Source organism: Henriciella aquimarina (assembly GCF_002088975.1).
Lineage (GTDB): Bacteria > Pseudomonadota > Alphaproteobacteria > Caulobacterales > Hyphomonadaceae > Henriciella > Henriciella aquimarina.
Map to the genome: position 1 here is coordinate 1 of NZ_NCST01000018.1, position 43,752 is coordinate 43,752.

The 43,752-nt window shown below is 64.4% G+C and carries 45 protein-coding genes; 29 read left to right on the forward strand and 16 right to left on the reverse strand.

Translation table 11 applies throughout. From position 1 onward, the window contains the following. Together fliP and B8784_RS01695 are read left to right on the forward strand one after the other, a co-directional pair. Window positions 1-663, forward strand: a 663-nt coding sequence (fliP, locus tag B8784_RS01690; protein ID WP_143435247.1) for a flagellar type III secretion system pore protein FliP, incomplete at its 5' end; no start/stop codon positions are given. Next, window positions 660-1,754, forward strand: a complete 1,095-nt coding sequence (locus B8784_RS01695) for a FliG C-terminal domain-containing protein (protein WP_158085542.1) — start codon at window positions 660-662, stop codon at window positions 1,752-1,754. The genes fliP and B8784_RS01695, both read left to right, overlap by 4 nt. A 50-nt stretch (window positions 1,755-1,804) precedes the next feature. Here B8784_RS01695 and B8784_RS01700 read toward each other — a convergent pair whose 3' ends face one another. The 5 genes from B8784_RS01700 to B8784_RS01720 are packed head-to-tail and all read right to left on the reverse strand — an operon-like array spanning window position 1,805 to window position 7,611. Continuing rightward, window positions 1,805-2,914 carry a flagellar basal body P-ring protein FlgI gene (locus tag B8784_RS01700; protein ID WP_143435248.1) on the reverse strand — a complete coding sequence of 370 codons (1,110 nt, stop codon included), beginning with the start codon at window positions 2,912-2,914 and terminating at the stop codon, window positions 1,805-1,807. A 4-nt stretch (window positions 2,915-2,918) separates the two neighbouring features. Next, complete coding sequence (locus B8784_RS01705) at window positions 2,919-3,899, reverse strand: flagellin (RefSeq protein WP_084395896.1); 981 nt, start codon at window positions 3,897-3,899, stop codon at window positions 2,919-2,921. A gap of 1 nt (window position 3,900) precedes the next feature. Further along, window positions 3,901-5,349 (reverse strand): flagellar hook-associated protein FlgK, encoded by a 1,449-nt coding sequence (gene flgK / locus B8784_RS01710; protein WP_084395897.1) that lies wholly within the window; start codon window positions 5,347-5,349, stop codon window positions 3,901-3,903. Between the two features lie 25 nt (window positions 5,350-5,374). Next, window positions 5,375-6,679, reverse strand: a complete 1,305-nt coding sequence (locus tag B8784_RS01715) for a flagellar hook protein FlgE (RefSeq protein WP_084395898.1) — start codon at window positions 6,677-6,679, stop codon at window positions 5,375-5,377. Window positions 6,680-6,723: 44 nt separating this feature from the next. Then, window positions 6,724-7,611 (reverse strand): flagellar motor protein MotB, encoded by an 888-nt coding sequence (locus B8784_RS01720; RefSeq protein ID WP_084395899.1) that lies wholly within the window; start codon window positions 7,609-7,611, stop codon window positions 6,724-6,726. Between the two features lie 248 nt (window positions 7,612-7,859). Between B8784_RS01720 and B8784_RS01725 the strand changes: the two genes are divergently transcribed. From B8784_RS01725 to B8784_RS01760, 8 genes are read left to right on the forward strand one after another with little or no spacing between them, the layout of a single operon-like run. Further along, complete coding sequence (locus tag B8784_RS01725; RefSeq protein ID WP_084395900.1) at window positions 7,860-8,708, forward strand: FliM/FliN family flagellar motor switch protein; 849 nt, start codon at window positions 7,860-7,862, stop codon at window positions 8,706-8,708. Between the two features lie 49 nt (window positions 8,709-8,757). Continuing rightward, the gene (gene motA, locus B8784_RS01730; RefSeq protein ID WP_084395901.1) at window positions 8,758-9,624 is read left to right on the forward strand and encodes a flagellar motor stator protein MotA; all 867 of its coding nucleotides are present in this window, start codon (window positions 8,758-8,760) and stop codon (window positions 9,622-9,624) included. Continuing rightward, window positions 9,621-11,375, forward strand: a complete 1,755-nt coding sequence (locus B8784_RS01735) for a hypothetical protein (protein ID WP_084395902.1) — start codon at window positions 9,621-9,623, stop codon at window positions 11,373-11,375. The genes motA and B8784_RS01735 overlap by 4 nt, the downstream gene beginning before the upstream one ends. Then, window positions 11,375-12,088 (forward strand): flagellar hook-basal body complex protein, encoded by a 714-nt coding sequence (locus B8784_RS01740; protein WP_084395903.1) that lies wholly within the window; start codon window positions 11,375-11,377, stop codon window positions 12,086-12,088. Before B8784_RS01735 ends, B8784_RS01740 begins: the two co-directional genes overlap by 1 nt. Window positions 12,089-12,136: 48 nt before the next feature. Beyond that, window positions 12,137-12,922, forward strand: a complete 786-nt coding sequence (flgG, locus tag B8784_RS01745) for a flagellar basal-body rod protein FlgG (RefSeq protein ID WP_084395904.1) — start codon at window positions 12,137-12,139, stop codon at window positions 12,920-12,922. Between the two features lie 3 nt (window positions 12,923-12,925). Next, entirely contained in the window at window positions 12,926-13,333 is a 408-nt protein-coding gene (flgA, locus tag B8784_RS01750) for a flagellar basal body P-ring formation chaperone FlgA (RefSeq protein ID WP_084395905.1), read from the forward strand. Further along, window positions 13,330-14,034, forward strand: coding sequence for a flagellar basal body L-ring protein FlgH (locus B8784_RS01755; protein ID WP_233355921.1), 705 nt, complete (start codon window positions 13,330-13,332; stop codon window positions 14,032-14,034). The genes flgA and B8784_RS01755 overlap by 4 nt, the downstream gene beginning before the upstream one ends. 10 nt (window positions 14,035-14,044) lie before the next feature. Next, complete coding sequence (locus B8784_RS01760) at window positions 14,045-14,605, forward strand: flagellar basal body-associated FliL family protein (RefSeq protein WP_084395907.1); 561 nt, start codon at window positions 14,045-14,047, stop codon at window positions 14,603-14,605. 52 nt (window positions 14,606-14,657) lie between these two features. Here the strand turns inward: B8784_RS01760 and B8784_RS01765 are convergent, their stop codons facing one another. Both B8784_RS01765 and B8784_RS01770 read right to left on the reverse strand, forming a co-directional pair. After that, complete coding sequence (locus B8784_RS01765) at window positions 14,658-15,356, reverse strand: flagellar hook assembly protein FlgD (RefSeq protein ID WP_084395908.1); 699 nt, start codon at window positions 15,354-15,356, stop codon at window positions 14,658-14,660. 11 nt (window positions 15,357-15,367) lie between these two features. Then, entirely contained in the window at window positions 15,368-16,885 is a 1,518-nt protein-coding gene (locus tag B8784_RS01770) for a flagellar hook-length control protein FliK (RefSeq protein ID WP_084395909.1), read from the reverse strand. Between the two features lie 106 nt (window positions 16,886-16,991). Between B8784_RS01770 and B8784_RS01775 the strand changes: the two genes are divergently transcribed. The 6 genes from B8784_RS01775 (at window position 16,992) to B8784_RS01800 (ending at window position 20,825) form a co-directional block, all read left to right on the forward strand. Then, window positions 16,992-17,333 (forward strand): hypothetical protein, encoded by a 342-nt coding sequence (locus B8784_RS01775; RefSeq protein WP_084395910.1) that lies wholly within the window; start codon window positions 16,992-16,994, stop codon window positions 17,331-17,333. After that, a complete protein-coding gene (locus B8784_RS01780) occupies window positions 17,330-17,713 on the forward strand; it encodes a hypothetical protein (protein WP_084395911.1) in 384 nt (127 codons plus the stop codon). The genes B8784_RS01775 and B8784_RS01780 overlap by 4 nt, the downstream gene beginning before the upstream one ends. 157 nt (window positions 17,714-17,870) lie before the next feature. Further along, entirely contained in the window at window positions 17,871-19,118 is a 1,248-nt protein-coding gene (locus tag B8784_RS01785) for a flagellin (RefSeq protein ID WP_084395912.1), read from the forward strand. A gap of 64 nt (window positions 19,119-19,182) precedes the next feature. Continuing rightward, a complete protein-coding gene (gene flaF, locus B8784_RS01790) occupies window positions 19,183-19,572 on the forward strand; it encodes a flagellar biosynthesis regulator FlaF (RefSeq protein WP_084395913.1) in 390 nt (129 codons plus the stop codon). Further along, window positions 19,572-19,988: a flagellar biosynthesis repressor FlbT gene (locus B8784_RS01795; RefSeq protein ID WP_084395914.1), complete on the forward strand. Its 417-nt coding sequence runs from the start codon at window positions 19,572-19,574 to the stop codon at window positions 19,986-19,988. The genes flaF and B8784_RS01795 overlap by 1 nt, the downstream gene beginning before the upstream one ends. Window positions 19,989-19,991: 3 nt before the next feature. Then, window positions 19,992-20,825, forward strand: coding sequence for a DUF1217 domain-containing protein (locus B8784_RS01800; RefSeq protein WP_084395915.1), 834 nt, complete (start codon window positions 19,992-19,994; stop codon window positions 20,823-20,825). Window positions 20,826-20,828: 3 nt separating this feature from the next. Here B8784_RS01800 and fliI read toward each other — a convergent pair whose 3' ends face one another. Continuing rightward, window positions 20,829-22,190 carry a flagellum-specific ATP synthase FliI gene (gene fliI / locus B8784_RS01805; RefSeq protein ID WP_084395916.1) on the reverse strand — a complete coding sequence of 454 codons (1,362 nt, stop codon included), beginning with the start codon at window positions 22,188-22,190 and terminating at the stop codon, window positions 20,829-20,831. 85 nt (window positions 22,191-22,275) lie between these two features. On the opposite strand from fliI, the gene B8784_RS01810 reads away from it, so the two are divergent. The 8 genes from B8784_RS01810 to B8784_RS01845 are packed head-to-tail and all read left to right on the forward strand — an operon-like array spanning window position 22,276 to window position 27,917. Further along, entirely contained in the window at window positions 22,276-22,635 is a 360-nt protein-coding gene (locus tag B8784_RS01810) for a FlgB family protein (protein ID WP_233355922.1), read from the forward strand. Window positions 22,636-22,650: 15 nt separating this feature from the next. Beyond that, window positions 22,651-23,037 (forward strand): flagellar basal body rod C-terminal domain-containing protein, encoded by a 387-nt coding sequence (locus B8784_RS01815; protein WP_084395917.1) that lies wholly within the window; start codon window positions 22,651-22,653, stop codon window positions 23,035-23,037. A 27-nt stretch (window positions 23,038-23,064) separates the two neighbouring features. Beyond that, window positions 23,065-23,358 carry a flagellar hook-basal body complex protein FliE gene (locus B8784_RS01820; RefSeq protein WP_084395918.1) on the forward strand — a complete coding sequence of 98 codons (294 nt, stop codon included), beginning with the start codon at window positions 23,065-23,067 and terminating at the stop codon, window positions 23,356-23,358. Window positions 23,359-23,373: 15 nt separating this feature from the next. Then, window positions 23,374-23,637 carry a flagellar biosynthetic protein FliQ gene (locus B8784_RS01825; protein ID WP_084395919.1) on the forward strand — a complete coding sequence of 88 codons (264 nt, stop codon included), beginning with the start codon at window positions 23,374-23,376 and terminating at the stop codon, window positions 23,635-23,637. Window positions 23,638-23,648: 11 nt separating this feature from the next. After that, on the forward strand, window positions 23,649-25,727 hold the full coding sequence (locus B8784_RS01830; protein ID WP_084395920.1) for a flagellar biosynthesis protein FlhA: 2,079 nt from the start codon (window positions 23,649-23,651) through the stop codon (window positions 25,725-25,727). Further along, complete coding sequence (locus B8784_RS01835) at window positions 25,727-26,482, forward strand: flagellar biosynthetic protein FliR (RefSeq protein ID WP_084395921.1); 756 nt, start codon at window positions 25,727-25,729, stop codon at window positions 26,480-26,482. Before B8784_RS01830 ends, B8784_RS01835 begins: the two co-directional genes overlap by 1 nt. Window positions 26,483-26,491: 9 nt before the next feature. After that, window positions 26,492-27,565: an EscU/YscU/HrcU family type III secretion system export apparatus switch protein gene (locus tag B8784_RS01840; RefSeq protein WP_084395922.1), complete on the forward strand. Its 1,074-nt coding sequence runs from the start codon at window positions 26,492-26,494 to the stop codon at window positions 27,563-27,565. A gap of 7 nt (window positions 27,566-27,572) precedes the next feature. Then, the gene (locus tag B8784_RS01845) at window positions 27,573-27,917 is read left to right on the forward strand and encodes a hypothetical protein (RefSeq protein ID WP_084395923.1); all 345 of its coding nucleotides are present in this window, start codon (window positions 27,573-27,575) and stop codon (window positions 27,915-27,917) included. A 3-nt stretch (window positions 27,918-27,920) separates the two neighbouring features. On the opposite strand, the gene B8784_RS01850 is transcribed toward B8784_RS01845, so the two are convergent. Further along, window positions 27,921-28,994: a GGDEF domain-containing protein gene (locus tag B8784_RS01850; RefSeq protein WP_084395924.1), complete on the reverse strand. Its 1,074-nt coding sequence runs from the start codon at window positions 28,992-28,994 to the stop codon at window positions 27,921-27,923. Window positions 28,995-29,219: 225 nt separating this feature from the next. Between B8784_RS01850 and B8784_RS01855 the strand changes: the two genes are divergently transcribed. The 3 genes from B8784_RS01855 to B8784_RS01865 are packed head-to-tail and all read left to right on the forward strand — an operon-like array spanning window position 29,220 to window position 33,853. Next, entirely contained in the window at window positions 29,220-30,536 is a 1,317-nt protein-coding gene (locus B8784_RS01855) for an efflux RND transporter periplasmic adaptor subunit (RefSeq protein ID WP_084395925.1), read from the forward strand. Between the two features lie 13 nt (window positions 30,537-30,549). After that, on the forward strand, window positions 30,550-32,487 hold the full coding sequence (locus B8784_RS01860; protein ID WP_143435250.1) for a MacB family efflux pump subunit: 1,938 nt from the start codon (window positions 30,550-30,552) through the stop codon (window positions 32,485-32,487). 4 nt (window positions 32,488-32,491) lie between these two features. Then, window positions 32,492-33,853 (forward strand): efflux transporter outer membrane subunit, encoded by a 1,362-nt coding sequence (locus B8784_RS01865; RefSeq protein WP_084395927.1) that lies wholly within the window; start codon window positions 32,492-32,494, stop codon window positions 33,851-33,853. A gap of 18 nt (window positions 33,854-33,871) precedes the next feature. On the opposite strand, the gene B8784_RS01870 is transcribed toward B8784_RS01865, so the two are convergent. The 7 genes from B8784_RS01870 to B8784_RS01900 form a co-directional block, all read right to left on the reverse strand. After that, entirely contained in the window at window positions 33,872-34,381 is a 510-nt protein-coding gene (locus B8784_RS01870; RefSeq protein ID WP_233355923.1) for a hypothetical protein, read from the reverse strand. A 1-nt stretch (window position 34,382) separates the two neighbouring features. Next, the gene (locus B8784_RS01875) at window positions 34,383-35,363 is read right to left on the reverse strand and encodes a C1 family peptidase (RefSeq protein WP_084395928.1); all 981 of its coding nucleotides are present in this window, start codon (window positions 35,361-35,363) and stop codon (window positions 34,383-34,385) included. A gap of 98 nt (window positions 35,364-35,461) precedes the next feature. After that, window positions 35,462-36,544, reverse strand: coding sequence for a C1 family peptidase (locus tag B8784_RS01880; protein WP_084395929.1), 1,083 nt, complete (start codon window positions 36,542-36,544; stop codon window positions 35,462-35,464). Between the two features lie 40 nt (window positions 36,545-36,584). Continuing rightward, on the reverse strand, window positions 36,585-37,808 hold the full coding sequence (locus B8784_RS01885) for a serine/threonine-protein kinase (protein ID WP_084395930.1): 1,224 nt from the start codon (window positions 37,806-37,808) through the stop codon (window positions 36,585-36,587). Window positions 37,809-37,819: 11 nt separating this feature from the next. Further along, the gene (locus B8784_RS01890) at window positions 37,820-38,962 is read right to left on the reverse strand and encodes an FHA domain-containing protein (protein WP_084395931.1); all 1,143 of its coding nucleotides are present in this window, start codon (window positions 38,960-38,962) and stop codon (window positions 37,820-37,822) included. 4 nt (window positions 38,963-38,966) lie between these two features. Beyond that, complete coding sequence (locus B8784_RS01895; RefSeq protein ID WP_084395932.1) at window positions 38,967-40,559, reverse strand: hypothetical protein; 1,593 nt, start codon at window positions 40,557-40,559, stop codon at window positions 38,967-38,969. A gap of 2 nt (window positions 40,560-40,561) precedes the next feature. Then, entirely contained in the window at window positions 40,562-41,110 is a 549-nt protein-coding gene (locus tag B8784_RS01900; RefSeq protein ID WP_084395933.1) for a hypothetical protein, read from the reverse strand. A 143-nt stretch (window positions 41,111-41,253) separates the two neighbouring features. On the opposite strand from B8784_RS01900, the gene B8784_RS01905 reads away from it, so the two are divergent. After that, window positions 41,254-41,814 carry an ECF-type sigma factor gene (locus B8784_RS01905; protein WP_084395934.1) on the forward strand — a complete coding sequence of 187 codons (561 nt, stop codon included), beginning with the start codon at window positions 41,254-41,256 and terminating at the stop codon, window positions 41,812-41,814. Continuing rightward, window positions 41,811-43,752: serine/threonine-protein kinase (locus tag B8784_RS01910; RefSeq protein ID WP_143435251.1), on the forward strand; the 1,942-nt coding region annotated here is incomplete at its 3' end. The genes B8784_RS01905 and B8784_RS01910, both read left to right, overlap by 4 nt.

Below are 43,752 nucleotides of genomic sequence, written 5' to 3' on the forward strand. Positions count from 1 at the left end.
CTGGGCGGGCTGCTGCCGCAGGGCGAAGGCGGCGGGCTGAGCAGCTCCGTCCTGATCCTGTTTGTCCTGGTGACGGTGTTGAGCCTCGTGCCGGGCCTGGCCATGATGGTCACCTGCCTGCCTTTCATGGTGATCGTCTTTTCCTTCATCCGTCAGGCGCTCGGCGTGCAGCAGGCGCCGCCGAACATGATGCTCATGGCGCTCGCCATGTTCCTGACCTTCTTCATCATGGAGCCGACCTTCACCGAGGCCTGGGCGAATGGCGTCGGGCCCTATACCGAAGGCCAGATTTCCGAGGAGCAGGCCTGGACGGCGACGACCGGCCCGTTCCGGGACTTCATGGATGCGCGCACCGATCCGGAAGCCGTGCCAGTGCTGGGCAATGCGCTCAACCGGCCCGTGGCGGAGGACGAGGAGCCCTCCTTCGCGCTGCTGTCGACAGCCTTCATGCTGTCGGAAATCAAGCATGCTTTTCAAATCGGATTTGTGATCTTTTTACCTTTTCTGGTGATCGACCTCGTTGTGGCCTCCGTGCTGATGGCTGTCGGCATGATGATGGTGCCACCAACCGTGGTCTCGCTTCCGTTCAAGGTCGGCTTCTTCGTACTGGCTGACGGATGGCTCAAGATCACCGAAGCATTGCTGCGGGGATATGCAGGATGAGTACAGCATCGAACACCGCACAAGGGCAGGCGCAGGCCAGGGGTGCCGGCAACGCACAGCAGCGCCCGTCCGTGTCCATCACGCCGGCCCAGCGCGCCGCGGTTGTCATTGCCATGCTCGGCGAAAACGCGGCCAGGCCGATCGTCGACAAGCTCGACGATCAGGCGCTTGGCCAGGTCGCCCGCGCGCTTGAGACGATTTCCTATCTCGAACGCGAGCAGCTCACCGAGATCGTCGTCGATTTCCTGAAACATCTGCGCCAGTCCAGCGGGGCGTTCCGTGGCGGGCGCACGCGGGCCCGCGAGATCATCACCGGACTGCTCGACGACAGCCGCCTGCGCCTCATCTATGACGAGGGTGCCGGCAGCGACGAAAACGCCCCGGCCCGCGATGACACATGGGGCCGGCTGGAGCGCCAGGAACCGCACAAGGTGGCGGGCTACCTCAACCGGCTGTCGCCCAATCTCATCGCGCTCGTCCTGCGCAAACTGGATGTGTCGGTGGCTTCCGAGATCGTCAGCGAACTCGATGACAGCAAGCTCGATCCGATGATCGGGCATCTGGTCGAGGCCGACCATTCAGACCTTGAAGTCGACGGCGTCGTCGCCCGCATGATCGAGATGGAATTCCTGAACAGTCAGGACGATGCCGCCGAGGATGACGAGGCGCACCTCGAGACGATCGGCGAATTGCTGAGCCTGATCCCGAGCGACAAGCGCGACCGCCTGATCGCCTTCCTGAAGAGCGAGCATCAGGGCAAGATGGACAGCATCGAGCGCGTCATCTTCACCATTGAAGGCCTCGCCGACATGCTGCCGCGTAATTCGGTGCCTGTCGTCTTCCGCGAGCTTGGCGAGGATACGATGATCAAGCTGCTGGCCAGCCTCAGCGGGCCGAGCGCCTCGGTGCAGGAATATCTGCTGGGCAACATCTCCTCGCGCCTGGCCGACCAGTACCGCGAGCAGCTGAACGATGTGAAGGCGCCCGGCCCTGAAGCCGCCGAGACCACGCAGCGCGAATTCCTCACGGCGCTGATGTCGCTGAAGCGGCGCGGCCTGATCACGCTGGAGAAGCCGGCCGCCGCCGCCTGACGGCACGGGCGCGTTTCTCTCTCCGTCCCGAAAAAAACTGTTCGCTGGTTTTAGCGCATCACCAGATCGGCGTGGATCGCGCCGGCGGCTTTCATGGTGCGGATGATGTCGGCCATTTCCTGCGGCGAGACACCGAGTGCGTTCAGCCCGTCGATGAGCTGCGAAAGCGTCACGTTCGAGTTCAGCATGGCGATACTGTCGGTGCCGGTTTCCTCGATCTGGATCTGGGAGCGCGGCAGGACGATGGACTCGCCGTCCGAGAAGGGGTTTGGCTGGGAGACGACCGGGGTTTCGCTCACCTTGATCGAGATATTGCCCTGGGCAATGGCGACCTTGGAAATGGTGACGTCCTCACCGAGCACGATGGTGCCGGACTTCTCGTCGATCACGATGCGGGCAGGCACTTCCACTTCGACCGGCAGGTTCTCGATGCTGGCTAGGATGCGCGAGGGCGAGCCTTGCACGCTGCGCAGGTCGAGGTCGACGGTGCCGGGGTCGCGCATGAAGGCGATGGGGCTGCCGACGGCCTTGTTGATCGTGTCCTCGATGCGTGCGGCCGTCGTGAAGTCAGGGTCGCGCAGCGCCAGCACGATGGAATTGCGCTTGTTGAACTCATAGCCGACCTCGCGCTCGACGCGCGCGCCGTTCGGGATGGCGCCGGTGGTCGGTGTGCCGCGCGTCTCGCGGGCGCCCTGGGCCTGTACGTCGATGCCGGAGACGAAGACGCTGCCCTGGGCGACGGCATAGACCTCGTTGTTGGCGGCCTTGAGCGGCGTCAGCACCAGCGTGCCGCCTTCCAGGCTGCTCGCATCCCCGATGGAGGAGACCGACACGTCCACAGTCGAGCCGTTGCGCGCGAAAGAGGGCAGGGTGGCGGTGACCAGCACGGCGGCCACATTGTCTGGCTTGATGTCCTCGCCCTGCACATTCACGCCAAGGCGTTCGAGCATGTAGGTCAGCGAGTCCTCGGTGAAGGGCGAGTTGCGCACCGAGTCGCCAGTGCCGTTGAGGCCGACGACGATGCCGTAGCCGATGAGATCGTTCTGGCGGACCCCCTCCACATCGACCACGTCGCGGATGCGCGACTGGGCCTGTGCGTCGGGAAGGGGGCTTGCATGGATGAGCCCGGCGAGGGCGAGAAGCCAGAGGATCTTCTTCATCAGCCTATCTCAGATAATTCAGGAGTGACATTTGCGAGAGCCGCGCAGTGAGCATGTATGAGGCTTCGAGGCCGTTCTGCAGCTCCCTCAGCTCGGAGGCGGCCTCATACTGGTCGCGCGCGGTCATCTTGTTGAAAGCTTCGGTCAGGATGGTCTCTTCGACATCGAGCGAGTTCTGTTCGTTCGTGATGCGCTCCTGGGTGACGCCCTTGTTCGCGCGCAGCGTGGTCAGGTCGATCTGGCCTTCGGCGACGCGGTCGGCCGCCTGCTGAATGAGAACGGGGTTCTGCTGCAGGATCGCCATATTGTCGTCGCCGCCGGAGACCGCCATTACGGCCAGGCCGGAGACCAGCTTGGTGATCGCCGGGTCGATGCCGGTCACGGCGTCCCCGTCCGAAGAGGTCGCCGACCCGTTATAGACCGATTGCTGCCAGCCCCCGGTCGGGGAATTGAAATAGTCGTCGATCTGCGTCTCGAAGTCCGTCACGTCGGTCGCTGAGAGGGCGATGGTCCTCACATCGGCCAGCAGGCCGGCCGAATCCGGGAAAGGCTGGCTTGAGGTCGCGTCCCCTGAGAAGAGGTAACGCTCGCCATAGCGCACATTGAGCGAGGAAAAGATCGAATCCAGGGCAGATTTGGACTCCCGGGCCGTCTGTGTGACGCCGGCATCGTCCTCTGTGCCGACAGCGGTCAGCATGCGCATGGAGAGGCCCTCGGCGCTCTTGTGGACATTGTTCAGGCTCTGCTGGACAAGGTCGAGGCGGGCCTCGCGCAGGCCGAGCAGGCCGCGTTGCGAGGTGATGTCGTCGAGCGCCTTCTGGCCCATCATGGCCTTGCCGATGCGCCCGGAGAGCTTGAGGGTGAGGTCCGAATAGCGCCCGGTGACCGCCTCGGAGGACGTATCCCTGATCTTGCTGCGCAGCTCGGTGATGTTCTGGCTGAACGAGGCGCCGAGCAGGCTGTTGGGGAGGGTCAGTTGGGCCATATCAAATCTCCATCAGCCGCTGGACCATCTGGTTGGCCGTCTCGATAACCCGGGCATTGGCGGCATAGGCCTGTTCGATCAGAAGCAGGGCCTGCATCTCTGAATCCACATCCACCCCTGTCTTGTCCTGTTCGGCCTCTGCGACAAGGTTGTGCTGTGCATTGGTTGAAGAGAGGACCGCCTCGTTGGAGATGCGGGCCTGGCCGGTCCGCGAGGCAAAGGTGGCCGTCAGTTCGGACGCCGTGAAGCTGCCCTGGAAGCCGTTTGCGTTGATGGCGCGGGTGTCGGTGATCGAGCCCAGCATCGCGGTGAGAATCGAGGTGTTGCCGGGCGGGCCTTCGGCTGTCGCGCCGAGCCCGTCGCGCAGGCGCCAGATTTCACCCCCCTGGGTCGGGTCGACCAGGGCGTTGAGATCGATGCGTCCGGCGAGGCCATCGCCGCCGCCGGGATTGGTATCGACGAAGAGACCCGGGTCGCCGGGCATCTTGGTCGGGTCGATTGTATCGTCCGACAGCCGGGTGATGAGGTCTTCGGCGACGGTGTCGAGCTGGCGGCCGAAGTCCGGCAGGTCGCCGTCGCGCAGGGTGAACAGGGCGCCGAAGAGGCCGCTCGACACCGCCCCGAAGGAGAAGGCGCCGGGCGTGATGTCGATACCGTCGACCGACATGCCCGAAAGCGCGCCATTGCCGACAGTCTGGTTCGGCCCGAAGGCGCTGGACGGCGTGAACTCGATCTGCCGGGCCTTGCCCTGCAGCAGGTAGACGCCTTCCTTGGTGACAAGGTCGATGGTGCCGGCCTGGCGCGGCACGGCCTGGACCGGAAGGTATTCGGCAATCGTGTCGAGGGTGCGCTGGCGCTCATCCATGAGACCGGCCGCCTGGGGCGTCGTGCGGTCCATGCTGGAGAGCTGGCCGTTCAGCGTCTCGATCTTCTTCAGCGCGTCATTGACGACATTCACCCCGTCGGCGATTTCCCGGTCAGCCTCGGAGCGCTGCGTGGCGACGAGCGCGGAGAGGCTGTTGAGTTCGGTCGTGATGGCGCGGGCGGCATCGAGCACGGCATTTGCGTTGGTTTTCGATTCCGGCGAGGTGGCCGCGGTCTGCAGCGCCTCCTCGAACTGGGAAAGCTTGCTGAACAGCCCGGCGCCATCGGCGGTGTCGCCCAGGCGGGCCGACAGCGTCTGCCAGGTCGAGGCCAGGACATTGGCCTGGGAAAGGTCGCTCGACAGCATCATGCGCTGCGATGTCAGCGCGCTGTCGGCCGAGCGGGCGATGCCGGTGGAGTGAACCCCGGCCGACCGCTGGCCGACAATGGTTTCGCTCAGCATGACAGAACGCCGGACATAGCCCGGCGTTGTTGCGTTTGCGACATTGTTTGCGACGATATCGGCCCTCAGTCCACTGACCTGAAGACCCGATTTGGCCGCGTTTATGGCATGAGACAGGCTCAAGGAACCAAGCCCCCTTCAGTGCGCGCTAGCGCTTCAGGTTTGTGGTTTCCTGAAGCATCTCGTCGACGGTCTGAACGATCTTCGCATTGGACGAATAGGCCCGCTGCGTCTCGATCAGGTCGGTCAGTTCCGAAGCGATGTCGGTGGTCGATTCCATGAGCGAGTAGCCCGAAACCGTCCCAACCGGGCCGCTGCCGGCATCCCAGAGATACAGGTTGCCGCTTTCCGCGGAGACCGAATAGGCCTGCGAGTCGAGCGATTTGAGACCGTTCATGTTGGGAACGTCACCAACCGGAATCTGGTAAAGCGTGCGGCGGAAGCCGGTGTTGTAGATCGCTTTCAGATAGCCGTCATCGTCAATCTCGACGGATTGAAGGTCACCGATCGGGGCCCCGTTCTTGGTCACGGCCGTCGGCGAGAAGGGGGCCGAGAGCTGTGTGATGCCGGAGCTGTCATTGGGACGGCCGATATAGATCTCGATCGGGCCGTGCGGCATGTTCAGCGTGACGCGGCCGTTCGAGGAATCATAGCTGGCGCCGTTGGTGGCGTTGACGCTCTGGATGCGCCCGCCATTGGCAGGGCTGTCGTCGAAGGTGATGTCGAGATCGCCAATCGAGGCGGCCGGGTTGCCGGCACTGTCGAAGGCCTGGACCGTCCACTCGTTGGAGTAGCCGCTGCCCGGCACGCTCGGCGTGAATTCCAGCGTCAGCGTCTGGGCGCGGCCCAGATTGTCGAAATATTCGATCGGCAGCGGATAGCTGTCGCCCGGCGCGCCGGCTTCGGTCGCATCCACCGGCAGGTTGATGCCGAGGTCGATGGATTCCGTCGGAGAGGCCGTATACTGGGACGCCGAGATGTTGACCGGCTCCAGATTGATGCCGCTATTGCGGCTGACATTGCCGATCTCGCCGTCGGTGGTGGCGGGCCAGCCCAGCAGGAAGAGCCCGCTCTGTGTGCGGAGGTTGCCATTCTGGTCAGCGTAGAATGAGCCGGTTGGCGTCAGCATCAGGCTGCGCTCGGAGGCCAGCGAGCCGACGCCCGTGCCATCGGTCACCGGCAGCAGGCCGCGGCCGGAGACGGCCATGTCGGTCGCATTGCCGGTCGAGATCAGCGAGCCGGTTGCGGAAATGTCCTTGAAGGCATTCACCCGGACACCGCCGGCGGCATAGGCCGAGGATTGCTGGTCGAGCACCATGCTCGAAAAATCCACCTGGCTGCGCTTGTAGCCGTAGGTGGATGAATTGGCGATATTGTCGGAAATAGTGGAAAGGCGACTCGAGTTCGAGTTCAGTCCCATTACTCCTGCATTCAGGGCTGACGAAATACTCATTGACAACTCCTTTGTCAGATTTCTCTGAAAGTGGAGGTCATTCCTTAATAAGCAGATAACTCTGTTTTTCCGGCGCTTTCCGGTGCGACAGCATCAGTGAGAATGGTAATCGAGATTCGCCGGTTCTGGGCCGCGGTGGAGTCAGACGGGACCAGCGGATCGGTGTCGGCACGACCGGACACTTCGCGCAGACGGGCCACCTGAAGGCCGTTGGCCAGAAGCAGCTTGCGGGCGGCGTTCGCGCGGTCGGCCGAGAGGTTCCAGTTGTCGTAATTGCCCCCATTGGGATACTGGCGGCTGTCGGTATGGCCGACGATCTTGATCTCGTTCTCGAAGCCGCCAAGCGATTCCGAGACCGCGCCGAGCAGATGCTGCAGCAGGTCGGTCGGTTCGCTGCGGCCGATCTCGAAGAGCGGCGCACTGTCTGAATCGACGATTTCGAGGACGATGCCTTCCGGCGACATCTTGATCATCAGGTGTTCCGACAGCTGGCGGGACTTCTTGCCCAGCTCCTCGCGCAGGCTGTGAAGGTTCTCGGCGATTTCCGCCTCGTCGGCGTCCTTGGCGTCCTTCTTCTTCTGGGCGTCGTCGCCCTCGGCCGGGAAGTCGACCGTCTGCTTGCGCGTCGCGCCCGTGCCCATGCGGGCATAGGTCTGCTCGGAAAAGATCGACGAGCCGTTCAGCCCGTCGGAGCCGCCGCCGGAAATCCGGCTGACCGGAATGGTCGGATTGAAATAGTCCGCGATGCCCTTGCGCTGTTCTTCGGTCGTCGCATTGAGCAGCCACATCAGCAGGAAGAACGCCATCATGGCGGTCACGAAGTCGGCATAGGCCACCTTCCAGGCGCCGCCATGGTGCCCGTCCGCTTTTACAACCTTCTTCTTCTTGACGATGATAACTGGTTGTTCTGAATTTGATGGCTGTTCTGCCATGTCCGGACCGGCCCCTCTTGCTCTCTAGGGCTTCGTTTACCAAACACCGATCAAGTAAGCTTATAGCCAAACGGGCGGATTCACCGGGCGCTGATAACTTTTCGTCAACCAAATAAACCCACTTGCTAACGAAAGAGTCATCTTATCGTGGCGACAGGTGTAATTTGCCGACAGTACTGCACAAGAAGATCAAGGCCGCTGGCGGAATTCCTCCGAGGATCCTGCATTGCAAGGCATTCTGGGAGGCGTTGAATTCGGCAACGGCGGCCTGGGCATCGCGGGCCTTCGGTCATGAGCTGCAATCGCGCGTGATCTCGCGCCAGGTGTTGTCCGGGCGTCAGGCGCAGACGGCTTTCGGCGAACGGTATGCCTTCGTGCCCATGGCGCCGCAGGCCGGCGCGCTCAGTGCGGTATCGATCGACCGGGCGGGCGCGGCGCGCTATGCCGCCCACCGGCTGCACCAGGACGCCGAAGGGCTTCAGTCGGCCTCTGACCTGTTCCTGAAGCTGATGGCCGAGAAGCCGGCTTTCGGGCTTTGGACGGCGGTCGCCGAAGCGGTCTCCACCGGCAAGAAGCCGAGCCAGGAGATTGCGCTGGGAGAGCCGGCCAGCGCGCCGGACAGCCTTGATGCAAATGAACGCTACCTGCTGACGGGGCTCAGCCTTGCGGCCGAAGGCGGCGAGGATGGCTGGCTGCTCGAGGGCGAGGCGGAGCCGCCGGAAGTGCAGCTGCTCTTCAAGCTCGACCATGTCCGCCAGTTTGCCCGTCTTGAGGAACAGCGCGCCAATGTGACGGCCACCGCGCCGGGGCCCGCGGGCCAGAAGGCGCTGCGCGACAGTGTGCGCCATTCGACGATCCGGCTCGATGCCGTGCTCGAGACGATGCCGCTCACCATCGGGGAGTGCTCGCGTCTGGAAGTCGGCCAGGTGCTCGAGCTTCCGGGCATCGAGGCCGGTCAGCTCTCGCTCTATGCGGAAACGATGAATGGGAATGTGGCGATCAGCCAGGGGGAGCTCGGCGTCTGGAAAGGGCATCGCGCCCTGAAGCTGCAAACGCCCGTGCTTGAAAGCTTTGTAAAGGAAATCGCCGGTATCTGAAGGGATTGAGCGGGTGAGCGCCGGTTTCGGCGCATGAAGGAGGTTCGACGTGAACGCAATTCTGGGGCTGGTGGTGACCGTGGGCATGGTCTTCGGCGGGTATATCCTGGCCGGCGGTCACATGGAGATCATTACGCACGCCTTGCCCTTCGAGGGCATGATGATTGGCGGGGCGGCGATCGGGGCATTTCTCGCATCCAACGATTTCAATACGATCAAGCATACGATGGGCGATCTCGCGGCGGCCTTCACGGGGCCGAAGTGGAAGAAGTCCGATTATCAGGACCTGCTCTGCCTGATGACCGAGCTGCTCAACATCCTGAAGCAGAACCCCATCGACATCGAAGCCCACATCGAAGAGCCGGAGCAATCCGAGATCTTCCAGCGCTATCCCAAGATCCTGAAGGACCACGAAGCCATCGAGATGATCTGCGACACGATCCGCTCGATGCTGATGAACTTCGACAATGTCCACCAGGTCGAGGAGCTGCTGGAAAAGCATCTCGACAGCCTGCTGGACGAGCGCCAGCACGGCGCCCACGCCCTGCAGAACATGGCCGACGCCCTGCCGGCGCTCGGCATCGTCGCGGCCGTTCTCGGCGTGATCAAGACCATGGCCTCCATCGACAAGCCGCCGGAAATCCTCGGCGGCATGATCGGCGGCGCCCTTGTCGGGACCTTTCTCGGCGTCTTCCTCGCCTATGGTGTGGTCGGCCCGTTTGCCGCGCGCGTGAAAGCGATCCGCATGGAAGAGCATTTCTTCTATTCGATGATCGGCGAGGTGCTCGTCTCCAACCTGCATAAGAACCCGGTCAACATCTGCGTCGAGGTGGCCCGCCGCCATGCGCCGGCCCGGGTGCGCCCGTCCTTCAATGAGATGGAACAGGCCGTACGGGGGTTGAAGCAGGCGGCGTGAAGACGGTTTGGCCCATCCTTCTTGTGGCGCTGGCGGGACTTGCCGGCGGACAGGCCCTGGCACAGGCGCCATCCCATACGGCTGACTCTGAAGACGAGCTGGGCGGGCTTCCCGACCGGCTCGATACGTTTGTGAAGGATGCCATCGACGAAGGGCTGCTGACGCCGTCTGCGCGCGCGCCGGTCGAGGCCGCGCCGGGGACTGAGAACGGCCCGCGGGAGTTGCGCGCGCCGGTGCGCCATGTCTCGCTGCGTCCGAAACAGGACATCGCCGAAGAGGTCTGCCGGGGCGACAATCCGCTCGATTTTTCCGCCTATCAGGACCTGACCGGCTATGACGACCTCATGGCCTGGCGCGAAAGCGCGGCCGCCGAAGGCACGCCGAACGGCAATGTCTCGATGGCCAAGGCCTATCTCGCGCTTGGACTGAACGAGGAAGCGCGCATGCAGCTCGACGGGTCGGGCGCGCCCCAGTCGACGGCGCTGCGCCGCTTTGCTCACCTGATGGAAGGGCGCAAGAGCCCGGATGTCGGCTACTTCCGCACCCTGACCCGCTGCCATGAGGAAGCCGGTCTCTGGCTGGCCCTGGCGCAGCTGATCGATGGCGACGATGAAGGCGGGCGCCGTCTGGACGACCACCTCAACGACTATCGCCGGCTGCCCTTCCAGCTGCGTGCCGACGTTGCCGCAGCCGTGGTCCCGGTCCTGAGCCGGCAGGGCGAGAAACTGCTGGCGGAAAAGATGATGGCCGGCTTCACCGCAGAGGCCATCAGCGGGTCCACGCAGCTCACCTTTACCCAGGCCCTGATGGATCTCGAAAAGGGCGACCCGGCGGCCGAAGCCACGGTGCGCAGTTTCCTCAACCGCCCGGAATACCGTGTGCGCGCGGTGACCTCGCTGCTGACCAACGGGCGGCCGGTGGAGAAGATCTACCAGCAGGAGGTGGCCGGGGAATTCGTCGGGGATCTCGACCGGCTGGCCGAAGAAGCGCGCATGGTCTCCAACCTCGACACGATGCTGACCGATCTGAAAGGCGTCGCCGATTACGAAATGACGCTGGAGCTGGCGGCCAAGCCGGCGACCCAGTCCCGCCACGCCCAGTCACAGCTGGCCGATCACATGACCGGCATGCTCGAGCATGACCTCGCCAGCGAGGATCCGCTGCGCAATCTCGCCGCCATGCAGGCCCTCTTGAAGGCCGGGCCGCTGTTGGAAGGCCGGCCCAGTCATGAGAGGCTGCTCAACACCGCCGCCTCGCTCGCCGTCGAGCTTGGCTTTCGCAGCCTGGCCGACCGGTTTGCCGAGGAGATGGACAGCGACGATGCCATCGCCGCCGCCCAGGCCGAGCTTGCCTTCCAGATGGTTGACCATGACCGGATCAAGGCTCTGGCCGAGCGCCATCCCGACAATCAGGACGTCCTGCGCCTGGCGGCGCTGAGCGCCATTCGCGTGGATGACCCTGACCTGCTGAAGTCGTCCGAGACCGGGCTCGAACTCGACGCGGCGACCGTGCTCGCCCTGATCGAGGCGGATGCGGCCAGCAACCGGTGGATCGTTTCCGGCGCCGTCTATCGCGCCGCAGAGGCGCTTGAAGATGAGGCGGCGCAGGCCCGGGCCGAGCGGGTGCTGACGCTTCGCCGCGAAAGCCTGCAGCAGCGCCGCACACGCAATCGTGTGGCCATGGCCGAAGTCGGGCCCAGCCTCGACCGGATCGGCCGCTCTCTCGACAACCCGAATGCGGAGGTGCGCTGATGTCGAATGCCGTCTACGCCCAACTTGCCCGTCAGGCCGGCCTGATGAAGGAAATGCAGGTGGTCGCGAACAATCTCGCAAACGCCAGCACCACCGGCTACAAGTCCGACCGCGCCATCTTCACCGAATTCCTGTCGCGCACCGAGGCGGGCGCCTCGCCGCTGTCCATGGGCTCGCTCGGCGGGCACGCCTTCGACCTCGAACAGGGCGGCATGCGGTTTACCGGCGGCGAACTCGACCTTGCCATCCAGGGCGACGGCTTCTTCGCGCTCGATACGCCGCGCGGCCAGCGCCTCACCCGGGCGGGCCATTTCCAGCTTTCGCAGCAGGGCGAGCTGATCGACGACCTTGGCAACAAGGTGCTCGATCCGGGCGGCCAGCCGATCACCATTCCGGAAGACGCCACGACCATCGCGATTGTCGGCGACGGCACGATCTCCGTCGATGGACAGCCCTTCGGCCAGATCGGCGTGGTGCAGCCCAATGGCGAGCTTCAGAAGGATGTCGACACGCAATTCATCGCCGAGGGCGGGTTTGCGGCCATCGAGGAGCCGCGTGTCCTGCAGGGCGCGCTGGAACAGTCGAATGTGACCCCGGTGCTCGAGGTTGCGCGCATGATCGAAGTGCAGCGCGCCTATGAGGCCGGACAGTCGCTCATCGAGAAAGAGGATGAGCGGGTCAGCAAGTTCATTTCCGCGGTGAGGAATTTCTAGACCGCGGCGGGGAATATCCAGGACGGGATGATTTAGGAGGAGGACCTCATGAAATCACTACAGATCGCAGCCACAGGCATGGCGGCCCAGCAGATGCGGGTCGACGTGATCTCGAACAACATCGCCAATATGAGCACGGCCGCCTACCGGCCGCGCACGGCTGAGTTCAAGGACATGATGTACCAGCAGCACCTGACACCGGGGACGATCACCTCCCAGGTCGGGACAATGGTGCCAGCCGGGATTCAGCTGGGCACGGGCGTGAAGCCCTCCACCGTCTCGATGGAGCTCACACAGGGCTCCCTGCGCGAGACGCAGGCCGAGCTGGACATGGCCATCGACGGCAAGGGCTTCTTCGAGATCACGCTGCCCTCGGGCGAGTCGGCCTATACGCGCGACGGCAAATTCAACCGCAGCCCGGATGGCGAGATCGTCACCATGGATGGCTTCCCGCTGGCCGACGGCATCGTCATCCCCGAGGATGCCCGCAAGATCTCGATCAGCCCGGATGGCGAAGTCGTCGCCTATTTCGAGGATCAGGCCGCCGGCCAGTCGGTTGGCACGATCTCGCTCACCCGCTTCGTCAACGAGAAGGGGCTTGAAGCGGTCGGCGACAATCTGTTCCGCGAGACCGAGGCTTCCGGCCCGCCGAACCAGCTTGTGCCCTCCACGGAAGGCGTCGGCATGATCCGCCAGGGCTATCTGGAGGATTCCGGGGTCGATGTGGTCCAGGAGATTTCAGAGCTGATCGAGGCCCAGCGTGGCTATGAGCTCAATTCCAAGGTCATCACCGCAGCCGACGAGATGCTGGCGGCGACAACGCGGGTGAGGTAGATCATGGCTGTTCTTACCGCTCTCGGCGCCAGTCTCGCCGTCTATCTTTCCGGCAGCGCGTCTTTCGTGGCCACCGACGTCATCCGCGCCGGCGACCGCATCACTTCGGCCAGCATTTCCACCGAAGCCGGCGAGGCACCGCCTTCGGATACGCCGCTGATCGGGCGCGAAGTGCGCCGCACCGTCTATGCCGGCCAGGAAGTCTCGATGCAGAACACGCAGCCGGCCCGCGTGATCGAGCGCAACCAGGTCGTCACCCTGAAATACATCAGGGGCGGGCTCGAGATCACGACGAGCGGGCGGGCCATGGCCGAAGCCGCCGTCAACGAGACCGTCGCGGTCATGAACCTTCAATCGCGCCAGATGGTGCACGGAATCGTCCAGAAGGACGGATGGGTGCTTGCACAATGAAACCACTCCTTCCCACCGCCATCGCCGCCATCCTCGTAACCGCCTGTTCCAGCGGCCCGGCACAGCAGACCGTGCAGATGCCGGCCCCGCCACCACCGGGCCCCGTCATGTCGCAGCCCGCGCCGACGGAAGTCTATGCCGACAAGAACTCGCTCTGGACCACGTCGCCAACGGCCCTGCTCGGCATGCGCCGCGCCAAACAGGTCGGCGACCTGCTGACCGTCGTTGTCGAGATGGACGATCAGGCGAGCCTGCAAAGCTCGCTCTCCAGAAGCCGGGACAATAGCGGGGACTTCAATGTCGACGCGCTGTTCGGCCTGCCGGACGTCGCCGGCGGCGTGCTGCCGAACGGGGCAAGCCTCTCGCCGGGCGTCGATTACAATCGCAGCTCCTCGCTCGGTGGCAGCGGGGCGGTAAACCGGGCCGAGCAGATCGCCTTTACGCTGGCCGCCCGCGTGGTCGGCGTCGAGCCGAACGGCAACCTCGTTATCCAGGGCTATCAGCAGACGCGCGTCAGCAACGAGGTCCGCGTGCTCACCGTCTCCGGCGTGATCCGGGCGCAGGACATCACGCGCACCAATACGGTCACCTATGAGAAGATCGCCGATGCGCAGCTCTCCTACATCAATTCCGGCGAGGCCACCGCATCCGTCGACCGCGGCGCCGGGCCGAAGCTGCTCGACATGATCATCCCGTTCTGAGGCGCCCTGAATGAAACAGCTGTTTCCCGCCCTCATCGCCGCGCTCTTCATCGCCATAGGCGGAGCCGGGGGCTATTTCCTCAAATCGATGATGAGCGCGCCGTCCTCATCGGCTTCCGCCAGCGATCATGCGGCGGCTGCGGATGGCGGGTCGCATGACGGGGAAAAGTCCGGCGGTCATGGCGAGGCGGAAAAGAAAGCCGAGAAGAAGGACAGCCATGGCGGCGGGGGCGACAGCGCTTCCGGCGAGTATTCCTATTACAAGTTCACCCGGGAATTCGTCGTCCCGATGATCGAGAATGACCGGGTCAAGAGCCTCGTCATCCTCAACATCAACCTGGAAGTTGATACTGCGGTCGAGCAGGAACTCTTCTCGAAGGAGCCGGTGCTGCGGGACAATATCATGACCACGCTCATCAAGCTCAGCAATGACGGCAAGACTTTCGAGTCGCTGTCGCGTGTCGAGAATTATGAGACGCTGCGGAGCATGATCCTGTCCAACCTGCGCGAAGAGGTCGAGGAAGGCATCCACAATGTGCTGATCCTCGACATGGCACGCCAGGACCTCTGATCCTGTGATGTCAGACATGGGGCAGGGCCGGGGCCTCTGCCGGAGTGAGCGGCTAGTCGACCTTTTCGACGTCACGGACATCGGCGGTCAGCTTCGAGCTTGTGCCGACGCGCGTGGTGCCGTTCTCATTGCCGACATCGGTCACCGTGGTGATCACTTTCGGGGCGATGGTGCCGAGATAGGCGTCGCCCTGATAGGTATCGATGGCGAATTCGAAGACGGAGTCACTGTCGGCCTGTCCGCCATCCTCGAAGCTGCCATCCCAGCTATAGGTTTCGGCCTCCGGGTCGAGATCCTCGGTCCAGACGGTCTCACCCTCGGAGTTGCGGATGTTCAGCACGGCCCGTTCGGCGCCTTCCGGCATGTTCATGGAATACTGCACCGCCTCGCCGGAATAGGGCACCCAGGAGGATTCCACGGCCACCGTCTTGCCGAGCCAGTCATTGGCCAGCATCGAGTGCAGGTCGCCGATCATGGTGGCGATGTTCTGCAGACTGTCATTGCTGCGGACCTGCTGCTCCAGTGAGGAGAAGGTGGCCAGCTGTTCGACGAACTGGGTGGAGTCCAGCGGCTTCATCGGGTCCTGGTTCTGGACCTGCGCGGTCAGCAGCCGGATGAAGGTGTTGAAGTCCTCGCCGCCAAACGTGTCCTTGTTCTCCGAAGACTCGGAGGTTTCCTTGGTCTGGGAGGCCTGGGCGTTCGCCTGGCTCTGCTGTGTCTGGCTTGTCGCTGCCGGATTGACCGTACTCATCTGGGGACCCTCTAGAGTTTGATGTCGAGCCCGGAGGCCCCGAGCATGGCGGGGCGGCGGCTGGTGGCGGCCGGGATGATCGTCTCCGCACTCATGCCGAAACTGTCGCCGGTCTGTTCGGAAAAGGCGCCGGGAAACTGGCCCTGACCTTGGCCCTGCTGTTGCGAGGCCTGCTGGCGAAACGACATCTCCTGGCCGTTCAGCCCGTGCTGTTCGAGCGCCTGGGAGAGCTGGAAGTGCATTTGCCGAAGCTGTTTCATCGCTTCCGGCGTCTCACCCGTAATGGTCACATGCTGCAGGCCGTTCGCGTCGAATTTGAAGTCGATCGAGACCCGGCCGAGTTCGGGCGGGTCCAGCTGCACGAGCACGCGGTCGCGTCCGTCATTGGTGCCCAGCTTGCTGGACACGATATCGACGAGATCGCCCGGCGCGGCGACGAGGGCCGCGTTCGGATTGGCGGCCATCATGTTGCCCATCGAGGCGGCGGCTGCAGGGCCGACCGTCGTCATCATCGGCGTCGGCGAGACCGACCAGCTTGCCTGCAAGGTGGTCATGAAGTCATGCCCGCTTGTGTGCAGGGAATGGCCGCCAGCCTGCCCGGATGTGGAGGCGAGCTTCGCCCAGGAGTCGTCCTTGGGCAGGACGGCGTCCTGCTTCTGCAGCGCCTTGTCGAGGCGGGCGGCCTCCACGGCCCTGTCTGCCGCCATGTCGCGCCGGATCTCCGTGCGCGGGGTATCGGTTGAAACAGTGTCGCGGGGCCGGCCCGTATCGGCGGACCGCGTCTGTGCCGGCTGGCCTGTCTGGGCGGCCGGAGCGAGGCCGGCATGCAGCGCCCGGTCGGCCTGGGCGGTCTGACTGTCCGTGTCCTTGGCGGTGACGGTCTCACGGGCGTGATCGGCCCGCTGATCGGCATCCAGGGGCTGGCGCCTGGCCTGCGGTGCGTCGGTCTCGGCTTTTGCCGTTTTTGTTTGTGCCTCGGGGGCGGTCTCGGCCTTCGCCTGTGTTTCCGTCTCGGCGGCCGGCTGTGCCGCCGTGGCGGCCACCTTCGGCTGATCGGCTTTCTGCGGCGCGGCTGTCTCGCCGTCGATAGGGCGGGAACGGGCCGGAGCCGCCTCCTCGCTTGCCTTGGCGGTCTCGCCTTTTGGCGCGGCGGTCGCCTCGGCCTTCAGGGCGTCTGCGTCAGCTGTCTCTGTGGAGGCCGCTTTTGCGGAGGCGTCTGTCTTCGCGGTCGGGCCGGTCTCACCAGAGATGGTTTCGCCCTCTGCCTCGCTCTTGGCTGGCTTGGCTTGCGGGGGCTGTGCGTCGGCGGCGCCCAGCTCACCGGCCCGGCTCGAGGCCTCGTCGGTTTTCTTGTCGGTCTTGCCGGCTTCGGAGGCGCGGCTGTCCTTGCTTTCGGCTTCGGAATGCCTGGCGACTTCCTTCCGGAAAGCCTCGCCCTGATGCGGCTTGTCGGAAGCGGCCTTGCTGTCGGTGCTGGTGGCACGCGGCGCCATCAGGCCGAGAACGTTGGTGTTCAGAGTATTCGCCATTCAACATCCGCGATTAGGGCTCTTTTAACCGTAACTGCACCAAGACTGGTAAAGTATCGCTTAACGGCGCCACGATCCGGACGCCCGAATCCGGGATGGAGACGAGATGACGAGCTATGTGAGTTTTCCAGCCGTCCAGGGCACGCCGCCCGTGCAATCGGCCTCGGCCCCGGTGGTCGAGAAAGCCGATGCCGGCGACATCGGAAAACGGTTCGAGGAAATGCTCTGGGCGCAGATGCTGAGCCATGCGGGCCTGGAGAAAGCCTTCACCCAGTCGGGTGGGCAGGCGGCGGCCTCCTTCTCTCAGTTTATGGTTGAAGCCATCGCCAAGGACCTGGCTGAGCGCCATCCGCTCGGGCTCGACCCGCTTGGCCATTCGGGCGCGAGCGGCGCTCAGGCCGAACCTGTTGACGTTTCTACAGAAGACAAGATGGAGACACCGGAATGATGCCATCCGCGACCTTCGAAACCGCTGCCGATGATCTCTATCAGATCCTGGCCGCGGAAAAGGAGCTTCTCCTGAGCGGGCGGGCCGCCGATACCGCCGGGCTTGCCGAGGAAAAGCTGAAGGCGATGGAGTCGTTCGAAGCCATCGTGAACACCCTCGACGACCGCGCCGTCAGCGACAGTCATCGCGGCCAGATCATGCGGATCGCCAAACTGGCACAGGAAAACACGATCCACTTCACCGCCGTGCGCAATGGATTGCGCAATGCGGTCACCCGGCTGGAGACCATGTCCGACGAGTCCTATGTCGGCGCCTACCGGCTCGACGGGGCGAAGACTCCCTTCACCAAAGCGACGGGCGGCTACGAAAAGAAAGTCTAAGAAAGTCGACAGGATTAACCTCTTATACACCCGTAGTTAGTACAGGTCGCATCAACCAAGAGGGGTTTCCGGGGCTTTTCCCGACGTCAGGATGACATGAGTTAGACAGGCGGGCTGTGCCTGATTGCGCCGGCTCGAGCCAACAAGGAAAAAACTGATGTCCAGTATTCTTACCAACAATAGTGCAATGGTCGCACTCGAGACGCTGCGCGGTATCAACCGCAATCTCGAGACCGTCCAATCCGAAATTTCGACCGGCAAGAAGATCGCTTCTGCCAAGGACAACGCCGCTATCTGGGCGATTTCCACCGTCATGTCGACGGACGTCGAGAGCTTCAAGCAGATTTCCGACTCGCTCAACCTTGGCGCGTCCACGGTCGGCGTGGCCCGCAAGTCGGCCGAGGAAGTGACCGGTCTCGTTCAGGACATTCAGAACCTGATCGTTTCCGCGCAGGAAGAGAACGTCGACCGTTCGAAGATCCAGAACGACATTGACCAGAAGATCAAGCGGATCGAAGGCATTGTCGGCGGCGCCCAGTTCGGCGGCCTGAACCTGATCAACGGCAGCAGCACCGAGGATGTCTCCATCCTGGCATCGCTGGACCGTACGTCGGCTGGCGATGTGAACGCCTCCTATATCGACATCGAGCGCAAGGATCTCTCGATCTCCAACAGCGCCTCGGCTGCGACCTTCGGTGGTTCCGCCGTGACGGACACGTCGATCGTCGACAATGGCGGTACGGCCGCCGGTTCGGCTGCCTCGGTTGCTGCCGCTGGCACGCAGGACATCACGATCGCAGCTGTCGCTGACGGCAACAGCTATCGCATCACCCTGGACGACACCGCGGGTGACAACGTCCTCGGGTCGCGCTCGTTCGAATATGTCGCGAATGCCGATGACAGCGTGAACTCGGTTGCGGCCACCCTGACCAACCAGATCCAGACCTTCCTGGATGCGACGGGCGACACGACCTACTCCATCGAACGTGATGGCGACACGATCACCGTCACCAACGGCTCCAGCAGCGCGCTCAGCGTCCAGGCCGATACGGCAACCGGCGGTACGGCTGGCACGAGCGCCGGTGGCCTCGGCAACCTGACCCTGATCGACGTTACCTCGTCCACGGGTGCGACCTCGGCCCTGACCACGATCCAGGGCGTGCTCGACACGGCCATCGACGCGGCGGCTTCCTTCGGTTCCGCCCAGAACGGCATCGAGGACCAGTCGGAATTCGTTCAGTCGCTGATCGACTCCCTGACCACCGGTGTCGGCGCCCTGACCGACACGGACATCGAAGCGGCTTCCGCGAAGCTGCAGGCCCTCCAGGTGCAACAGCAGCTGGGCACCCAGGCCCTGTCGATTGCCAACTCGTCGCCGCAACAGCTCCTGGCGCTGTTCCGGTAATATGATCTCGGATCCCGGGCGCTCCGGCGCCCGGGTCCACCCTTAAGCGGACCTGAGAGGACGCATGCAACAACTGGCTTTCAAGGCGTACGGAGAAGTCACCAGCCGGACTGGAAGTGACCAGCAGATCGAATACGCCCTGTTCCAAGAGATCACCCAGTCCCTCCAGGAAGTTGCGCAAAATGACGATCCGCCAGCGGCCCTGTGGGCAGATGCCATCGACCGGAACATGCAGCTGTGGACGATTCTCGCCACGGACCTGCTGACCGAGGAAAACCAGCTCAATCCGGAGCTGAAGAAGGGCCTTCTGACGCTCTCGCAATCCGTTCGCCGCCTCAGCCATTCCGTGCTGGCAGGCGATGCGGAGCTCGAAGAGCTCATCGATATCAATGAGATTATCATGAGAGGCCTGCGTGGGCAGGTCGACCAACCTGGCCAGGAGGCCGCAGCCTGATGTCTGGACTCGTCCTGAAACTTGCCCCCGGCGAGCGCGTCGTAATCAACGGCGCCCTGCTGGAAAACGGAGACAAGCCCTCGAGCCTTCGCGTGGCCGACGGGAATGCGCGCGTACTGCGCTGCCGGGACGCCCTGAAACCCGACGAGGTGAACACTCCGGTCAAGCAGGTCTATTATGCGATCCAGCTTCTGATCACCGGAGACCTCAAGGAAGACGATGTGCTGCCCGCCATCCGCAAGGAATGCGACAGCCTCGAAGACGTCTTCGAGACCGTCAATCCGAAGATGATCCGTGTGCTCAAGGACATGATCGACCGCGGCAATTATTATTCCGCGCTCTGCCACCTGCGCCAGGTGCTGGTGCTGGAGGCCGAGCTGTTCGCACATGGCGCGCCGAAGGCAAAGGTGGCCTGACCGATGTTCCAGCCCGCTATCCCCATGACCGGTTATGGTGGGTGGAAATTCCTGCAGACAACCTATGCCCGCCAGTTCGAGACTTTCTCGGACTCTCCGGCCATCAAGAATGACCGTGAGTATTTCACCGGGAAGATGTCTAAGCCGATGGCGATGGAGGACTTCCTATCCGACAAGCGGCTCCTGCGGATCTCGCTGACGGCGTTCGACCTCGAAGGCGAGGAATGGAAGGGCGGCTTCATCCGCAAGGTCATGGAAGAGGCCAATGACGCGGAAAGCAGCTTCCTCACCCGCCTCAACAATCCCGATTACACCAAATTCTCAAAGGCCTTCCCGGTCCAGGATGGCAAGATCACGCTGACGCCGGAAGCGGTGTCCGACATCGGGGACAATTTCGAGAGCGCGGCCTTCCGCTCGGCGGTCGGCAATGTCGACAACAATATGCGCCTCAGCCTCAACTATCAGAACAAGATCGTCGAAATCGCCGGCAGTGGCGCCAGCGAGGAAGCGATCCTCTACCGCATTCTCGGCAATGTGCCGGTCAAGAACGTGCTGGAAACCGCGCTCAACCTGCCAAGCGAGATGGGCAAGCTGGACATCGAGCAGCAGGCCGACATCCTGCGCGACAAGCTGCAGAGCCATCTCGGCATCACGGACGTTTCCCAGCTGGCTTCGCTCGACAAGGTCGATGATGCGCTGAAGCGCTTCCATGCGATGAATTCGATCAATAGCGGCCCGTCGCCGACGACGCCCGGCTATGCGGCGCTGACCCTGCTGCGCGGCGCCGACGGTTTCGGCAATATGGCGAGCCAGAACCTTTTCCTGAGCAACCTTTAGGGCCTAGCCCTTCCCAGCGCCCCCGGGCGTCTCTGGCGCCCGCTGGGCCTTCTCCGCCTTCCGCTCCGGGTGCAGCCACTCGTTAAGCGTGGCAAAGGCCTGCGCAATCCCTTGCGGGTTCGGCGTCGAGACATACTGGTCGAGATGCGGATGCAGCGTGATGGCCCGGTCGCCGGCGGCGTCGTGGCCCTTTTCATAGAGATTGGCGCGCAGCATCGGGGCGAGCTCTTCGTAGAGCGCCACCGTGCGGCGGTATTCGCGGATCAGCTCATTCTCCTCAGGTGTCGCCGCGCTGGGCAGGCAGCGCGAGACGCTGCGCAGCACGTCGATCGCCGGATAGCGCCCGCGCTCTGCGATCTCGCGCGAGAGAATGATATGCCCGTCCAGGATACCGCGCACCATGTCGGCCACGGGCTCTTCCATGTCGGAGCCGGCGACCAGCACCGAGAAGACCGCCGTGATGTCGCCCTGCGCGGCCGTGCCTGGCCCGGCGCGTTCGGCGAGTTCGGCAATGGTGCGCACCGTCGACGGCGGGAAGGCGTTCAGCGCCGGGGTTTCGCCGGCCACCAGCGCGGTCTCGCGGTGGGCTTCGGCAAACCGGGTGATGGAATCGAAGAGCAGCAGGACCTGGTGGCCCTCGTCGCGGAAATGTTCGGCCGCCGCCATGGCGCAATAAGCCGCCCGCTTCTTGGCGCCGGGCGGTTCGCTGGCCGTCGCGGCCACCACCACCGTGCGCTCGCGCGCTTCGGATGAGAGGACACGTCGGACGAATTCGTTCACCTCGCGCGAGCGTTCGCCGATCAGCGCGATCACGACCCGGTCGGCTTTCAGCCCTTCTGCGAGCGAGCCGAGAAAGGTCGACTTGCCGACGCCGGAGCCGGCAAACAGGCCGATGCGCTGGCCCTGGCAGATTGGCAGCACCGTGTCGGTGATCATCCAGCCGCTGTCGAGCCGCGCGCCAAGCCCCTTGCGCGCATGGCTGGCCGGGGCGGGCGCATGCAGCTTGCGGTCGCTCGTATTGGCGGCCTTGGCCGGGACGGCTTCGCCGGTCACCGCGCCGCGATAATTGACGATCTGGCCGAGCCAGTGATCGCCCGGGCTGACGCGGCCGTCCTGCTGGATCTCCACCTTGTCGCCTATGCGGATCGCGTCTGAATCGCTGAAGAGCAGGGCGGTCACGCTGTCGCCCTTGATCGAGAGGATCTCGCCATGCACCGGCCCGTCGGGCGTCTGCAGCGAGACTTCATTGCCGATCCCGGCAAAGGCGCTGATGCCGGCAATGTTGATCAGACCGGGGAAAACCTCGGTGACCGTGCCCCAGAGCGTATAGAGCCGGTCGGCAGACGAGGGCGTAAGGGGAAACACGTAAACAAATCCCGTCGTTTTATTAACTCTTTGTTCAAATTAACCGGGCAGTTTTTCCAAACAGTTAACCAAGGTGATTCCGTCCGTGATTTCGAATCTTGATGTCTTCCGGATCTACAGCGCAATGGCCCGGCACGCCGCCGAGAGCCAGCGCATGAGCGCGACCAATATCGCCCATGCCGATGAGCCGGGCTACAAGGCCGGCGAGGTGGAATCCTTCGAGGCCTATCTGAAACGCACCTCATCGGCGGCGGCCGCCGGCTCCCACACGGACGGGTTCAAGACAGGCGAAGCCAGCACACCGGCCTCGCCGAACGGCAACACGGTCAGCCTCGAACACGAGATCTACAAGTCCGCCGAGGCGGTCGGCCAGCACGAGATGGCGATGAACGTCTACAGCAAGTCGCTGGACCTGCTGCGCGCGGCCATCGGCAAGAAGTATTAAGAGGGGCGCTGAGCGATGAACCCGATCAAGGCAACCATGCAGCAGGCCATGTCCGGCATGGAGCTTCAGTCGAAGCGGATTGACGTCAATTCGCAGAACATCTCGAACGTCGATACGCCCGGCTACAAGCGCAAGATGCTGATCGTCGAGAACCAGCCGGCGACCGCGGCGGAAGCCTTCATGAAGGCGCGCGTCGAGCTCGACCAGGCCGACGGGGAACGCCGTCTCGACCCGTCCCACCCGATGGCCGACGAGAATGGCTATGTCACCCTGTCCAACGTGTCGCTGGTCACCGAAATGGCCGACATGCGCGAGGCCGGGCGCAGCTATGAGGCCAATCTGAATTCCTTCCAGCAGGCTCGCACCATGTACCGGTCCCTGCTGGATATCCTGAGACGCTAGTGATGGTTCGAAGCTGAGGGGCAGACCATGTCAGACGTAACGTTCAGCGCCTATGCCGCGCTCAACAATATCAAGTCCAAAGCCGCCGAGGCCGCGCCCAAGGCGGATGGTGACAAGAACGAGGTTGCCGAGGGGTTCTCCAACTTCAAGGCCGCCATCGAGCAGGCCGAGCAGACGGCCATCAACACCGCCACGACGGGCGCCGATCCGCACGCCATGGTCGAGGCGCTCGCCAATGCCGAGGTCGTTCTCGATGCGGCGGTAACAATCCGCGACAAGGTAGTCGAAGCCTACCAGGAACTCCTGAGAATGCCGGTTTGAGGGGCGGGGCTCTTCATGTCTGAACTGGCGATTTTCGAAGTCCTGCGCAGCGCGCTCTGGACGGCGGTCCTCATGGGCATGCCGATCCTGGGCGTGGCGCTCGTGCTCGGTTTCGTGATCGGGCTGCTGCAGGCGCTGACCTCTATCCAGGAAATGACGCTGACCTTCGTGCCGAAGATCTTCGCCGTGGTCGTCGTGCTCTTCCTGACGCTCGGCTACATGACCCGGCTCTGTCTCGACCTGTTCAATAATTCCATCCTTCCCCTCATCGCTTCCTGAGGCGCGCGCCCATGCCGAGCTCCAAACTCTTCGATCTCTCCAGGCCGACGGCGCTGCTCGCCATCGGCCTGATGATGGTGATCCTGGTCATGGTGCTGCCGGTCCCGGCCTGGATCATGGATGTCGGGCTGACGCTGTCCTTCTCCTTCGCGATCCTGATCTTCACCACCGCGATCTTCATCGAGAAACCGCTGGATTTCTCCTCCTTTCCGAGCGTGCTGCTGGCTTCGCTCATCCTGCGCCTGGCGCTGAACGTCTCCTCGACCAAGCTGATCATCTCCGAAGGCCATACCGGCACCGATGCGGCCGGCGACGTGATCCAGGGCTTCGCCATGTTCATCATGGGCGGCAACATGTTTGTCGGCCTCGTCGTGTTCGGCGTGCTGGTGATCGTGAACTTCATGGTCATCACCAAGGGCGCGGGTCGCATGGCCGAAGTGGGCGCGCGTTTCGCCCTCGACGCCATGCCGGGCAAGCAGCTCGCCATCGACTCTGACCTCGCCGTTGGCGCGATCAGTCATGAAGAAGCCAAGCAGCGCCGCCAGAAGGAACAGGAAGAAGCCTCTTTCCTGGGCTCGCTCGACGGCGCCTCGAAATTCGTGAAGGGCGACGCCATTGCCGGCCTCTTGATCACTGCGCTCAACTTGGTGGCGGGCATCGGCTTCGGCATGTTCACCCACCAGCTCTCATTCACCGAGGCGCTGAACAACTATTCCATCCTGACGGTTGGCGACGGCCTCGTCTCGCAGATCCCGGCGGTTATCGTGTCGGTCTCGGCTGCGCTGCTGCTGTCAAAGGGCAAGGATGATGGCGCCATCGACGAGGCGCTGGGCAAGCAGCTCGCCGGCAATGCGACCGCGCTGATGATCGTGGCGGGCATCCTCGCCACCTTCGCGCTGCTGCCGGGTCTGCCCTTCATTCCCTTCATGCTGGCCGCCGGCGGCTTCGGCACGGCCTCCTTCTTCATCCACCGCATGGAAGCCGAGAAGGCTGCCAAGGAAGAGGAAGAGCCGGAAGACGACACCCCCAAGGCCGCCGTCATCGGCGATTCCATCCATTCCGACGAGATCCACCTGGAAGTCGCGCCCGACCTGGTCGGGCTCGTGCTGCAGGGCTCCGACGGCTTCGAGAGCCGGATCGACAAGATCCGCCGCTACATCGCCGAGGAGTATGGCTTCGTCCTGCCGTCCATCCGCATGACGGATAATCCGACGCTGAAGAAGAACGAATACCGCATCCGCATCCAGGGCGTGCGTGTCGATGGCGGCACGCTGCGCCCAGGCTCGGTGCTGGCGCTGATGGAGGACGACCAGCTGCCGCACCTGCAGGGCGAGCGGGTGAAGGAGCCGGTCTACAAGGCCGCCTCGCGCTGGCTGCCCAATAGCAAGAAGCAGGAGCTGACGGCCGCCGGTGTGCCCGCCGTCGAGCCGACCGAAGTGCTCGCCACGCACATGCTGGAAGTCATCCAGGCGAACTTCTCGCTGGTCTTCACGCGCATGGTGATGCTCGACACGCTCGATGCGCTGACCCGCATCAGCGACAGCGAGCGGGCCGCGGCCAACCAGCGCTTCCTGGACGAGTACATCCCGGGCAAGGTCTCGCCGGAGCTGCTCTTGTCGGTGTTGCGCCTGCTGCTGGAAGAGCGGGTCTCGATCCGCAACCTCTTCCTGATCATCGAGACGGTGGCAGAAGTGAAGAGCCAGTCCAATTCGCCGTCGCGCATTGTCGAACTTGTGCGCCAGCGCCTCGGCTTCCAGATCGTCGACCGGCTGCAGGACACGCAGGGCCGTCTGCCGCTGCTTCAGCTTTCGGCCAATTGGGAACAGCGCTTCTCCGAGCACGAAATCTCCAAGGAGGATGGGGCTTCGGATATCGCGCTGCCGCCCGAACTCTTCGGCGAGCTCACCAATTCGGTGCAGAGCAAGCTCAACGAGGTCGCGCAGAAAGGCGTGGTCGCCGCCGTGGCCACATCTTCGCGGCGCCGGCGCTTCCTGCAGACGGTGCTTGCGAGCAAGGGCATCCGCAATTCGGTTCTGGCCTATGAGGAGATCGGGTCGAAGAGCAAACCCTATATCGTCGGCGTCGTCTGATGCTGGATTCGGTCACGCTCTCGACCGATCTCGCCGCCTGGATCAGCCTCTTCATGATCGTCCTGGCGCGCCTGTCCTTCGTGGTCTTCCTGATGCCGGGGATTGGCGAACAGACCGTTCCGGTGCGCGTGCGCATGGCGCTTCTGCTGGCGGTGACGATGGCCTTTGCCGCGTCCGGTCTGGTCGAGGCGCCGGCGGGCGACGGCCTCGGTGATCTTGTCCCGGTCATGATCGGGGAAGGGGTAATCGGCCTCTTCTTCGGTATTCTCCTGCGGCTGGCCATGTGGGTACTCTCGATTACCGGCACGGTGATCGCGCAGGTGATCGGCCTGGCGCAGCTTCTCGGTATCGCGCTGGAAACCCAGGCCCAGACGCTGACGGCGAACATGCTGTCGATGGCGGGCGCGGCGTTGCTGCTGGCAGCCGACTATCATCTCAGCGTCTTCACCCGGCTGGCCGATCTCTACACCGAGGTCCCGGTCGGTGCGGTTTCGCAGATGGACTACATGTTCCTGGTGCGCAGCTGTTTCAGCGGCTTCGGCTTTGCCGTGCTGCTCGCGTGGCCCTTCGTGGCGATCAACCTGCTCTACAACATCTGTCTCGGCTTCATTAACAAGGCGCTGCCCTCGCTCATGGTCGCCTTTGTTGGCGCGCCCTTCATGATCGGGGCGGGCCTGTTGCTGCTCACTGTGTCGATCACGACTCTGCTTATGGTCTGGTATGACAGGCTGCCCGGCCTGATCGGCTGGCTTTAGAGGGGCGCGATGGCTGAGGAGAATTCAGACGGCGGTGAAAAGGAATTCGAGGCCACCGAGCAGCGAAAGCGCGAGGCCCGGCGCGAAGGCGATGTTCCCCAGTCGAAGGAAGCCAACACCTTTGCCGTGATTGCGGGCCTGACGGTCGCGCTCTTCGCCTTCAGTGCGGCGGCGGCCGGCGCGGTTTTCAACGAGTTCTCCTCGCTTTTCTACCATGCCGACTCCTATGCCGACGACATCTTCGGCGGCGGGGGCGAGCGCTCGCGGCAATGGGTGCTGAACGTGCTCGGCCATTTTGCGCCGCTCTTCCTGCTGATGGCGGCGGTCGTGCTCGTCTCTCTCGTCATCCAGCGCGCCATTGCCTTTTCGGGCAAGAAGATCCAGCCGGATCCGAAGAAGCTCTCGCCAGCGGAAAACCTCAAGAAGAAGTATGGCCCCAAGGGCCTGCTCGACTTCCTGAAGGACACCGCCAAGATGCTGTTCGCCGCCGGCCTGGCCAGCGCCTTCCTTTACAATTTCGCGCAGAGCTATTATGCCAGCAGCGCGGTCCAGAAGGGCCAGTTCTTCCTGTTCACCTTTCACCAGGTGATGGTGCTCGTCCTGCTCTTCGGCGCCTTCTATTTCGTGCTCGCCGCCATCGACCTGCCGCTGCAGCACCGGCTGCACAACAACAAGCTGAAGATGACGCGCGAGGAGGTGAAGAAGGAAGTCAAGCAGAGTGAGGGTGACCCGCAGCTCAAACAGTCGCGCCGCGACAAGGCCACGAAGATCTCCCGCAACGAAATGCTGCAGAACGTGCCGGGCTCGACCGTCGTCATGGTCAACCCGGAACACTATGCCGTGGCGCTGAAATGGGATCCGGACGACAGCAAGGCGCCGGTCTGCGTGGCCAAGGGCGTCGACCACCTGGCCGCCAAGATCCGCGAGATTGCGCTTGCCAATGACATCCCGATCTATCGCGACCCGCCCTCGACGCGCTCCATCTACCGCCTGGTCGAGGTGGATGAGGAAATCCGCCCGGAACACTTCGCCGCCGTGGCGGCCGCCATCAGCTTCGTCGACCGCGTGAAGCAGCACATGTAGGCCGCCCATGACCCGGAAGACAAAAGACCTCTCAAAGCTCGTCGCGCTGAAGCGCCAGAAGGCCGAGCAGGACTTTGCCGCCCTGCAGGCCGAGATCCGCCGCGATGAGCAGGCGCTCGCCGCGCTGCGCGACAGGTTGAATGCCGCCGATGATCAGGCCGCTGGCTATGAGGCGATCAGCCTCGCCCATACCCATGGCCATCTGGGGGCGGTGATCGGGCAGATGCGGACGCTGGAAAAAGAGATGGCCGAGAAGGAAGAGCGCTTGGGCACTTTCCGCGAGGCCCTCAAGAATGTGCTTTACTCAGAACAGCGCCTGCCAGACCTCAAGGCCGGACCGGGGCGCGGCTGAGCTTCAGTCGAGCCCCTCGGCCTTGACCGTGTTGCGGCCGGAATTCTTGGCGAGATAGAGCTTCTGGTCGGCCTGCTCGATCAGGTCGCGGGCGTCGATGCCGGGCTTGTAGCGGGCAATGCCGAACGACGCTGTGATCTGCCCCAGGCACTGGCGCGATGTCTTGAAGACGAGATTGGATTTCGAGAACTGGACCCGGATCCGGTCGATCAGCTGGTAGGCGGCCCGCAGGTCCGTCCTTGGCAGGATCACGGCGAACTCTTCCCCGCCATAACGCGCCGCCATGTCCTGGCCCTTGATGTTCTTGGTAATGATCCGCGCGAAGATCTTCAGCACCTCGTCGCCGACCCGGTGGCCGTAGGTGTCGTTGACGGTCTTGAAGTGGTCGATGTCGGCCATGACCAGGCAGAGGTTCTGGTCGCCCTCTGCGGCGGCGCTGAGCTCCGCGGCCAGCCGCTTGTCGAAGGCGCGCCGGTTGGCGAGCATGGTCAGGGAATCGCGCATGCTCTGATGGCGGACCTCTTCCAGCTCCTCATTCAGCTTCTCGATCTGCTTCTGGGATTCCCGAAGGCCGTCATTCAGCTCCTGGCTGTGGCGGGCCATGCGCCGGTTCTCGAACATCAGCTGTGAGATCATGGCGTCGATCCGGTCGGGTGAGACCGTCTGCGGCAGGCCTTCCTCGAGCTCGTCGAGCGCGACCTGGAACTGCTCGTGATTGCTCACCCCTTTCTGGATGAGTGCCATCACGCTGCTCAGTTCCTTTTCGAATGCGCTGCCGATCTTCTGCTGGCCGGCCTGCGTGTCGGGTTCGGACAGGTGGACCTTGCAGGCCTCGTCGATTTCATAGGGCGACAGGCTGGTGCCCTTGTCGAGCATCTGGTCGACCTGTTCGACAAGCTCGGCATTGGAGCGTTCGGCGTAGGTGTACCAGAGCGCATAGGTGCTTGGGTAAGGCGGGGTCTCGTACTGGCCCATCAGCTTGAAGGCCTTGTCGGCGAGGTCATAGACCCGCTTGTACTCCTGCCCACCCATGGGAGGCTGAACGGTTTCAGCCTCTTTCTTTACTGCTGCACTCATGGTCCCGCCCAGATCATCGTTTTGTACGTCTCGATGGCTGAGTATTGGCCGGGGAAACTCGATATTTGGTTAACGCGACTGCCCTGTTAGCGTGCTGTGACGGGGCTTTCCGGCGCTTGCGCAGATGCGGTGCGGCTGGCCCTGTGACCAATACTGCAGCGCAGCGCGACGGAATCGATATCGCAGGTCGTTTCAGTTTTTGTGAAAAGATCTGGCAGACCGCATATGAAAAAGCCCTTTCTCCTGAAAACCCGGACCCTGCTCGTCGGGAGTCTGGTCGCTGCTGCAGCGATTGCAGCCTTTGTCTATGGCCGGTCGGTCTTCACGGAGCAGGCGCCCGCCTATCAGACCGCCCAGGTCACGCGCGGCGATATCGAGGTGACGATTTCCTCGGCGGGCAAGATCACGCCGAAGGAATCCGTCGATGTCGGCGCGCAGGTCTCCGGCCAGCTGCAGGAGCTGTTTGTCGATATTGGCGACCGGGTGGAGAAGGGCGACCTGCTCGCCCAGATCGACCCGACCATCGCCCAGACCAGCGTCGAGGCGAACCGCGCCCAGTTGAACGAGCTGAAAGCCAGCCGCAAGCAGCAACAGGCCACGCTCGAGCTTTCCAGGGCCGATGCCGAGCGCGCCCAGATGCTCTATGACGCCGATGCGATTGCCCGCGCCGACTATGAAACCGCCCAGGCCAATCTCGCCATCGCGCAAGGCCGGCTGGAAGCCATCGACGCGCAGATCCAGCGCCAGACCTCCTCGCTGCAATCGGAACTCGCCAATCTCGAATTCACCAAGATCTACGCGCCGATCGCCGGGACGGTGGTTTCGCTCGCCGCCGTCGAGGGCCAGACGCTCAACGCCAACCAGACCGCGCCGATCATCCTGACGATCGCCGATCTCGGCGTGATGACGGTCGAGACCGATGTCTCCGAAGCCGACGTCCTGCGCATCGAGGAAGGCCAGGCGGCCTATTTCACGACGCTGGGGGAGTCCGCCCGGCGCTGGGAGACTAGCGTGCGCCAGGTCCTGCCGACGCCGGAAGTCCTCAATGACGTGGTCCTCTACAAGGCGTTGCTCGATGTCGACAATCCGCAGGGCAGGCTGAAGCCACAAATGACCGCGCAGGTTTTCTTCATCACCGGGTCCGCCAGGGATGCCGTGCTTGTGCCCGTTACCGCGCTTCAGCCCGCCCCGCGAAGGGCAGGCGCTGGCGAGCAGGCTGTGGCCGGCAATGGCGACCGGTCTGCTCGCGGCGGCTTCATGCAGGCCGAGGCGTCCGAACCGGCGGCCGGCCCGGGCAATGACCGGCGCGCAGCGTTCCAGGCCGCCCGCGAGGCGCATCCGGACGCCGAAGCCGCCACCGTGCTGGTGATGAATGCCGCCGGTGAACCGGAGCCGCATCCTGTCCTGATCGGCCTGAAGACCCGCACCATGGCGGAAGTCCTTTATGGCCTCGAACCCGGCCAGACGGTCGTCACAGGCGATGTCGCGATCCCGCGTCCCAATGGCGATACGCGCGGCGGCGCGCGCTTCATGCGCCGCTAGGGAGGGACGCCAGATGACCGCTCCCCTTATCGAGCTCGACCATGTCGACCGCTTTTACGGTGCTGGCGACACCGAAGTGCGGGCGCTGGATGGCGCCTCCCTGACCATCCACTCGGGCGAGTTCGTCGCCATTGTCGGGCAGTCGGGCTCGGGCAAGTCGACGCTGATGAACATTATCGGCTGTCTCGACCGGCCGACGGGCGGGCATTACCGCGTGCGCGGCCAGGACGTGGCCGACCTCGACACCAATGCGCTCGCCGCCCTGCGCCGGGAGACGTTCGGCTTCATCTTCCAGCGCTACAATTTGCTCGCCAATGTTTCGGCCTCAGAGAATGTCGAGCTGCCGGCGGTTTATGCGGGCTTGAGCCATGAAGAGCGCCGCGAAAAGGCGAGCGATCTGCTCAGCCGGCTGGGCCTCGGTGATCGCACCGGCAACAAGCCCGGCCAGCTCTCGGGCGGCCAGCAGCAGCGCGTCGCCGTCGCCCGGGCCCTCGTCAACGATGCCGAGGTGATCCTGGCCGACGAACCGACCGGCGCGCTCGATTCCGGCTCGAGTGAGGAACTGCTCAACCTGCTCGAGGCCCTGCATGCCGAAGGCCGCACCATCATCCTCATCACCCACGACCAGAAAGTGGCCGAGCGTGCCAAACGCATGATCGAGATCCGCGACGGCCAGATTGTCTCCGATACCGGTGAGGACGAGGCCCGGCCGGAAGAGGCCGAAGGCTACCGCTACAGCCGCAAGGGCCCCTCGCCGGTCGGCCAGGTGTTCGAGGCGGTGAAGATGGCCTTCCGGTCGCTGAGGGCGAACCTGTTTCGCACCGCACTGACCCTGCTCGGCGTCGTCATCGGCGTGTCGGCGGTGGTGGCCATGCTCGCCATCGGGCAGGGCAGCCAGCAGGAAGTGATGGCCCGCTTTGAATCGCTTGGGCCCAATTTGCTTTTCGTGCGCCCCGGCGCGCCCGGCACCCGCATGCGCGGGGATGCCATCGCGACGCTGACGCTGGAGGATGCCGAGGCGCTCGGCGCGCTCGACAATATCCTCGCCGCCGTGCCGTCGCGCTCGACGGGGGCGACCTTCCGGGTCGGCAGCAAGGATTATAGCAGCCAGGTCGAGGGCGTCTCCGAAGACTGGCCGCTCGCCCAGAACCGCGGTCTCAAATACGGCACCTTCTTCACCGAGGACGACATGGACCGTCGCATCGGCGTCGTCGTGCTCGGCACCACGACCGCCGGCAACCTCTTCGACGATGTCGAGGGCGCGGTCGGCCAGTATGTCTTTCTCGGGGGCGCGCCCTTCGAGGTGGCCGGCATTCTTGAGGAGAAGGGCGCGACTGGCTGGGGCCAGGACCAGGACGATGTCGCGCTGGTGCCGATCACGACCGGCATGATGCGCCTGTTCGGGCAGAACTATCTCTCCTCCATCACGCTCGCCGTCGATGATACCGACCGGGTGGCCGAGACCGAGGAGGCGGCGAAAAACCTGCTTCTGGCGCGTCACGGCACGGAAGACTTCCAGATCCGCAACACCGCCTCCTTCCTGGAGTCGATGCAGGAAGCGCAAAACTCCTTCTCCATCCTGCTGGGCTCGGTCGCCTCGATTTCCCTGCTTGTGGGCGGGATCGGGGTGATGAACATCATGCTGGTCAGCGTTTCGGAGCGTACCCGTGAGATCGGTGTGCGCATGGCCACCGGGGCGCGGCGTTCCGACATCATGACCCAGTTCGTGGTCGAGGCGCTCGTCGTCGGCGGGCTCGGCGGGATTGCCGGTGTGCTGATCGGCCTCGGCGTCTGTTTCATCCTGTCGGAAAGCGGCATGACCGTCGCCGTGACCGCGCTGCCGGCCATGCTCGCCTTTACCTCCGCGCTCGCGACCGGGCTTGTCTTCGGGCTTCTGCCCGCGCGCAAGGCCTCGCGTCTCGACCCGGTCGCCGCTCTGGCTTCGGAGTAGACTTATGCTCAGACCGATTATCCTGTCTTCCTCGCTGCTCGTTCTCACCGCCTGCGCCTCGCTTGCGCCGGAGACGCCTGAGAGCGCGCATGCCATCGCGATGCCGGCCGCCTATGACTATGCCGGCGAGGTCGAGGCGCTGGCCGCGCCGGAGCGCGAATGGTGGGACGGGTTCGAGACCGCCTCGCTCGACCAGCTGGTCAGCGAGGCGCTGGCCGCCAACCAGACGCTCGCGCAGGGCGTGGCCAATGTCGAAGCCGCCCGCGCCGCGCTGAAGGTCGCCAATGCCGCCTTCCTGCCGCAAGCGAGCGGCAGCCTGTCGGCCTCCAGCAACACCGAAGGCGACGGCCTCGACGATGTCGATGCCAGTGGGCGGCTCTCGGCCTCCTACCAGCTCGACCTGTTCGGTGCGAATGCCGCAAGCCGCGAGGCCGCGCAGGCGAGCCTCGAAGCGACGATCTTCAGCCAGCGCGCGCTGGAACTGACCGTACAGTCGGACGTGGCGACGAACTATTTTGCCCTGCTGGCCGCGCGTGAGCAGTTGGAGGTCGCCCGGCGCAACCTCGAAATCTCCGAGCGCATCTATGACATCGTCCAGGTGCGCTATGAGGCCGGTGCCATCTCTGGCTATGACGTCTCCGCGCAGGAAGCCCAGCTTGCCAATGCGCGCGCCCGCATCCCGCAGATCGAGGCGCAGATCACCGGCTTCGAGACCGCGCTCGCCATCCTGACGGGCCGCGCCCCGCAGGGCTATGACGCACCGGAGGAGAACATCCTGTCGATCAGCCTGCCAGAGACCGACCCCGGCCTGCCCTCCGACCTGCTCCTGCGCCGGCCGGACCTGATGCAGGCCGAAGCGAGCCTTCGCGGCGCCAATGCCAATATCAAGGCGGCGCGGGCGGCCTACTTTCCGAGCATCGATCTGGGCGCCGGGGTCTCCAGCCTGCTGACGGGCGGGGGGGATCTTACCGGTTCGCTGTCGGCCTCGCTGGCGCAGACCATCTTTTCCGGCGGGCGGCTCGAAGGCCAGGTCGAAAGCGCCGAAGCGCGCCGGGATGCCCAGCTCGCAGGCTACCGCCAGGCCATTCTGGGGGCGCTGCGCGATGTCGATGTCAGCCTCAAATCGGTGGAGTCGAATGCCGTGCGGGAAGACCAGCTGCTGATCGCACGCGAGGCGGCCGGCGAGGCGCTGGAAGCTGTCGAACTGCGCTACCGGGCCGGCACCGACGACCTGACAAGCTTGCTCACCGCCCAGCAGACCTATTTCGACGCCTCGAACACCTATGTTCAGGGCCGCCTCGACCGGCTGACCGCGGCGATCAATCTCTATGTCGCGCTTGGCGGCGGCTATGGACAGACGCCCTGACCGCCGGGGCGGGAGCGCCTAATTCGCGAAGCCGTCCCCGACCCCGAAGTCGCGCCGCGCCGAGACGATGCTGACGATCACGCCGACCAGGACGTCCATGAGCGACATCATCGTCAGCAGGAAGAAGGTCGAGGTCGCGAAATTGCCGATGGTCAGGAACATCACCAGGCAGAAGAGCAACACGCCCATCGACATGGCATGATTGACCATGGCGCTTGAGCGCGAGCTTGTCGCCTTCACGATCTCGAAGGAGAGCAGGACCAGCGAGACGAAGAGGATGAGGTCGCCGAGGCTGAGCGTCCAGCGCACCCCGGAAATCATCGGCATGCCGAAGATGATGCCGCGAAGCGCCGGTTCGATGGCCGGGCCGGTTTCTGTGTGCTGGCCACCGGCGAACCAGGTCATCAGGACATAGAAGCCCACCGGAAAGGCGAGCAGCGGTGTCATCGTCTGCACCTTGCTGACAATTCCCATGCGGGATGCGGCGGATCTGCGGCCGGCCTGGGCGGACGGGCTTGGTATGGGCATGTCAGTATCCTCCTCCGGCACCCGGACCGCGCAAGCGGTCGCGGATGGACTGTTTGGCCTTGCTGAGATGGTCTTCTAGGGCCGACGCGGCCGATTGGCGGGCCGTCTGAAGCTCGGCCTGCAGCGCGGGCGCGACGGTCTGCGCGGCGGCCTGCAGGAACTGGTCGGCCGAGGGGCCGCTGACCTGATAGGCGCGGTGCTCGGCAGTATTGCCGACGGCGAAGGGCTTCGGCGCGTTGGGGTAGACCGGCGCGCGCGTATAGTGATCGAGCACGGCGTAATCGATCCAGACATGGCCTTCGAGGCCCCAGTCGGCGCCCCAGGAATTGCGCACCAGGAAGGCGTTCTCGCGGTCGTCATAGCCGACGAGCAGCATGGCATGGCCGCTGTTCGCGCCTTCCCACTGGCCGTTCGCGGGCGGTTTCATCTGGCCGCTATGGCGCGCGTCGATGGCCATCATGCGCTTCGGCGTCGCCATGCCGAAGACGACCGGCAGGCCGCTGGCGAGCGCGTCCTTCACCGGGTCGCCATGTTCGAGTTCGGCGAACTCGACGGCGCGGAAATTCTCGGCGGCCTTGTAGCAGTCACGGCCCGGTTCTTCCTCGACGAGGGCTTCCTGATAGGGCCACATGGCTTCCGGGCAAACGCCCCAGCCGAGTACGGAGGCGAGCGCGATGCGGCGCGAGCAGCCCGGCTCGCCCAGCCGTCCGGCGAGCTTGCGGGCATTGTAATAGACGAACAGCCGCGACAGGTCGCGCAGCTCGCGGCCGGCGCGGATCTGGTGGTATTCGAGCGCGCCGACCACGGCATTCGCCACGCAGGAGCCGATCTTTTGCTGGTTCTCGACCGGCGAGCACTGGGCCCGCAGGTCCACGCTCGGGGGGCGGGTAATCTCGCCCACCTTGCTCAGCACGGGGAAGCTTGTGCCCGGTTCGTCGGGCAGGCAGCCGCCAATGGGGTAGCCTTCGAAAATCTCAAGCATGCTGGCCCTCCCGCGGGATGCCGGGACAGGAAGCCGCCCTCAGGGTGGCCGCTCCCTGTCCACCGGCCCGCGAGCGTCCCCTCTCTCGCGATCTCGTCTCACTCGTCATAGCCGCCTCCCGCCCCCGGGCCGCGATGATAGCCACCGCCAGCGCCCGGTCCCTGGTCGTATCCGCCGCCGGCGCCGGGTCCGCGATTGTAGCCGCCGCCCGCACCGGGACCCCGGTTATAGCCGCCACCGGCGCCCGGACCGCGCAGGCGGTCGCGCAGGCTTTCTCGCGTGGCTTCGATATTGGCTTCGAGCTCGCCGCGGATATGCGCCTTCAGGGCATGGATCTGGTCCTGCACGGTGGGCGGCGCCTGCTCGACGGTGGCCTGAACGGCTTCCTCGGTCGAGGCGCCGGCCAGCTTGAAATATTGCGAGCGGTCGAGCGCGCCGATGGTCCAGAAGCCGAGCGGCTGCTTGTAATGGTCCATGACGCGGTAATCGATCCAGACATAGCCATTGAGCCCCCAGCCCGGCCCCCAGGAGTTGCGCACCAGCCAGGCATTCTTGCGGTCGTCATAGCCGACGATCAGCATGGCATGGCCGCTACGGGCCGGTTCCCAGTTGCCGTCTTCCGGCGGCTTTACATGGCCGGTCTTGCGGGCGATGACCTGCAGGGCATGCGAGGGCACACCCATGCCGAAAATGATCGGCAGGCCGGAATAGAGCGCGATCTTGAGATCGAGGCCGTGCTGGACGCTGGCATATTGCAGCGCGGAGAAATGGCCCGCGCTCTGATAGGCTTCCTGAGAGGGCTCCTTGTCCCAGAGGAGCGGGTTGTAGGGCCAGACCGGTTCCGGGCAGGCGCCGAAGGCAAGATAGGACGCGACCGCCTGCGCCATGGAGCAGCCGGTGTCCTCATCGATCGAGCCCTTCAGCTTGCGGGCATTGTAATACATGAAGAGCCGCGACAGGTCCGTCATCGGCTGGCGGTGCAGGATCTGGTGGTATTCGAGCGCCCCGGCGACCGAGTTCGCCGTGCAGGAGCCGATATGGCCCTGGTCCTCGACCGGCGAGCACATGGGCGAGAGATCCACCGCGGGCGGCAGCTCGGGATGGGCAGACGCCGTCAGCGCCGGGGCCGGCTGGGTCGGGTCGGCCGGGATATAACCGCCAAGCTTGTATTTCTGACTCATGCTGGCCTCCTCGGGCGCGATGGGAAGGGGGTGGGCCGCGCTACTGGCATATGACGTTCCCGTAGGCGTCGTAGTAGCAATTGCCGCTGCCGGTCTCTTCGGCCAGCCCGCCGAAAACCGCGATCAGGACGACGATGGCGATCACCGCCCAGCCCCATTTCGGAATGGTGCGGAAGACGCGGCCATAGGCGTTCTTCAGGTCCTGCTGGGCTTCCCTGTATTCGCGCTTGCGCTCGTCGGGGCCGGCATTCCGGCGCAGGCTGGTGTTGAAGCCCTCGATCATCGCCTCGCGATAGTCGGCGGCTGTTTGGGGGCGCAGGTTCCGATTGGTCGACAGCCCCCGCTCGATCAGCTTGTCGATGGCGGGCGGCACGTCGGAGCGTCCGTCGGAGGGCGGCGACCAGTGACCGGTCGGCAGCACGCCGACGATCAGCTCGTAGAAGATCTTCGAGACCGAATAGAGGTCGGCGGCGGCATTCGCGGCGTTTGCATTGCGGATCTGCTCGGGCGCCATGTACAGCTGCGTGCCGAGCCCGGTGCCCGTGCCATCGTCTGATTTCTGCGTGGTGGCGAGCGCGATGCCGAAATCGACGATCTTGACCTGGGCGTCCTGTGCCGTGGGCTCGCCCAGCAGCATGATGTTCTCGGGCTTGAGGTCGCGGTGGATCACGCCAGCAGCATGGGCGGCTTCGAGCCCGTTCAGCACTTCCTTGACGATCTGGCCGGCGATCCGGGCGGGCACCTCCTCATTGCGCGACATCTTCTCGGTGCGCCAGATGTGGAGCGGCTTGCCCTCGATATATTCCATGGCGATGTAGGGCGCGCCCTGCCAGACGCCGATATCATAGGTCTTCACCACGTTCGGGTGAGAGATGGTCCGCGTCGTCTTGCCTTCCTCGATGAGGCGCTGGACGGCCCTTTCGCTGGAGACCTGGCCGGAGGGGATCACCTTCAGCGCCACCGGGGTATCGGTGACCGTCTCGATGGCCTTGTAGACCATGCCCATGCCGCCGGCGCCGATCATGCGCTCGATGCGGTACTTGCCGGCGACCATGGTGCCGGGCGCCATACCGGTCGGGGCGGGAGCGTAATCGCCGCCGGTCATGTCATCCCTGCCAGGCGCGACGGTCTCCAGGCCGGAGACGGTCCGCAGGGCGGCGACGGTTTCGACTTCGGTCTCGATGTCTTCCACGGCTGTGCCGCAGGCCGCACAGAAGCGGGCATTGTCGGGCAGTTCGGTCTGGCAGGCAGAGCATCTCAGCATGATCTCGCTCCTCAGGCGCGGCAGGTCCGGGTCAGAAGGATGCGCGTCACATCCTCCCGCTCGGCTTCGAAATTGACGGTGACGGTCAGCGCGTCCGGGCTCTTGCGCAGCGGCGAGATCACCGCCCCGTCCTCGAGCAGGACGCTCTTGGTGCGGCCATAGGCATCGCCATTGACCCTCAGCCCGAACTGGCTCTCCACGCGCAGCATCAGGCGCCCGGATTCGGGATAGATGGAGAAGTGCTGGCGCGAGATGGAGCCGGTCAGCGGCGACAGGGCGCCGTCTGCCTGGCTGACCAGAAGCCGGGCATCATTGCCCTCCTGGTCATGGCCGACCGCATTGCGCCCGAAATAGAGGATGCCGGAGGGATCGAGGATCGGCCCGTCGGCCGGGCAGTCGCCCTCGGCAAAGCCGCGCCAGGCGAAGCTGACGGCGCGCGGCACCCGCAGCCCGTTGTCATAGCCGCGCCGGCCGAGCCGGGTTTCGTCCTGGTCGGCGCGGTTGAGCTTCAGCGGGATGGGCCGGGCATGGGTGTCCTGACCGGCGGCGCGCTCCTGTTCGATACGTGTCGGATTGTAGACGGTGAGGCCGGCGCCGATCTGGTCGGCGGTGACATTGATGTTGGTGACGGGGCCGTTCGGGTCCTTGCTCTCGACCGGGAAGATGATCGAGCTGGTCAGGACGAAGGCTTCTTCGCGCCAGTGATAGCGGGACGCGATGGCAAGCCGCAGGTCGACCTGGTGAACCCCGGCATGGTCGAGCACCTCGGTGCGCACCGCGACATTGGCCGAGCGCCCGGAATCGAGCCGCTCGAACGACAGCGGCAGCTCGCGCCAGCCGGCATCGTCCTCTTTTACCCAGAGGCCCGTCACGAAAAGCGGGCGGCCGATCCCGGCGGCATTGCGGATGACGAGCGGCAGGGCAAGCTTGCCGCCTTCGCGCACCGTGCTCGCTGCGCCCGCATCGAGATAAAGTTCCGGCTGGATGCAGACCGGGCACATGCCCGACCGGTCGATCACCGAGTGGCATTCCTGCGCGGCCATGCACCAGATCAGCGGCTTGCCGCAATCGCCGCAGAACCCGGCTTCGGGTGTCTGGGCCGAGCGGGCGCAGCAATCCTGCGGGCGGGCGAGGGAAGGGGCCTGAAGGCTCATCGTGTCAGGTCCTGAGCTTGTGCCCGCATTTCATGCAGAACTTGGAGGTGGCCGGCGCCGCCGTGCTGCACTTCGGGCAGTCGATGGTCTGGATTTCGGCCTGTGGCTGGCCGGTGGCGGCCGCCTCGGGGAGAGGTTTGCCGCCCGCCCCGGCGGCCACGCCGACCGCGCCGCGCATGGCGATGTCGGACATGGTGCGGGCCTGGTCCTCGGTGCGGATCTCGCGCGCCTGCGCGGCCTCGACCATTTCGCGCATGAGGGCCATGCTCTGCTCATTGGAAGAGGCTTCGGCGCGGGCGCGTTCGGCCAGCACCATCGCGACATCCGGCGACAGCCCGGCATCGAGCGCCAGGATCTGCTCGGCGCTCATGCCCTTCTTGTGGATCAGGATTTCCTTTTGGCCGTCCAGCTCCTGCTGGCGGTCGAGGCGCTTGATCTCGGCACGGACGCGCTCACCGCGCAGCTCGATCTCCTGCAGTTCGGAGATGTGTTCGCGCTGCTGCTTCTGGGCGAGGGCGGAGACTTCCAGCTCGCTGAATGCGCCGGACTTCTTCATCTCCTGCATGTGGGTTTCGCGCAGGGCCGACATGTCGGTGTCGATCTTCAGCTGCTCCTGCTGGATGCGCATCAGCTCGGTCTCGTTGCGCGCGGTCGCCAGCTGGTTCTCGAAGGTCGCCTTGCGCTCCTTTTCGAGGAAGGCGACCTGGTGGTCGAGCTCTTCCAGCTCCTGGCGGCGCTTGGCGTTCTCGCGCGCATCGATGAACTCGATCTCGCTGTTGAGCGCCATGTGCTTGAGCTCGTCCTCACTGGCATTCTGCAGCTTGGCGAGTTCGGTCCTGGAGCGGATCTCGAATTCCGTCGCATCGTTGATGAGTTCGGCCTGGCGCTTGGCCATCTCGATCTGGAACTCGACTTCCTTCTGCCTGCGTTCGGCGTCGGCGCGAGCCTGTTCGGCGGCTTCCTCGGCATTCTGCGCCCACTCGATGGAGGTCGAGCGGATGATCAGGCCGAGGTCGCCGACGACGCGTTCGACCTCTTTCATCATGTCGGCCTGGAGCTTGTCCTGCAGGCCGGTATCGCCACGGATGTCGGCGGCATCGACGCGCCCGATGGCAGCCTCGAAGACGCGGTCGGAGAAGTGCGGGCGGATCCGGTCCAGCACATCGGCCTTGGCGAGTGCCTTGCGGCCGAGATCGTTGGCGTCGCCCGGCGCGCGGTCGACGCCGTGCATCATGCCGAGAATGTTGGACGGCTTGTCGGTATTGACCTGCACTTCCAGCGTCACCACTCCGGTCACCTCGACCTTGTCGCGGCTGGTCGCCCGCAGCACCGTTTGCAGCTGGAAGGGCTTCAGGTCGGCAATCATCATCGAGATGTGGGTGGAGCCGCCAATCAGGCTCTTCATCCGGTCGACCAGTCCGCCGACGGAGAAGTGGCCGCCCTTGAAGGCATCGACCAGTTCGCCGTTCTTGAACAGCAGCGCGGCATAGTCGGGCGGCACGGCGAAGCGCTTCTCGAAGAAGGCCTTGAATTCGCTCTGGCGCATGAATTCGGCGAGCATGCGCGGATCGCTGAGAACAATCGGTTCGGAAGCCATGATCAGCTCTCCCACTTCCGGTTGGAGACAAAGGTGATGATGTTGAAGAGGATGACGGCGACGGTGACCGTGACGCCGACCGGGTGTTCCTGGACCACGCGGGTCAGGCGCTCGCCGGCCGAATACTGCTCCCAGTAGCGTCCCATGATGGAGACCTGGAACATCGTTCCGGAGATCATGGTCGCCAGCGAGAACAGCGCCATGCCGAAGGAGATGAGCCGCCCGAAGCGCGAGATCATCGTCTCCTTGCGGCGGCGCTCGCGTTCGGCGGCGCGGGCCTCGTCGCGGTCGCGCTTGTCGAGATAGGTCTCATAGGCCTCACCGCGTTTCAGCGCCTCCTCGCGGGCCTTCTCGTCGATGGAGAGGAAGTCGGGCGTAGCCTTCCGGTTCGGGCTCGCCCCGCTGGCGGTGGTCAGGTTGGAGGCCCGGCGGCGCCACAGGACGAAGACGGTCCAGACCAGCCACAGCGCGGTCACCGCACAGGTGACGTTGAACAGGATGGTGATGACCGGCCAGGCATCCGGCGGGATCGAGTTGATGGCGTCTTCCATTTCTGACCTCACAAGGGTGGTTCAGAAGAGAAGGCGCACCGGCTTCCTGAATCGGGTCAGGCAGAATTTAAAAAATATGATCTGTCGTGATTCTTGCACTTCCGGAGATTTTGCGAATACAGTCCCGGAAGGGGACAACGTGGATGAATACTGCCGATACTGACTGCAAGGCCTTGCTGAAGCGCTGGCGTGAGGGGGATCTCGGGGCCCGGGATGCCCTGTTCGCGTGTCTCTATACCGAATTGTGCCAGGTTTCGGCGGCCATGCTGCGCGCGGAACGCAACAGCTCGCTTTCGACCGGCGACCTCGTCAATGAGGCCGCCATCCGCCTCATCCAGCTCGACCAGATCGACTGGGCCGACAAGAGCCATTTCCTGGCGCTGTCGGCGCGGGCCATGCGCCGCATCCTGATCGACCATGCGCGGCGCAAGAATTCAGACAAGCGCAAGCACCAGAAAGTCACCCTCGTCACGCGCATCGAGGGCCATCCCGGCCGGCTCGACTTCGATGTGCTTGAAAAGTCGCTGATCCGTCTCAACGCCATCGACAGCGAGAAGGCCGACATTGTCGAGCTGCGCTATTTCGGCGGGCTCAGCCTGCCGGAGATCGCGGAGGTGACGGGCACCTCGGAGTCTACCGTCAAGCGCCAGTGGCGGGTCGCCCGCGCCTGGCTGGTCGATGCCATGGCGGCGGATGTGCGATGAGCGCGCCGGACACCTTCGAACGCGAGGCGCTCGCCATTTTCGACGAGGCGCTCGATGTTCCCGAAGCCCGGCTGGCGGAATGGCTCGAGGCCCGCTGTGAGGGCAATGCAGCGCTGAAGGCGCGCGTCCTGCAATTGCTGGAGGCCGACAGCGGCAAGACCGACGTGCTGCGCACCGGCGGGGCCGGCCAGGACGGCCGGGAGGAGCCGGCGCCGGAGCGGGCCGGGGCCTATCGCATCACCGGCCTGATCGGGCAGGGCGGCATGGGCGCGGTCTATCTCGGCGAGCGCGACAGCGGCGACTTCGACCACCGCGTTGCCATCAAGGTCATCCGGCCGGGCGCGCTCAGGGCCTCGCTGATCGAGCGCTTCACCCATGAGCGCCAGATCCTGGCCAGCCTCAACCACCCCAATATCGCGCGGCTTTTCGATGGGGGCTATCTCGATGACGGCTCGCCCTACATCGTCATGGAGTATGTCGACGGCGAACCGCTGCTCGACTGGGCGCGGGCCAACCATCTCGGGCAGGCCGCCCGGCTGGGCCTCTTCCGCGAGATCTGCGCGGCCATCAGCCATGCCCACCAGAACCTCATCGTCCACCGCGACATCACCCCGTCCAATGTGCTGGTGACCCGCGATGGCCAGGTGAAGGTGATCGATTTCGGCATTGCCAAGCCGCACGACATTTCCGCGCCGGCCGAGACCGGTGGCAGCGGCAGTGCGACGCTCGCCTCGTTGAGCTTCACCCCCGGCTATGCCGCCCCCGAGCGGGCCAAGGGCGCCCCGGCCAATACGCTGTCGGACATCTATTCGCTCGGCAAGCTGCTGGCGGAGCTGGTGCCCGCCCATGAGAGCGACCGCGACCTCGCCGCCATCGTGGCAAAGGCCACCGCGCCCGCCCCGGCAAGGCGCTATCCGAGCGTCGATGCGCTGGCCGATGATCTCGCCAATTACCGGAGCGACCGGCCCGTTGAGGCACGCGGCGGCGGACGGGGCTACCGGTTCGCGAAATATCTCAAGCGCCAGCGTGTGGCCGTCACCATCGGGTCGCTCGCCGTGCTGGGCCTCATGGGCGCGCTGATCGTCACCCTTGTTCAGTACAACCGCGCGGAAACGGCGCTGGCGAGTGCCAATGCCCGGTTCGACGAGGCGCGCCAGCTCAGCCGCTCGCTTATCTTCGATGTCTACGATTCCTTCGAGGAGGTGGCCGGCACGCTGGAGCCGCGCCGGGCCCTTGCCGGCCTGGTGCGCGACTATATCGACGATCTCGCCCTGGATGAGACCGCGCCCGAAGATGTGCTGTTCGAGGTCGGCACCATGCAGCTGCGCCTCTCCAATCTTTATGGCGGGGTGGGCATTGCCAATTTCGGCGAGACCGACACCTCAATGGAGCTGCTGGACGAGGCGGAGAGCTCGCTGCGCCTGGCGCTCGACAAGGCGCCCGGCAATAGCGCGGCGCTGGCCGAACTCATCATGGTCAAGCGCATGCAGACCATGGAGGCCCTGAACTATACCTCCGATCCCGACACCGCGCTCAAACACAATGGCGAGGCCATGGCGCTGGCCGAGCAGGGGCTCGCCATGCCGGGCGTCGAGGAACGCCCCTTCCTGCGCCATCTCTGGAGCGTGCGCACCGACCTGATGCAGATCCTGTTTGCCCAGGACAGATACGAAGAGGCCAATCAGCGCCTGGCCGACTGGCGCGCGGCGCTGACGCCGCAAATGTATGAGCGCCTTGGCGGGGGTGAGGAGATGGGGGCCTATATGGCGTCCCAGCAGGCGGAAGTGCTGAACGAACTTGAGCGCTGGCCGGCAGCGGCCGAGGCGGCCGAAGATGCGATCGCCTATCGCGAGGCGCAGCTGGAAACCACGCCGGACAATTACTACCAGCTGACCCAGCTCATGGTGGCGCTGGGCGAGCAATCCATGGCCTTGCGGA

Excerpts from the sequence above, each read along its gene's own strand:
- B8784_RS01695 (WP_158085542.1), top strand. The coding sequence starts at position 660 with ATGAGTACAGCATCGAACACCGCACAAGGGCAGGCGCAGGCCAGGGGT.
- B8784_RS01700 (WP_143435248.1), bottom strand. The coding sequence starts at position 2,914 with ATGAAGAAGATCCTCTGGCTTCTCGCCCTCGCCGGGCTCATCCATGCA.
- B8784_RS01705 (WP_084395896.1), bottom strand. The coding sequence starts at position 3,899 with ATGGCCCAACTGACCCTCCCCAACAGCCTGCTCGGCGCCTCGTTCAGC.
- B8784_RS01715 (WP_084395898.1), bottom strand. The coding sequence starts at position 6,679 with ATGAGTATTTCGTCAGCCCTGAATGCAGGAGTAATGGGACTGAACTCG.
- B8784_RS01720 (WP_084395899.1), bottom strand. The coding sequence starts at position 7,611 with ATGGCAGAACAGCCATCAAATTCAGAACAACCAGTTATCATCGTCAAG.
- B8784_RS01740 (WP_084395903.1), top strand. The coding sequence starts at position 11,375 with ATGTCGAATGCCGTCTACGCCCAACTTGCCCGTCAGGCCGGCCTGATG.
- flgG (WP_084395904.1), top strand. The coding sequence starts at position 12,137 with ATGAAATCACTACAGATCGCAGCCACAGGCATGGCGGCCCAGCAGATG.
- flgA (WP_084395905.1), top strand. The coding sequence starts at position 12,926 with ATGGCTGTTCTTACCGCTCTCGGCGCCAGTCTCGCCGTCTATCTTTCC.
- B8784_RS01755 (WP_233355921.1), top strand. The coding sequence starts at position 13,330 with ATGAAACCACTCCTTCCCACCGCCATCGCCGCCATCCTCGTAACCGCC.
- B8784_RS01760 (WP_084395907.1), top strand. The coding sequence starts at position 14,045 with ATGAAACAGCTGTTTCCCGCCCTCATCGCCGCGCTCTTCATCGCCATA.
- B8784_RS01765 (WP_084395908.1), bottom strand. The coding sequence starts at position 15,356 with ATGAGTACGGTCAATCCGGCAGCGACAAGCCAGACACAGCAGAGCCAG.
- B8784_RS01770 (WP_084395909.1), bottom strand. The coding sequence starts at position 16,885 with ATGGCGAATACTCTGAACACCAACGTTCTCGGCCTGATGGCGCCGCGT.
- B8784_RS01775 (WP_084395910.1), top strand. The coding sequence starts at position 16,992 with ATGACGAGCTATGTGAGTTTTCCAGCCGTCCAGGGCACGCCGCCCGTG.
- B8784_RS01780 (WP_084395911.1), top strand. The coding sequence starts at position 17,330 with ATGATGCCATCCGCGACCTTCGAAACCGCTGCCGATGATCTCTATCAG.
- B8784_RS01785 (WP_084395912.1), top strand. The coding sequence starts at position 17,871 with ATGTCCAGTATTCTTACCAACAATAGTGCAATGGTCGCACTCGAGACG.
- flaF (WP_084395913.1), top strand. The coding sequence starts at position 19,183 with ATGCAACAACTGGCTTTCAAGGCGTACGGAGAAGTCACCAGCCGGACT.
- B8784_RS01795 (WP_084395914.1), top strand. The coding sequence starts at position 19,572 with ATGTCTGGACTCGTCCTGAAACTTGCCCCCGGCGAGCGCGTCGTAATC.
- B8784_RS01800 (WP_084395915.1), top strand. The coding sequence starts at position 19,992 with ATGTTCCAGCCCGCTATCCCCATGACCGGTTATGGTGGGTGGAAATTC.
- B8784_RS01815 (WP_084395917.1), top strand. The coding sequence starts at position 22,651 with ATGAACCCGATCAAGGCAACCATGCAGCAGGCCATGTCCGGCATGGAG.
- B8784_RS01820 (WP_084395918.1), top strand. The coding sequence starts at position 23,065 with ATGTCAGACGTAACGTTCAGCGCCTATGCCGCGCTCAACAATATCAAG.
- B8784_RS01825 (WP_084395919.1), top strand. The coding sequence starts at position 23,374 with ATGTCTGAACTGGCGATTTTCGAAGTCCTGCGCAGCGCGCTCTGGACG.
- B8784_RS01830 (WP_084395920.1), top strand. The coding sequence starts at position 23,649 with ATGCCGAGCTCCAAACTCTTCGATCTCTCCAGGCCGACGGCGCTGCTC.
- B8784_RS01835 (WP_084395921.1), top strand. The coding sequence starts at position 25,727 with ATGCTGGATTCGGTCACGCTCTCGACCGATCTCGCCGCCTGGATCAGC.
- B8784_RS01840 (WP_084395922.1), top strand. The coding sequence starts at position 26,492 with ATGGCTGAGGAGAATTCAGACGGCGGTGAAAAGGAATTCGAGGCCACC.
- B8784_RS01845 (WP_084395923.1), top strand. The coding sequence starts at position 27,573 with ATGACCCGGAAGACAAAAGACCTCTCAAAGCTCGTCGCGCTGAAGCGC.
- B8784_RS01850 (WP_084395924.1), bottom strand. The coding sequence starts at position 28,994 with ATGAGTGCAGCAGTAAAGAAAGAGGCTGAAACCGTTCAGCCTCCCATG.
- B8784_RS01855 (WP_084395925.1), top strand. The coding sequence starts at position 29,220 with ATGAAAAAGCCCTTTCTCCTGAAAACCCGGACCCTGCTCGTCGGGAGT.
- B8784_RS01860 (WP_143435250.1), top strand. The coding sequence starts at position 30,550 with ATGACCGCTCCCCTTATCGAGCTCGACCATGTCGACCGCTTTTACGGT.
- B8784_RS01865 (WP_084395927.1), top strand. The coding sequence starts at position 32,492 with ATGCTCAGACCGATTATCCTGTCTTCCTCGCTGCTCGTTCTCACCGCC.
- B8784_RS01870 (WP_233355923.1), bottom strand. The coding sequence starts at position 34,381 with ATGCCCATACCAAGCCCGTCCGCCCAGGCCGGCCGCAGATCCGCCGCA.
- B8784_RS01875 (WP_084395928.1), bottom strand. The coding sequence starts at position 35,363 with ATGCTTGAGATTTTCGAAGGCTACCCCATTGGCGGCTGCCTGCCCGAC.
- B8784_RS01880 (WP_084395929.1), bottom strand. The coding sequence starts at position 36,544 with ATGAGTCAGAAATACAAGCTTGGCGGTTATATCCCGGCCGACCCGACC.
- B8784_RS01885 (WP_084395930.1), bottom strand. The coding sequence starts at position 37,808 with ATGCTGAGATGCTCTGCCTGCCAGACCGAACTGCCCGACAATGCCCGC.
- B8784_RS01890 (WP_084395931.1), bottom strand. The coding sequence starts at position 38,962 with ATGAGCCTTCAGGCCCCTTCCCTCGCCCGCCCGCAGGATTGCTGCGCC.
- B8784_RS01895 (WP_084395932.1), bottom strand. The coding sequence starts at position 40,559 with ATGGCTTCCGAACCGATTGTTCTCAGCGATCCGCGCATGCTCGCCGAA.
- B8784_RS01900 (WP_084395933.1), bottom strand. The coding sequence starts at position 41,110 with ATGGAAGACGCCATCAACTCGATCCCGCCGGATGCCTGGCCGGTCATC.
- B8784_RS01905 (WP_084395934.1), top strand. The coding sequence starts at position 41,254 with ATGAATACTGCCGATACTGACTGCAAGGCCTTGCTGAAGCGCTGGCGT.